Origin of the sequence: Pseudomonas sp. X4 (genome assembly GCF_040784925.1) — a bacterium.
Taxonomy (GTDB): Bacteria; Pseudomonadota; Gammaproteobacteria; order Pseudomonadales; family Pseudomonadaceae; genus Aquipseudomonas; species Aquipseudomonas putida_Z.
On record NZ_CP160798.1, the window covers coordinates 5608565 to 5666086 of the forward strand.

At 63.7% G+C, this 57522-nt stretch carries 49 protein-coding genes and 2 pseudogenes (2 of these 51 only partly in view); 13 read left to right on the top strand and 38 right to left on the bottom strand.

Annotation, left to right across the window (positions count from 1 at the left end; translation table 11 throughout):
- The 8 genes from ABX298_RS24960 to ABX298_RS24995 form a co-directional block, all read right to left on the bottom strand.
- Nucleotides 1-50 carry the start of an ATP-dependent DNA helicase gene (locus ABX298_RS24960; RefSeq protein ID WP_367393795.1) on the bottom strand. Its footprint begins 2212 nt before the window's first position, so only the first 50 of its 2262 coding nucleotides appear in the window; it begins with the start codon at nucleotides 48-50; its stop codon lies off the left edge, out of view.
- On the bottom strand, nucleotides 47-1696 hold the full coding sequence (locus ABX298_RS24965) for a VRR-NUC domain-containing protein (RefSeq protein ID WP_367393796.1): 1650 nt from the start codon (nucleotides 1694-1696) through the stop codon (nucleotides 47-49). The genes ABX298_RS24960 and ABX298_RS24965 overlap by 4 nt, the downstream gene beginning before the upstream one ends.
- Nucleotides 1697-1925: 229 nt before the next feature.
- A complete protein-coding gene (locus ABX298_RS24970; protein WP_204249931.1) occupies nucleotides 1926-3233 on the bottom strand; it encodes an MFS transporter in 1308 nt (435 codons plus the stop codon).
- Between the two features lie 98 nt (nucleotides 3234-3331).
- Entirely contained in the window at nucleotides 3332-4549 is a 1218-nt protein-coding gene (locus ABX298_RS24975) for a fumarylacetoacetate hydrolase family protein (protein ID WP_367393797.1), read from the bottom strand.
- A gap of 20 nt (nucleotides 4550-4569) precedes the next feature.
- Nucleotides 4570-5628, bottom strand: a complete 1059-nt coding sequence (locus ABX298_RS24980) for an Ldh family oxidoreductase (RefSeq protein ID WP_367393798.1) — start codon at nucleotides 5626-5628, stop codon at nucleotides 4570-4572.
- A 34-nt stretch (nucleotides 5629-5662) separates the two neighbouring features.
- A complete protein-coding gene (locus ABX298_RS24985; protein WP_367393799.1) occupies nucleotides 5663-7204 on the bottom strand; it encodes a UxaA family hydrolase in 1542 nt (513 codons plus the stop codon).
- 460 nt (nucleotides 7205-7664) lie between these two features.
- Complete coding sequence (locus ABX298_RS24990) at nucleotides 7665-8618, bottom strand: LysR family transcriptional regulator (protein ID WP_025339435.1); 954 nt, start codon at nucleotides 8616-8618, stop codon at nucleotides 7665-7667.
- A gap of 34 nt (nucleotides 8619-8652) precedes the next feature.
- Entirely contained in the window at nucleotides 8653-9600 is a 948-nt protein-coding gene (locus ABX298_RS24995) for a LysR family transcriptional regulator (RefSeq protein WP_025339436.1), read from the bottom strand.
- A 101-nt stretch (nucleotides 9601-9701) separates the two neighbouring features.
- On the opposite strand from ABX298_RS24995, the gene ABX298_RS25000 reads away from it, so the two are divergent.
- Both ABX298_RS25000 and ABX298_RS25005 read left to right on the top strand, forming a co-directional pair.
- On the top strand, nucleotides 9702-11015 hold the full coding sequence (locus tag ABX298_RS25000; protein WP_367393800.1) for an L-fuconate dehydratase: 1314 nt from the start codon (nucleotides 9702-9704) through the stop codon (nucleotides 11013-11015).
- A 65-nt stretch (nucleotides 11016-11080) separates the two neighbouring features.
- The gene (locus ABX298_RS25005; protein WP_367393801.1) at nucleotides 11081-12391 is read left to right on the top strand and encodes an MFS transporter; all 1311 of its coding nucleotides are present in this window, start codon (nucleotides 11081-11083) and stop codon (nucleotides 12389-12391) included.
- Nucleotides 12392-12524: 133 nt separating this feature from the next.
- Here the strand turns inward: ABX298_RS25005 and ABX298_RS25010 are convergent, their stop codons facing one another.
- From ABX298_RS25010 to ABX298_RS25020, 3 genes are all read right to left on the bottom strand, one after another.
- Nucleotides 12525-13880 (bottom strand): aminotransferase class I/II-fold pyridoxal phosphate-dependent enzyme, encoded by a 1356-nt coding sequence (locus ABX298_RS25010; protein WP_367393802.1) that lies wholly within the window; start codon nucleotides 13878-13880, stop codon nucleotides 12525-12527.
- Complete coding sequence (locus ABX298_RS25015; RefSeq protein ID WP_367393803.1) at nucleotides 13880-15250, bottom strand: hypothetical protein; 1371 nt, start codon at nucleotides 15248-15250, stop codon at nucleotides 13880-13882. Before ABX298_RS25015 ends, ABX298_RS25010 begins: the two co-directional genes overlap by 1 nt.
- A gap of 514 nt (nucleotides 15251-15764) precedes the next feature.
- Entirely contained in the window at nucleotides 15765-16787 is a 1023-nt protein-coding gene (locus ABX298_RS25020; RefSeq protein WP_025339441.1) for a zinc-dependent alcohol dehydrogenase family protein, read from the bottom strand.
- 206 nt (nucleotides 16788-16993) lie between these two features.
- Between ABX298_RS25020 and ABX298_RS25025 the strand changes: the two genes are divergently transcribed.
- The 3 genes from ABX298_RS25025 to ABX298_RS25035 all read left to right on the top strand — a co-directional run bounded on the left by ABX298_RS25025 (nucleotide 16994) and on the right by ABX298_RS25035 (nucleotide 18840).
- Nucleotides 16994-17908, top strand: a complete 915-nt coding sequence (locus ABX298_RS25025; protein ID WP_038409468.1) for a LysR family transcriptional regulator — start codon at nucleotides 16994-16996, stop codon at nucleotides 17906-17908.
- Nucleotides 17909-18061: 153 nt separating this feature from the next.
- A complete protein-coding gene (locus ABX298_RS25030; protein ID WP_075045414.1) occupies nucleotides 18062-18379 on the top strand; it encodes a type II toxin-antitoxin system PrlF family antitoxin in 318 nt (105 codons plus the stop codon).
- Nucleotides 18379-18840 carry a type II toxin-antitoxin system YhaV family toxin gene (locus ABX298_RS25035; protein ID WP_075045415.1) on the top strand — a complete coding sequence of 154 codons (462 nt, stop codon included), beginning with the start codon at nucleotides 18379-18381 and terminating at the stop codon, nucleotides 18838-18840. The genes ABX298_RS25030 and ABX298_RS25035 overlap by 1 nt, the downstream gene beginning before the upstream one ends.
- Nucleotides 18841-19023: 183 nt before the next feature.
- On the opposite strand, the pseudogene ABX298_RS25040 reads toward ABX298_RS25035, so the two are convergent.
- Nucleotides 19024-19176: pseudogene (locus ABX298_RS25040) on the bottom strand (LysR family transcriptional regulator); the annotation flags it as partial.
- Between the two features lie 280 nt (nucleotides 19177-19456).
- Between ABX298_RS25040 and ABX298_RS25045 the strand changes: the two are divergent.
- Nucleotides 19457-20590 carry an aminotransferase class V-fold PLP-dependent enzyme gene (locus tag ABX298_RS25045; protein ID WP_075045417.1) on the top strand — a complete coding sequence of 378 codons (1134 nt, stop codon included), beginning with the start codon at nucleotides 19457-19459 and terminating at the stop codon, nucleotides 20588-20590.
- Between the two features lie 15 nt (nucleotides 20591-20605).
- Nucleotides 20606-20779 (top strand): annotated as a pseudogene (locus tag ABX298_RS25050) (glutathione-dependent formaldehyde-activating protein); the annotation flags it as partial.
- 15 nt (nucleotides 20780-20794) lie between these two features.
- On the opposite strand, the gene lipA reads toward ABX298_RS25050, so the two are convergent.
- The 12 genes from lipA to speB all read right to left on the bottom strand — a co-directional run bounded on the left by lipA (nucleotide 20795) and on the right by speB (nucleotide 37119).
- Nucleotides 20795-21763 (bottom strand): lipoyl synthase, encoded by a 969-nt coding sequence (gene lipA / locus ABX298_RS25055; RefSeq protein WP_075045418.1) that lies wholly within the window; start codon nucleotides 21761-21763, stop codon nucleotides 20795-20797.
- 24 nt (nucleotides 21764-21787) lie between these two features.
- Nucleotides 21788-22912 carry a glycine cleavage system aminomethyltransferase GcvT gene (gene gcvT / locus ABX298_RS25060; protein ID WP_075045419.1) on the bottom strand — a complete coding sequence of 375 codons (1125 nt, stop codon included), beginning with the start codon at nucleotides 22910-22912 and terminating at the stop codon, nucleotides 21788-21790.
- Between the two features lie 66 nt (nucleotides 22913-22978).
- The gene (gene glyA / locus ABX298_RS25065; protein ID WP_075045420.1) at nucleotides 22979-24232 is read right to left on the bottom strand and encodes a serine hydroxymethyltransferase; all 1254 of its coding nucleotides are present in this window, start codon (nucleotides 24230-24232) and stop codon (nucleotides 22979-22981) included.
- Between the two features lie 61 nt (nucleotides 24233-24293).
- Nucleotides 24294-27164, bottom strand: a complete 2871-nt coding sequence (gcvP, locus tag ABX298_RS25070; protein WP_367393804.1) for an aminomethyl-transferring glycine dehydrogenase — start codon at nucleotides 27162-27164, stop codon at nucleotides 24294-24296.
- Between the two features lie 14 nt (nucleotides 27165-27178).
- Nucleotides 27179-27556 carry a glycine cleavage system protein GcvH gene (gene gcvH, locus ABX298_RS25075; RefSeq protein ID WP_075045422.1) on the bottom strand — a complete coding sequence of 126 codons (378 nt, stop codon included), beginning with the start codon at nucleotides 27554-27556 and terminating at the stop codon, nucleotides 27179-27181.
- Nucleotides 27557-27815: 259 nt separating this feature from the next.
- Nucleotides 27816-29348 (bottom strand): sigma-54-dependent transcriptional regulator, encoded by a 1533-nt coding sequence (locus ABX298_RS25080; protein ID WP_075045423.1) that lies wholly within the window; start codon nucleotides 29346-29348, stop codon nucleotides 27816-27818.
- Between the two features lie 81 nt (nucleotides 29349-29429).
- Nucleotides 29430-30854, bottom strand: coding sequence for a D-serine/D-alanine/glycine transporter (cycA, locus tag ABX298_RS25085; protein ID WP_075045424.1), 1425 nt, complete (start codon nucleotides 30852-30854; stop codon nucleotides 29430-29432).
- Nucleotides 30855-31186: 332 nt separating this feature from the next.
- On the bottom strand, nucleotides 31187-32875 hold the full coding sequence (gene betA, locus ABX298_RS25090) for a choline dehydrogenase (protein WP_075045425.1): 1689 nt from the start codon (nucleotides 32873-32875) through the stop codon (nucleotides 31187-31189).
- 4 nt (nucleotides 32876-32879) lie between these two features.
- Nucleotides 32880-34349, bottom strand: coding sequence for a cytosine permease (locus ABX298_RS25095; protein ID WP_286919059.1), 1470 nt, complete (start codon nucleotides 34347-34349; stop codon nucleotides 32880-32882).
- Nucleotides 34346-34525: a hypothetical protein gene (locus ABX298_RS25100; RefSeq protein ID WP_031325569.1), complete on the bottom strand. Its 180-nt coding sequence runs from the start codon at nucleotides 34523-34525 to the stop codon at nucleotides 34346-34348. The genes ABX298_RS25095 and ABX298_RS25100 overlap by 4 nt, the downstream gene beginning before the upstream one ends.
- Before the next feature lie 98 nt (nucleotides 34526-34623).
- Nucleotides 34624-36132, bottom strand: coding sequence for an aldehyde dehydrogenase (locus tag ABX298_RS25105; protein ID WP_084785202.1), 1509 nt, complete (start codon nucleotides 36130-36132; stop codon nucleotides 34624-34626).
- A gap of 15 nt (nucleotides 36133-36147) precedes the next feature.
- Complete coding sequence (gene speB, locus ABX298_RS25110) at nucleotides 36148-37119, bottom strand: agmatinase (protein WP_367393805.1); 972 nt, start codon at nucleotides 37117-37119, stop codon at nucleotides 36148-36150.
- Between the two features lie 268 nt (nucleotides 37120-37387).
- On the opposite strand from speB, the gene ABX298_RS25115 reads away from it, so the two are divergent.
- The 6 genes from ABX298_RS25115 to ABX298_RS25140 all read left to right on the top strand — a co-directional run bounded on the left by ABX298_RS25115 (nucleotide 37388) and on the right by ABX298_RS25140 (nucleotide 43454).
- A complete protein-coding gene (locus ABX298_RS25115; RefSeq protein WP_085663894.1) occupies nucleotides 37388-38302 on the top strand; it encodes a LysR family transcriptional regulator in 915 nt (304 codons plus the stop codon).
- A gap of 486 nt (nucleotides 38303-38788) precedes the next feature.
- The gene (locus ABX298_RS25120; protein WP_084785203.1) at nucleotides 38789-39367 is read left to right on the top strand and encodes an NAD(P)H-dependent oxidoreductase; all 579 of its coding nucleotides are present in this window, start codon (nucleotides 38789-38791) and stop codon (nucleotides 39365-39367) included.
- 165 nt (nucleotides 39368-39532) lie between these two features.
- Nucleotides 39533-39916, top strand: a complete 384-nt coding sequence (locus ABX298_RS25125) for a MerR family transcriptional regulator (protein ID WP_075045430.1) — start codon at nucleotides 39533-39535, stop codon at nucleotides 39914-39916.
- A 262-nt stretch (nucleotides 39917-40178) separates the two neighbouring features.
- The gene (locus ABX298_RS25130; protein ID WP_367393806.1) at nucleotides 40179-41480 is read left to right on the top strand and encodes an Nramp family divalent metal transporter; all 1302 of its coding nucleotides are present in this window, start codon (nucleotides 40179-40181) and stop codon (nucleotides 41478-41480) included.
- A 229-nt stretch (nucleotides 41481-41709) separates the two neighbouring features.
- Entirely contained in the window at nucleotides 41710-43035 is a 1326-nt protein-coding gene (locus ABX298_RS25135) for an SDR family oxidoreductase (protein WP_075045432.1), read from the top strand.
- A 200-nt stretch (nucleotides 43036-43235) separates the two neighbouring features.
- Nucleotides 43236-43454: a general stress protein gene (locus tag ABX298_RS25140; RefSeq protein WP_003256807.1), complete on the top strand. Its 219-nt coding sequence runs from the start codon at nucleotides 43236-43238 to the stop codon at nucleotides 43452-43454.
- A 91-nt stretch (nucleotides 43455-43545) separates the two neighbouring features.
- Here the strand turns inward: ABX298_RS25140 and ABX298_RS25145 are convergent, their stop codons facing one another.
- From ABX298_RS25145 to ABX298_RS25210, 14 genes are all read right to left on the bottom strand, one after another.
- A complete protein-coding gene (locus ABX298_RS25145; RefSeq protein WP_367393807.1) occupies nucleotides 43546-44898 on the bottom strand; it encodes a cation:proton antiporter in 1353 nt (450 codons plus the stop codon).
- Nucleotides 44899-45074: 176 nt separating this feature from the next.
- Entirely contained in the window at nucleotides 45075-45857 is a 783-nt protein-coding gene (locus ABX298_RS25150) for an enoyl-CoA hydratase/isomerase family protein (protein ID WP_367393808.1), read from the bottom strand.
- A 2-nt stretch (nucleotides 45858-45859) separates the two neighbouring features.
- Nucleotides 45860-46573 carry an NAD(P)H-dependent oxidoreductase gene (locus ABX298_RS25155; RefSeq protein ID WP_238066110.1) on the bottom strand — a complete coding sequence of 238 codons (714 nt, stop codon included), beginning with the start codon at nucleotides 46571-46573 and terminating at the stop codon, nucleotides 45860-45862.
- On the bottom strand, nucleotides 46570-47064 hold the full coding sequence (locus tag ABX298_RS25160; protein ID WP_085705784.1) for a hypothetical protein: 495 nt from the start codon (nucleotides 47062-47064) through the stop codon (nucleotides 46570-46572). The genes ABX298_RS25155 and ABX298_RS25160 overlap by 4 nt, the downstream gene beginning before the upstream one ends.
- A gap of 55 nt (nucleotides 47065-47119) precedes the next feature.
- Nucleotides 47120-47743: a cytochrome c gene (locus ABX298_RS25165; protein ID WP_367393809.1), complete on the bottom strand. Its 624-nt coding sequence runs from the start codon at nucleotides 47741-47743 to the stop codon at nucleotides 47120-47122.
- Nucleotides 47740-48162, bottom strand: coding sequence for a cytochrome c (locus ABX298_RS25170; RefSeq protein ID WP_367393810.1), 423 nt, complete (start codon nucleotides 48160-48162; stop codon nucleotides 47740-47742). Before ABX298_RS25170 ends, ABX298_RS25165 begins: the two co-directional genes overlap by 4 nt.
- A gap of 2 nt (nucleotides 48163-48164) precedes the next feature.
- Nucleotides 48165-48689, bottom strand: a complete 525-nt coding sequence (locus ABX298_RS25175; protein ID WP_367393811.1) for a methylamine dehydrogenase light chain — start codon at nucleotides 48687-48689, stop codon at nucleotides 48165-48167.
- Nucleotides 48686-49282 (bottom strand): redoxin domain-containing protein, encoded by a 597-nt coding sequence (locus ABX298_RS25180; protein ID WP_367393812.1) that lies wholly within the window; start codon nucleotides 49280-49282, stop codon nucleotides 48686-48688. The genes ABX298_RS25175 and ABX298_RS25180 overlap by 4 nt, the downstream gene beginning before the upstream one ends.
- On the bottom strand, nucleotides 49279-49833 hold the full coding sequence (locus ABX298_RS25185) for a MauE/DoxX family redox-associated membrane protein (protein ID WP_367393813.1): 555 nt from the start codon (nucleotides 49831-49833) through the stop codon (nucleotides 49279-49281). The genes ABX298_RS25180 and ABX298_RS25185 overlap by 4 nt, the downstream gene beginning before the upstream one ends.
- The gene (locus ABX298_RS25190) at nucleotides 49827-51047 is read right to left on the bottom strand and encodes an amine dehydrogenase large subunit (RefSeq protein ID WP_367393814.1); all 1221 of its coding nucleotides are present in this window, start codon (nucleotides 51045-51047) and stop codon (nucleotides 49827-49829) included. Before ABX298_RS25190 ends, ABX298_RS25185 begins: the two co-directional genes overlap by 7 nt.
- A 37-nt stretch (nucleotides 51048-51084) precedes the next feature.
- Entirely contained in the window at nucleotides 51085-52062 is a 978-nt protein-coding gene (locus ABX298_RS25195) for a WD40/YVTN/BNR-like repeat-containing protein (RefSeq protein WP_367393815.1), read from the bottom strand.
- Nucleotides 52063-52075: 13 nt separating this feature from the next.
- The gene (locus ABX298_RS25200; protein WP_367393816.1) at nucleotides 52076-54436 is read right to left on the bottom strand and encodes an RND family transporter; all 2361 of its coding nucleotides are present in this window, start codon (nucleotides 54434-54436) and stop codon (nucleotides 52076-52078) included.
- A gap of 45 nt (nucleotides 54437-54481) precedes the next feature.
- Nucleotides 54482-56308, bottom strand: coding sequence for a DUF1302 domain-containing protein (locus ABX298_RS25205; RefSeq protein ID WP_367393817.1), 1827 nt, complete (start codon nucleotides 56306-56308; stop codon nucleotides 54482-54484).
- An 18-nt stretch (nucleotides 56309-56326) separates the two neighbouring features.
- Nucleotides 56327-57522: the 3' portion of a DUF1329 domain-containing protein gene (locus ABX298_RS25210; RefSeq protein WP_367393818.1), read on the bottom strand. It continues 142 nt past the right edge of the window; only the last 1196 of its 1338 coding nucleotides appear in the window; its start codon lies off the right edge, out of view; it ends in the stop codon at nucleotides 56327-56329.

Genomic DNA, 57522 nt, shown 5'->3' on the forward strand with positions numbered 1-57522 from the left:
ACCTTGGCGCTGAATTCACACAAGGCGCGTACCGCCACGCTGTAGCTCACGGTGTTTCGCTCCAGCGCACGTGGCACACCGCGACAGGCAGGCCGTGGGCCCGGCAGAACTCCAGCCAGCGCAGCTGGTTGTCCTGCAGGCGGTCGCCAGGGCCCTTGACCTCGACCATGCGGTAGCGGCCTTGCTCGGGCCAGAACTGGATCAGGTCGGGCATGCCGGCGCGGTTGTTGCGGATGTCCTGCAGCAGGCGCAGGAAGCACTGTTTCAAATGGGCCGCCGGCAGGCAGGCCAAGGCTTGCTCGAGCAATGCTTCACTGAGCACGGACCAGAACACGAACGGCGACTGCAGCCCTTGCTTGGCGGCGTAGCAGTCGAGAATCGCCCGGTGATGGCTGCCATCGTCCAGCCGCCCCAGGCAACGTTCGAACAGGGCACTGCGGCGTTGCTGGAAGTCGCCGTCGTGCAGGTCCTGCGGGGCGGCCTGGAACGGGTTGAAGAACGCGCCGGGCACCGGGGCGAAGATCGCCTCCCAGCACAGCAGGCCGAACAGGCTGTTGAACAGCGTGTTCTCCACGTAATGCACCGGTCCACCGGCTTCGGCCAGGTGCTGGCGCACCGCCTCCTCCACACCCAGCGCTGCCTGTTCCCGGGGCAGCTCCAGCTCGATCAGCTCCAGCGGCGCCACACGCTGGCGCCGCTGTGGCGGGCCACCGAGCTTGCGTGCCAGGCGTGGCAACATGCGTTCCAGCGCCTGCACTTCCAGGGCGTTGGCCGGCGCCGCCGCCAGCTGCAGCGCCAGTGCATGTGCCTGGGGCCACTGCTCGCTGCGCTCCAGCACCCGCACCTGGCGGATGCGCGCCTGGGCATGGCTGCACTGCGTGTACACAGCCATGGCCTGCGCCCAGTCGCCCAGGCGCTCGCATTGCTGGCCCAGGGCGAATTGCAGGCGCGCATGGCGCCGGGCCAGCCATGGGTTGTCGCTGTGCAGGCCCTGCATGGCTGCCAGGATCGACAGCGGGTCGTCGCCCTGCTCCAGGCGCTCGGCGCACTGGTGCAAGGCCATGGCCAGGTCGACTTCGGCGCGTTGCTGCAGGGCACGCGAATCGGTGCTGAACGGCACCTGTTCGTAGCGCAACAACCCGAGGTCGGCGAGGACGAAGTCCGACCAGTCCTGGTACAGGTTGCCGAAGAACAGCAGGCGCATGCGGTCGCACAAGGGTTGCAGGCACCACTGGAGGATGCGCACGCCGCTGTCCGGAAACCACTCGGCCAATGAACGGGCTTGCAGGCCCAGGGGTTGCAGCTGTGCAAGCAGGTCATGCTTGGCAGCGCGAGGGCGGCTCAGCTGCGGGGCAAAACAACGGGCAAGTTCGTCCTTGCGCAGCAGGGCGAACAGTTGCTGCAGTTCCAGTTGCGCGGGCTCCCGTACCCAGCCGAGGGCCAGCAGCGGCTGCAGGGCCTGCCCGGTATCGCCGATTTCGGCATAGTCGAGGCGATCGCTGCGAAACAGCTCGCCCTTGCGCATGACCATGCGCACCATCAGGGCCTGTGCCGGGGCGTCCAGTTGGCCGAAGGTGCGGATGAAAGCGAGTTCCTGATCGTCGAGCAGGTCTTCGTAGCGCTGTTCGACCCACAGCAGCACCTGGCGGAAATTGTGCAGGTAGTAGAACGGGTCGTCGACGGAATGGGCGATCACGGGCTGGGGGTCAGGCGGCTGGAATAGATACTGGTTATACATACAGATCAGTATGCCTGGCAAGTGCCGTGGGTCGCTCAACGATCGGCTGCCGGCTTGGGGGCTGCTCTGCAGCCCAATCGCGACGCAAGGCCGCTCCCACAAGGTATTGCAGTGCTGCTGAAACCAGCGCGATACCTGTGGGAGCGGCCTTGCGTCGCGATTGGGGCGCAAAGCGCCCCCCCGGAATTCACACCTGTTCCGTCGCCCCGACCATCTCCGCCGCCTTGACCTTGGCACTGCCAATCGGCGCCTGCAGCAGCAGGAAGTAGGCCACCGCCGAACACAGCGCCACTACCGCACTGATCATGAACGCCGTGGTGAACGAGCCCGAGTATTGGATGCTGAAGCCGGTGACGATCGGCGCCACCGAGCCGGCAATGTAGCCGCCGAAGTTCTGGATCGAGCCAAACGAGGCCACGCGCTGGCTGTCGACGATGGTGTTGACGATCATCCAGGCAGTGGCACTGGCCATGTTGATGCTGAACAGCGCCAGGCACAGCAGGACGATGCAACCGGTCAGGCCGGTGACGAACGACAGCGGCAGGGTAAACAGCGCCGCCAGCACCAGCCCGGTGATGACGCTGAACTTGCGGCTGGCCAGCACGCTCATGCCGCGCTTCACCAGCAAGTCGCAGAAGCGCCCGGCAACGATCGTGCCCGCTGCGCCAAAGCCATAGGCCAGCGACACTACCCAGGCGGTCTTGTACAGGTCCAGGCCATGCTCACGCTCGAAGTAGCCAGGCAGCCAGGTCAGGTGCAGCCAGAGCATGTAGATCACGCCCATGAAGCCCAGCACCGCACCCCAGGTACTGCGGTGCTTGAACAGGTCGAGCCAGCCGGCGAAGTACGAGGCCTTCGGCGCTTGTGCAGTGGCTGCCGGCGCCTGCTGTCCACTCGGCAATGGCTTGCCCTCGGCAGCAAGCTCCGCCAGGTAGCGGGCCTTGCTTTTGTAGAAGGTCAGCCAGCACAGCGCCAGCACCACGCCGATCACGCCGGTGATGATGAACATGCCGCGCCAGCCGAAGTTGACCATGAACAGCGTCAGCAAGGGTGGCGCCAGGCACGGGCCGAGGCAGGTCGAGGACCAGACCACGCCGGTCGGGGTGCCGCGTTCGTTGGCATCGAACCACTCCGACAGGGCCTTGGCCGCCGACGGGAACATCGGCGCCTCGCCAATCCCCAGCAGCACCCGCAGGCCCATGAAGCCGGCAAAGCTGTTGACCATGCCGAACGCTGCCTGGGCCACCGACCAGCCCAGCAGCGAGGCACCGAGGGCGATCTTGCTGCCCAGGCGGTCGATGATCATGCCCATCGGCAGCTGGGCAAAGGCATAGGCAATGGAGAACGCCGACAACAGGATGCCCATCTGCGACGGGCTGATCATCATGTCTTTCTGGATCGAGGTGTTGGCGATCGACAGTGCACTACGGTCCAGGTAGTTGACGATGCCGATCAACAGCAGGAACACGACGGTGATGCGTTGGTACTTCTTCATAGGGTTCATGTGATGACCTTTATTATTATTGTTGCCGCGCTGTCAGCGCCTTGGCGGTCCTTCGTTCATGCTGCGCCCTCCCTGACGCAGCGCGCCGCTCAAGGCTGGCGCGCGGTTGTTGCAACGTCCAGCAGCCCGCGCCGGCCGAGGCTGTCGATCAGCGCACGCAGGCCAAAGTGCCATTGCGGTGCCAGGTCGCTGGTGGTCACGCGGTTGCACAGGGTACCCAGTTGCGGGTTGCTGATACTCACCACATCGCCCGGCTTGTGGGTGAAGCCGTTGCCCGGTTGGTCGCGGTCCTGCTTGGGGGCGAACAAGGTACCGAGGAACAGCACCAGGCCGTCGGGGTACTGATGGTTCTCGTTGAGGGTTTGCTGCACCAGGTCCTGCGGGTCGCGGCTGATCTGGCGCATGGAGCTGCGGCCGGCGAGGATGAAACCGTCTTCGCCCACCACCTGCAAGTCCACTTCGGCGGCGCGTACGTCGTCCAGGCCGAAGCTTTCGTCGAACAGGCGCAGCAGCGGGCCGAGCGCGGTGGAGGCATTGTTGTCCTTGGCCTTGGACAGCAGCAAGGCGCTACGGCCTTCGAAGTCACGCAGGTTGACGTCGTTGCCGAGCATCGCGCCCTTGATGCGACCATCACTCGACACCGCCAGCACCACTTCAGGCTCCGGGTTGTTCCAGCTCGACTTGGGGTGGATGCCGATGTCGGCGCCGTGGCCGACCGCCGACAGCGGCTGGGCCTTGGTGAACACCTCGGCATCCGGGCCAATACCCACTTCCAGGTACTGCGACCACAGGCCCTGCTCCACCAGCACCTTGCGCAGCGCTTCGGCCTGGGCCGAGCCCGGCACGATCTGCGACAGGTCGGCGCCGATGCGGCTGGCCAGGGTGTCGCGGATGGCATCGGCCTTGGCCGGGTCGCCCTTGGCCTGCTCTTCGACCACGCGCTCCAGCAGGCTGGTGGCGAAGGTCACGCCAGCGGCCTTCACCGCCTGCAGGTCGATGGGTGCCAGCAGCCATGGCTGGCGTGGGTCGCGCCGGGCCGGGTCGCTGTTGCCCAGCAAGGCTGGCAGCCCGATCAGCGGCTCGGCCAGCGGCAGGCTGCGCAGGTAGGCCACCGGGTCGGCCACTTCCAGCAGGGCCGAGACGGTGGCTACATGGGCGCTGATATCGTGCACGGCGCCGGCCTTCACCAGCACCACCGCAGGGCCCTGCTCCGGCAGCCAGACCCGCCCTACCCAACTGCCGCTGTCGAACGCGCTGGCATCGTGATTCAGAGGCAGCGGTCGCTTGCCGTTCGCTCGATCAGTCATCTGTGTACCCTTACTGTCATTCATTGGGAAAGTGCCGGCAGTTGCAGCTGCCCGGCCAGGCGGTCAAGGTCGGCCACCAGCTGTGACGAAAGGCTTGCGCCCTGCTCCAGGGCCTGGCGGCGTAGGGCAAGGCCAGCCTGCCCAGGCAGGCGCACCGGGCGCTCGGGGTCGAGTGGCCGGCTGGCCAGGACCAGCCGGCCGAGGAAGCTGGTTTCGTCGGTGAACGCTTGCAGGCCGCCGAAGAAACGCGGGTCGATGACCACGGCGGTGGCCGAGGCACCCCACTGGTCTGGTGCATCCTTGCGGCCATGGCCGGCCAGCCCCGAGGTCAGGGCTTCGACCAGCAGCGCCAGGGCGAAACCTTTGTGGCCAAAAGCCTGGCCACCCAAGGGCAGGATGCTGCCTTGCGGGCTGGTGAAGAAGTCGCGCGGGTCGTCGCTCAGTTGCCCGTCATTGCTCACCAGCACCGGGTGCGGCAGGCGGCTGCCGGCATCGCGGCACTGGCCGACCAGGCCGAGGGTGACGGTGGACATGCTGACGTCCAGCAGAATCGGCTCGCCCTGGGTCGGGATGCCCGCGGCAATCGGGTTGGGGGTGTACACCGGGTCGGCGCCACCATGGGCGCAGACCAGCCCTACCGATGGGTCCGAGGAATACAGCATGGCTACCAGGCCCTGGTCGGTGTAGGGCTTGAGGTAGGCTGCCAGGCAGCCGATATGCGCGGCACGGCGCACCACGGCGATACCGATGCCCTGCGAAGTGGCGCCCTTTGCCGCGCAGTCCAGGGCACGGCTGACGCAGTACGGCCCCAGCACGTAGTGGCCATCGAACAGGCTGGAAATGCCATTGTCCGACACCTGCTCCAGTGCCTGCGCGCGGGCCTTGACCTGGCCGCCGAGCATGCCGTCGATGTAGCGGCTGACCAGGTTCAGGCCATGGGTGCGATGGCCCAGCAATTCGCCTTCGAGCAGTACCCGGGTCACTACCTGGGCGACTTCGGCATCGGCGCCGGCCTTTTCGAACAGCCGCTCGACGAAGGTGGTGAGCGCTTGCACGTTGTAATGTGTGGCTTGAGTCATTGCGGTTGCCTCGGAAATGGAACAGGGCTGGCGATCAGGTCACGGCACCGATCTGCCAGGGCACGAATTCGTTCTGCCCGTAGCCGTGCAGCTCACTCTTGCTGCGTTCACCGGAAGCGATGCGCAGCATCTGTTCGAAGATGAACGCGCCGCGCTCCTCGATGCTGGTGGAGCCATCGGCGATGCCACCGCAATTGACGTCCATGTCTTCTTCCTGGTGCTCGAACACCCGGTTGTTGGTGGCCAGCTTGATCGACGGCGCCGGGGCGCAGCCGTAGGCCGAGCCACGGCCGGTGGTGAAGGCGATCAGGTTGGCCCCGCCAGCCACCTGGCCGGTGGCCGAAACCGGGTCGTAACCGGGGGTATCCATGAACACCAGGCCCTGGGCGCGCACCGCTTCCGCGTACTGGTACACATCGACCAGGTTGCTGGAGCCGGCCTTGGCCACCGCACCGAGGGACTTCTCGAGGATGGTGGTCAGGCCCCCGGCCTTGTTGCCGGCCGAGGGGTTGTTGTTCAGTTCGGCGTTCATGCGCTGGCAGTAGTCTTCCCACCAGCGGATGCGGGCCACCAGTTTTTCGCCGACCTCGCGGCTGACCGCACGGCGGGTGAGCAGGTGCTCGGCACCGTAGATTTCCGGGGTTTCGGAGAGGATCGCGGTACCACCGGCGGCCACCAGGCGGTCGACGGCATTGCCCAACGCCGGGTTGGCGGTAATGCCGGAATAGCCATCGGAACCGCCACATTGCAGGCCGACCACCAGGTGCCGCGCACTGACCGGCTGGCGCTGCACCTGGTTGGCCTCGACCAGCAGCGCCTTGACCTGCTCGATACCGGCGGCGATGGTTTTGCTGGTGCCGCCGATACCCTGGATGGTGAAGGCGCGCAGCTGGGCGCTGGCCTGCAGGCCCTGGGTTTCCAGCAGGCTTTCGATCTGGTTGGTTTCGCAGCCCAGGCCGATGATCAGCACGGCAGCGAAATTGGGGTGTACGGCGTACCCGGCCAGGGTGCGACGCAACAGGCCCAAGGCTTCACCGCTGGGGTCCACCGCACAGCCGGCGCCGTGGGTCAGCGCTACCACGCCGTCGATGTTCGGGTAATCGGCCAGTACTTCAGGGTGGATGTCGCGGCGAAAATGGTCGGCCACGGCCCGGGCCACGGTTGCCGAGCAGTTCACCGAGGTGAGGATGCCGATGTAGTTGCGGGTGGCGACCCGGCCATCGGCGCGCACGATGCCCTGGAACTGCGCCTCGCGGCCGGGCTGGCTGCGGGTGTCGACACCGAAGGCGTAGTCACGGGCGAAATCGCCCATCTGCACATTGTGCACATGCACGTGATCGCCGGCGTCGATGGCCTGCGAGGCAAAACCGATGATCTGCCCGTAACGGCGCAGGGGCTGGCCCTGCTCCACACGTTCGGTAGCAAGCTTGTGGCCCGAGGGGATCGGCTGGCGCACGGTAATCGCCTCGGCGTCCAGGCGCAGGCCTTGCGGCAGGGCCTGGCGGGCGATGAGCACGTTGTCCAGCGGGTGGAGGCGGATGACGGCAAGGTCACCGGACTTGGCAATCAGTTGCATGAGACCTCTCAGGGCGCTGCGGCTGGCTTCTTGTTATGGCTGCGACCACTGTAAGAAGCCTTGGGCAACATTCCCAATGAGATGATCCGATCGTGCGATAACCTTGGGTTATCAAAAACAGGTATCAGAGCGCGTTTATCAATCACATTTGAGGGCCATTGGGGCCGCTGCGCAGCCCTTCGCAGGCAAGCCAGCTCCCACACCGACTGCATTGACATCAAGCCATGCGCTGTCCCTGTGCCACAAGGTGGCGCGATCGCTGTGGGAGCGGCCTTGTGTCGCGAAAGGGCTGCAAAGCAGCCCCAGCAATTTCAACTGTTGCGCATCAATCCTGGGGCCGCGTTGCGGCCCTTTCGCGACACAAGGCCGCTCCCACAGGTACAGCGACAACCTCGAGAGCAACGCTGCACCCGTGGGAGCTGGCTTGCCTGCGATGGACTGCGCAGCGGCCGCATGGGCTTTATCTCTGCTCCTGCTGACGGCGCCGTGCGCCCTCCAGCAAAATCTCGACAAACGCCCGGGCCGAAGCGCTCAGCGGCTCGTCCTTGCGGGTAACCACGCCGTACTCCAGCGCCGCCAGGTGCAAGGGGCTGCGCAGTTCTTTCAGTTGGCCGCTGGCCAGCTGCGCGGCAACCATCGAGCGCGGCAACATGGCGATCATCGGTGCCGCCTGCAGCAATTGCAGGAACATCGGCATGGAGATGGTTTCGACGCTGTCGGCAGGCGTGGCGATGCCGGCAACCCGGAAGGCCTGCTCCAGGCGGTTGCGGATCGGCGTGCCCACCGGGTACAGCACCCACGGCCAGTCGCCCAGCGCTGTCAGCGGCGTGCTTTCCAGCTGGTTGAGCGGGTGCTCGCTGTTGACCACCAGGCTGAACGGTTCCGGCTCCAGGGGCTGGAAGTCGAACAGCTGGCTGAAGCGTTCTTCAGTGAAGCGGCCAATCATGATGTCGAGCTTGTTCTGCTCCAGCATGGTCAACAAGTGATCGCTGGAATGCTCCACCACTTCGATCGACAGCAACGGGCTGCGCGCCTTGATCGCGGCGATGGCCTGCGGCAGCACCAGCGCGGTGGCGGCAAATATCCCACCGACGCGGATAAAGCCGTGCCCGCCGTTGCGCAGGCGGTTCACCTGGTCGACGAACTGTTGCGACTCGGCCAGCGCGCCTTGGGCATAACGCACCACATATTCGCCCAGTTCGGTGGGTGGCATGCTCCGCGGCAGGCGTTCGAACAGGGCGAAGCCGAACTGCTCCTCAAGGTCACGCAACATCTTGCTCAGTGCCGGCTGGCTCAGGTTCATGCGCGTGGCGGTGGCGTGCATGTTGCGGGTGCGCGCCAAGGTGTCGATCAGCACCAGGTGCTTGTAGCGTATCCAGTTGCAAAAGCTGGAATGGGTCATGTCCGGCGGCATTGACGCAGGGCCTCAGGCAAGTGAAAAGGCAGGGCTATTGCGCCCGCAGGTAGTGCAGCAAGGTGTCCAGGGCAACCGAGTTGGGCCGCGAGCGCAGGGTCAGCACGCCCAGGTTGGCCATCGCCAGCGGCAATTCCACCGGCAGGATGGCGACCATGCCATAGCGGGCATAATGCTTGGCCACGTCATCGGGCACCACCGCAATCATCTCGGAGGCTTCGAGCATGGCGGTGGTAGCCAGGATCGAGGCGGTTTCGACGATATCCAGCGACTGCACCATGCCGCCGGCCTGCAACGCGCTTTCGACGCGGCGGCGCATCGGGCTGCCGATGGGGTGCAGGATCCAGGTCAAGGCTACCAGGTCGGCCAGTTGCAGCCCGGCGGCATTGGCCAGCGGGTGGCCTGCGCGGGCAATAACGCGCATCTGCTCACCGCCTTCGAACAGTTCGATGTTCAGGTCCTGGCTGTCGCTCTGGTCCGGCAGGCGCCCCACCACCATGTCGAAGTCGCCACGCAGCAAGGCCGGCAGCAAGGTGTCGCTGGTGCCGACCTCCAGGGAAATGCGCACCTTGGGGTAGTCGCGCTTGTAGGCCAGTACCGCCTTGGTCAGCACGCCCGGCACCGGCCCCATGACGCTACCCACCCGCACCAGGCCCTGGGCCCCGCGCGCCAGCTCGGCAATCTGCGCCTGGGCGTGCTCGAACTCATGCAGCGCGTTCTGCGCATAGCGGATCATCACTTCGCCATACAGCGTCGCTTGCATGCCCCGTGGCAAACGCTCGAACAAGCGTACGCCAAGGCGCTCCTCGAGCTGTTGCAGCAACAGGCTCGCTGCCGGTTGCGTGGTGTGCATCGCCGCGGCCGCACGGCGCAGGTTAGCGAACTCGCCCAAGGCGTTGAGCAGCGTGATCTGCCGGCTGGAGATCTTCAATGCGCCGAGGCTGGCAGGCGCCTGGGCGCTGTCGGGAGGCAAGCGAGACATATCGAATCCGGTATCGCTGGTTAAGATTTGGCGATTATGCCTGTATCGCTCGACAACCTACAGTCAGGTCTCCCAGTGCTTGAACAGAACAAGAGCCGACCATGAGCATACGTATTACCCACCTGAGCGTTCGCGACATTCGTTTCCCCACTTCGCTGTCGCTGGACGGCTCCGACGCCATGAACAGCGCCCCCGATTATTCGGCGGCCTACGTGGTGCTGCACACCGACGCCGAGGCCCTGGAAGGCCACGGCCTGACCTTCACCATCGGCCGTGGCAACGAGATTTGCGCGGCCGCAGTGCAGTCGCTGGCGCCGCTGATCGTCGGCCTCACCCTGGAGGAAATCACGGCCGACATGGGCGGTTTCTGGCACCGCTTCACCGTCAGCGACAGCCAGTTGCGCTGGCTGGGCCCGGAAAAGGGCGTGATCCACCTGGCCACCGCCGCGATCATCAATGCCGTGTGGGACCTGTGGGCCAAGCACGAAGGCAAGCCGGTGTGGAAGCTGCTGGCCGACATGACGCCCGAACAGCTGGTGCGCTGCCTGGACTTCAGCTACGTCACCGATGTGCTCACCCCCGAAGAAGCCATCGCCCTACTGCGCCGCCAGGCCCCGGGCAAGGCCCAGCGCGAAGCGCAGATGCTGCGCGAAGGCTACCCCGGCTACACCACCGCGCCGGGCTGGCTGGGCTACAGCGAAGAAAAGATGCGCAAGCTGGCCCGCGAGGCGGTGGAAGATGGCTGGACCCACATCAAGCAGAAGATCGGTGCGGACCTGGAGGAAGACATTCGCCGCGCCCGCATCCTGCGCGACGAAATTGGCTGGGAGCGCACCCTGATGATGGATGCCAACCAGGTATGGGGCGTCGAGGAATCCATCGCCAACATGCGCCGCCTGGCCGCCTTCGAGCCACTGTGGATCGAAGAGCCGACCAGCCCGGACGACATCCTCGGGCACGCCACCATCCGCCAGCGCATTGCGCCGATTGGCGTGGCCACCGGTGAACATTGCCACAACCGGGTGATGTTCAAGCAGATGTTCCAGGCCGGCGCGCTGGACTTCTGCCAACTGGACGCGGCCCGCCTGGGTGGCCTGAACGAAGTGCTGATCGTGCTGCTGATGGCGGCCAGGTACGACGTACCGGTGTGCCCGCACGGCGGCGGTGTCGGCCTGTGCGAATATGTGCAGAACATTGCCCTGTTCGACTACATCGCGGTGTCGGCCTCGCTGCACAACCGGGTGCTGGAGTACGTCGACCACCTGCACGAGCATTTCATCGACCCGGTGGTGATCCGCCGCGGGCGCTACATGCCACCGCAACGCCCGGGCTACAGCATCGAAATGCATGCCGAGACCCTGGAGCGCTACCAGTACCCCAACGGCGCGGTGTGGCTCGACATCAACCGTTCCTGACCCACCTACCTGGGTGCGCCGCCTTTGCGCGGCACGCCACCAGCACTTTTCACGGGGAAAAAACAATGACAATCCTCACCGGTACTGCAGCGGCGCCCGCCCCTGCCGCCACCACAGAACAGCGCCTGAACGGCCTGCTGCTGCGCAAATTGATGCCACTGCTCATCGTTGTCTACGTGATGAGCTTCCTTGACCGGACCAACATTGCCCTGGCCAAGGCCAGCATGGGCATCGACCTCGGCCTGTCGGCAGCGGCCTATGGCCTGGGCGCCGGCCTGTTCTTCCTCACCTATGCCCTGACCGAAGTACCCAGCAACCTGATCATGCATCGGGTGGGCGCACGCTTCTGGATCACCCGCATCATGATCACCTGGGGCCTGCTCTCGGCGGGCATGGCCTTCGTCCAGGGCGAAACCTCGTTCTACGTCATGCGCCTGTTGCTCGGGGTCGCCGAAGCGGGCCTGTTCCCCGGTGTGATGCTGTACCTGACCTACTGGTTCGACCGTGAACAGCGTGCCCGCGCCACGGGTTACTTCCTGCTGGGTGTGTGCCTGGCCAACATCCTCAGCGGCCCGCTGGGGGGTGCCCTGCTGGAAATGGACGGTGTGCTGGGCTGGCACGGCTGGCAATGGCTGTTCGTGCTCGAGGGCCTGCCGGCAGTGGCCCTGGCCTATGTGGTATGGAAGAAACTGCCCGATGGCCCGGCCTCGGCGCCCTGGCTGTCGCCCGCCGAAGCCGAGGACATCGAGCGCCGCCTGGCTGCGGAGCGGGCCGCCGCACCGCAGCAGAGCAAGTTGGGGCAGATGTTCCGCGACCGGCAGATCTGGCTGGCGATCGTGGTGTACTTCGTGCACCAGATCACCATCTACACGGTGATTTTCTTCCTGCCGGGCATCATCGGCACCTACGGCGCGCTGTCGCCCTTCCAGGTCGGCCTGCTGACCGCCGTACCGTGGATTGCTGCCGCCATCGGCGCCGCCACCTTCCCGCGCCTGGCCACCTCGCCGAGCCGTTGCCGCACCCTGCTGTTCTGCGGCCTGCTGACCATGGCGGCCGGGCTGCTGCTGGCGTCGCTGGCCAACTCGTTCATCGGCCTGATCGGGTTTTCGCTGACTGCCCTGATGCTGTTCGTGGTGCAGTCGATCATCTTCGTCTTCCCCTCCAGCCGCCTGAGTGGCAGTGCACTGGCGGCAGGGCTGGCCTTTGTCACCACCTGCGGCCTGTTTGGCGGTTTCGTCGGCCCATCGGTGATGGGCCTGATCGAGCAGGCCACCGGCAGTACCCGCAATGGCTTGTGGATCATCGCCGCGTTGCTGGTGGTGGCAGCGCTGGTCAGTACCCGCTTGCGGCAAGGGCAGGAGCAAGCGAATCGCTGACAGGAGGCGTTCGCCTGCCAGGGCCTAATCGCCGGCAAGCCGGCTCCCACAGGTACAGCGACAACCTTGAGTTCAACGCTGCACCCGTGGGAGCTGGCTTGCCGACGATGGGTTGCAACGCAACCCCGGCGGCTCAAGGTGTAGCGCCGGCAGGCCGGCCACAGCGCAGTTCCAGCACCTGAGCCAGGCGCTCTACCGCCTGTTGCAGCTCCCCCGGGTGATCACCCAGCCACGCCATCGCCAGACATTGTTGGTAGCGACCCTGCAGGCTGAACTGCTCGCCCGGCAGGGCATGCAGTGCAGAACCAGCCAGCGCTGCGGCAATACCCTCCCACGGCAGCGGCTGGCGAAAGCGCACCCACAGTGTCCGGCCACCCTCCGGCGTTTCCAACACCACCCGCTGGCCGAACTGCAGCTGCAACTCACGCGCCAGACATTGCATGCGCTTTTGCAGGTCGGTGCGCAGCCGCACCAGTTGCGCCTCGATTTCGCCTTTGCCCAGCATGTGCGCCAGCGCTTGCAGGCGAAGCGGTGCAAGCCGAAATGCACGCTCAGCGAAAGCCCGGGCCAGCACGGCATCATGACCCAGCAGGTAGGCATAGGGCGCCTCGCCCCCCACTGCGGCATCGAACGCCCCCATCACCAACAGCCAACGCGGGTCGACCCAATCGCGCAGGCGCGTATTCGGCGGCCCGCTGTAACAGTGCTCGCTGTCCAGGTCGTTCTCCAGCAACCATACAGAGTGCTGGCCAAGCAGCTGGCCAAGCTGCTGCTGATAGTGCAGTGAAACCAGCCGCCCCTGCGGCATGCCAAGGCACGACGGCATGACCAGCATGCACACCGGCTCGCTGGCCAGCAGCCGGGCCAGGGCGCGCAGGTCCGGGTTGCCGCGGGTATCCAGTGGTACCTCCAGCACTCGCATGTCGGCACGGGCCAACGCGCGCAGCACCTGCCAGCAACAGGGCGAGTGCACCACCACGGTCCCGCCTTGCAGGGCCAGCGCCGCCAGCAAAGTCTCCAGCAACGCCTGCACATCCGGGGCCAGCTGGACGTCCTCGGCACGCCAGTACTGGTTGGAGGAGCGGGTATAGCGCTCGGCGACGGCATTGCGCAGGCGGGCGCTGCCGGGCGCTTCCCACGGGGCGACACTGTGCGTGCGCTGACGTGCCAGACGCCGCTCGTGGGTGAACAGGGTGCGCTCCAGCATCGGCTGTGCCGGCAGGGGTGCCTGCCGAGTCATGGCCGCAGCATCCCCCTTGGCAGCGCCCTGTACGTAATAGCCCGACCTGGGCAGGCACTGCACGCGGCCCTCTTCTTCCAGCAGGCTGTAGGCACTCTGCACGGTGGCCAATGACACCCGCAACCGCCGGGCCAACACGCGCAACGACGGCAATCTGCACGGGCCACTGCGTGGCGCCTGGTCGATCAGGGCTTCCAGGTAGCGATAGACCTTGCGATAGGCGAACTCGCCGGAGCCCGATTGCTCCATCAAGGCGGCCCCGCATGACCACGCCGCCGCCCCGCTGCCCGCCGTGGCAGCAACCTCAGCTGTACATCGCGACGGGCCAGGTGGCTCATGAGGCGCCAGGAGGCCAGCGGCAGGCCTCCGCCATAGATCAACCGGAGTTGCCCCAGCGGCAGGCCGCTGGTGTTCACCAGCCAGTTTTTCACCGCTTCAGGGCAGGGTTTACCCTGCAAGGCTCGATGCAGGTACGGCAGCGCCACCAGCATGTCGGCATGCCAGCACTGCAGAAAACGCTCCAGGTTCTTCCCCTGCCTGGCAAACGGGCTGAACAGCAGGCACACCTGTTGGATCTGGTTGATGCCGTATGCCTTGCCGAACTGCAGCTGATGCGCATCGCGCCGCTTGTTGGCGCCCGGCTGGCCAGCCAGCCGCAATGCCGGGCGACTGCCCTGCGGCTCGAGACTGCGTGCATGCAGCTCCCGCAGCTGCACCGGGGCCAACGGCTCGACGAACGCGGCCAATGGCCAGGCGTCCTGCCCCCCCTCGAAGCGACAACCGAGCATGAGGTCCAGCTGCTGCTCTTCGAGCAATGGCGGCAGCAGGTCGTCAATGGCAATCAACCGCACCGGCGTATTCTGCGGCACGCTCGCCGAGGCACCCGATGGCAACCCGGTGCTGCCGTGCAGGCGGCTCAGCCCCTGTGCCAGCGTCGCCAGGCACTGGTGCACCACATGCGGGCCACGCTCCCCTGCCAGGCGCAGGCTGCGCCGTGCCCAGGCCAGGTACCGGCGGCGCTGGCGCGCAGGGATGGCGGTGATAAATACATCCGCAGGTGAATGGGCCTGCAGCGCATAGCCCACGGCCGCCGCCAGTTCCAGGTGCAGGCGACACCCCAGCAGCGCTTCGGGCCTGGCGTCGACCAGGTGACCGAACATCAGCATGGCGTCCCTCGCCAACAGCCAGTTGTCGGGCGCGGCAGGGGCATGCCGGCTGAACGGCACCACTTCACGCCCCTTGATCATCTGCAGTTGCACCCGCGGGTCATCCTGCAAGAACAGCGCATTGAAGCTGCGCTCATGGCACTCGAGCGTGGCACTGTCAGCCACGGGCAGGCTCACCACCAGCACCCGCAGCTGGAAGGTTACCGGCGCACGCAGGGCGATACTCAGTTGTGCGGCACGCAGCATGGCCAGCAGCCGGGCGCTGCGGCGATCGTTGCCTTGCAGCACCAGCAAGCGGCAGGTACCGATGTAGTCGGGCCCGCCTGCAGCAACCAGCAGCCGTTGTATCAGCAATTGCAAGGAAGCACGCTGCGCTTGTGACATATGACTGAGCAAGCGCTCGAGTACTTGCTGGTAGATATAGTGCATTGCCTGGTCGTGAATAGCAGTCACGAGATCACCTCATCAACTTCATGCAGCCAGCGCACGTTGATCAGAGGACCTGAACATCAACATGCCCGGAACTTTTACAGAAGAAATTTCCTACAACTAATTGGAAGTAATGACGTAACCATCACTGTCGCCATGACATCGAGAAAAACGCATCGTCGCGACGCCCCGCCGCTGCCATACACCGCCCTGGCCTGGGCATAGCCATGCTCATTCCACGCTCCTTGCGCAAACTATCATTGAGCCATTATCGAGGGATGCAAAGCGAATAGAAGATACAGATCAGGGTAAAAAAACCATTCAGCGGAAGTGAGAAAACACATTGACTGCCAGGCGGGAACAGTACAAGACAAAAAACTTGGCGGGATATTTCGGCAAGCCACGGAGCAATCAGCTCAAATATAGTCCGCGTCGTATTTAATTGTAGGAACCTTCTTTTTTTAACGTAAAACCAGTCTCTATTAGGCACAAAAAACCCGGGACTCTGCCCGGGTTTCCTGATAGATGCAGACCGCTGTCAGTGTTGCGCCATGTCCAGCACCACACGCCCGCCGCACGGGCATTGGTCCATGTAGCGATGCGCCTCGACCACCTGTTCGAACGGGTACACCTTGATGATCTGCGGTGTCAGCAACTGGTCGGCAGTGAACTGGTTGATATCACGCAGGGCGCGCTGCAGCGCCACCTGATCCTGGCTGATGCCCAGCTCCGGCTTGCCGGTGAAGTTGCCGATGCAATGCACATGGAACTGGATGTTCTTCTGGAACGCCGCGCAGGCCGGGAACGGCGTCTGGTTGCCGCCTTGCAGGCCATACAGCACCAGGCTGCCACGTGGAGCCAGGACATCGCCCAGCAGCGACATCTGCGGCCCGCCCATGCCATCCAGGACCATGTCCACGCCACGACCATCGGTGTACTTGCCAACCTGCAGCAACAGGTCCTGCTCTTCGGTGACAATCACCTTGTCGGCGCCCAGGCCCAGCAGGTACTCACGCTGTTCCGGCTCCTTGGTGGCGGCGAACACCTTCAGCCCCAGGGCCTTGCCCAGTTGCACGAAGGCAGGGCCCGCGCAGTGGCTGGCATCGGTGACCAGCGCGGTCTGCCCGGCCTTGGCCCGGGCCAGGTCGACGTAGGCGAAATAGGCGATCAGCAGCGGCGTGTAGTGCACGCTGGCCTCGATCGGGGTGAGCACATCCGGATAACGGGTAATGGCCGTACGCGGCAGCACGATGACATCGCCATACACCGGGTGGTCGTTGGCACTGGTGGCCGGGAAGCTGGCAACCCGGTCGCCCACCGCAATATCCTCGACCCCTTCGCCGACCGCGGTCACCACCCCGGCCATCTCGTGGCCGATCCCCGCCGGCAGGCGCGCCTGGGACGGTGCCAGGTTCTGGCGCCAGAGCACGTCATACCAGCTGACGCCAACCGCCTCGACGCGGATCTGTACCTCGTCGGCAGCAGGTGACGATTCGGCCTGCTCCTCGCAACGGAGCACATCGGCAGCGCCGAACTTGTGGAAACGGATCATGCGGGACATCGCATACCTCGCCTTTGTGAACCTCTAATTACCACGGACTTTATCCGGGCTTTGCCGGTTAGACCATCAGTGGTCATTAATAGTCGACATGCTTGTCATCGATTGGGCACCTGACTTTCCCTGCGATTGGTCCCCCTAAACCCGTGCAGGGTACCAGCCTTTGGCCTTAAGATTCACCTCTGCCCCACTTTAGGCGAAGCGCACCGATGAATCGAAACGACCTGCGTCGCGTAGACCTCAACCTGCTGATCGTGTTCGAAACGCTGATGCACGAACGCAGCGTGACCCGTGCCGCGGAAAAACTGTTCCTCGGCCAGCCCGCCATCAGCGCGGCCCTGTCGCGCCTGCGCAACCTGTTCGACGACCCGCTGTTCGTACGCACCGGCCGCAGCATGGAGCCCTCGGCCCGGGCCCACGAAATCTTCGCCCTGCTGTCCCCGGCGCTGGACTCGATTTCCACCGCCGTCAGCCGCGCTGCCGAATTCGACCCGGCCACCAGCAATGCGGTGTTCCGCATCGGCCTGTCGGACGACGCCGAATTCGCCCTGCTGCCGCAACTGCTCAAGCGCATCCGCGCCGAAGCGCCGGGTATCGTGCTGGTGGTACGCCGGGTCAATTACCTGCTGATGCCGACGCTGCTGGCCTCGGGCGAGATCTCGGTGGGGGTCAGCTACACCAGCGAACTGCCAGCCAACGCCAAGCGCAAGGTGCTGCGCCGCAGCATGCCGAAACTGCTGCGCGCCGACAGCGTGCCCGGCGCCATCACCCTGGACGACTTCTGCGCGCGGCCGCATGCGCTGGTGTCGTTTGCCGGGGACCTGTCGGGGTTCATCGACGAGGCGCTGGACGAGATTGGCCGCAAGCGCCACGTGGTGCTGGCGGTGCCGCAGTTCAACGGGTTGGGGAGCTTGCTGGCGGGCACCGATATTGTCGCTACGGTGCCGGATTACACGGCGGATGCGTTGACCGCGGCGGGTGGGTTGCGGGCTGAGGATCTGCCGCTGGATGTGCGCAGTTTCGAGCTGCACATGGCCTGGCGCGGGGCGCAGGACAATGACCCGGCAGAGCGGTGGTTGCGGTCGCGGATACAGATGTTCTTCGGCGACCCTGACAGTCTTTAGGGGCTTCGCGCCGATCGCGTCCCTGGAAGTGGTGTAACTCATCCTGCGGCGCTATTGAGCGTCCTCCCCGCCTATCCTTGATCAGCAGAAACCAAGATTGACCGAGTAAGGATTATTCCTTACCATCCGATCAATACATCCGGGAGAACACTCATGCCTGCCATCCACGAAATCGCCACGTTGACCTCGAAGGGACAGGTCACACTGCCAAAATCCGTTCGCCAGCTACTGGGCGTTGACACAGGTGGCAAGATTGCATTCGACGTGCGCGGGGGTGAAATCGTGGTCAGCCGCGTAGAAACCACCCACGAAGACCCTGCCATCGGTGCGTTCCTGGGTTTGCTGGAGGCTGATATCCGAAACGGACGCAACCTCACCACCCTGCCGGAAGACTTGGCGCAAACCATGCTCGCCAATGCAAACCACCCTGTAAACCTGGACGAAGATATCGACGGTGAGGTCGCGATCTGATGCTGCGACATGGCTGGACACTGTTGTTCCATGAGGGTGTGACTTTACAGCTACGCAAATTGCAAGAAGCCGCCGCCCGGGCCGAGCAGAACGATCCGCAAGGTTTTGAAAGCAACGCCAACGTCAAGCTGCTTCGGGCATTGAGCCATCTGATCATGGAGGCTGTGCCTGCCGACCCGGGCCGTGATGAGTTCCGCCAAGGCAACACGCTGGGCACCGCCTACAGACATTGGCGCCGCGCAAAAATCGGCAGGCGCTTTCGGCTGTTCTTTCGCTACGACTCAAGGTCCAAGGTCATCGTCTATGCATGGGTCAACGACGAAAACACCTTACGGTCCGCAGGCAGCAAATCCGATCCCTACGTCGTATTCGAGAAGATGCTCGGCCGCGGCAACCCTCCTGATGACTGGGATGCGCTGATTACTGCAACGCGTAGCGACTGGGATGAGCCCAAAGCATGAGCTGCGCGACTGGTGAGGGATTGCACGTTTGACACCGGCCCTCCCCTCGGTGCGTGCACTGTAATCCACTCGTAGCTGCTGTAAAAAAGGGTACATCTGGGGTACAAAATCAACTCCCCATTCATAACCTTTTGATTTATATGGATGTCCAAATGTTCTTCGGGGATCCTGACAGCCCCTGAGCACGATCCCCAACACCTCATCGCGCAAATGGCCCAGGCTATGGATCAACAGTGCATAGTGCACCACACAAAGCCCGGCATCATTCGCCAACAGGGCATTGTGCTGGCGCACGAACAGCGGCACGCCGAGACGTTCCTCGATGGTGCTTAATGCACCACACCAGCCAATACAAGCTGACGAAAGTCACCCACAATCGGTCGCAGATCAACACGATGCCAGGCGGCCCAGCGGCCGATGCTTTGCTGCAACCTTGGCCCAGCATGGGCTTTCACGCTTGGCCGGCAAGAACGCCACGCCCCCTGGGGGAGCGGCTTCAGCCGCGAAGCAGGCGCCGCGGTATCACATGGATTTCATCAGTCCCGGTCAATCTTGGCATTTGACAAGGCTAAGGACAGGGTCGATACCAATGACATCTCTGCCAAAGGAGTCACCCATGTCGAAGCTTTATCCCAGCATTGATCCTGAGGGGCTGGTCGAGTACTCGGTGGTGTACAGCGACCGCTCGCTCAATCACATGTCGCAGACGTTTCAAGGCGTGATGAAGAACATTTCCAGGACCCTGAAGCAGGTCTATAACGCCCAGGCTGTTGCGGTAGTGCCCGGCAGCGGTACATTCGGCATGGAATCGGTAGCGCGCCAGTTTGCCACCGGTCAGCAATGCCTGGTGATACGCAACGGCTGGTTCAGTTATCGCTGGAGCCAGATCCTTGAGATGGGCAATATCCCGGCGGCCACCACGGTGCTGAAAGCCCGACCGGTCGACACGGGTCGCCAGGCTGCCTACGCTCCGCCCCCTCTGGACGAAGTGCTGGCGGCGATAAAGGCGCACAAGCCGCAGATTGTCTTCGCCCCCCACGTTGAAACCTCATCCGGGATTATCCTGCCCGACGATTACCTGCGGGCCGTCGGCGACGCTGTGCATGCGGTGGGCGGCCTGTTCGTGCTCGACTGCATCGCCTCAGGCACGATCTGGGTTGATATGCAAAAGTGCGCAGTCGACCTGCTGATCAGCGCTCCACAGAAAGGCTGGAGCGCCTCCCCTTGCTGCGCCCTGGTGATGCTCAGTGCTTTGGCCCTGGAGCGCATCGAGCAGACGCAAAGCAGCAGTTTCGCCTGCGACCTGAAAAAGTGGCTGCAGATCATGCAGGCCTACGAACAGGGCGGGCATGCCTACCATGCGACCATGCCCAGCGACTCTCTCGCGCGATTTAACAAAGTAATCAACGAGATGCGAGCCTACGGTTTCGACAAGGTCCGCGGCGAACAGCAGGCTCTGGGCGATCGAGTGCGCGCCATGTTGACTGGCAAAGGCATCAAGAGCGTGGCCGCCGCCGGCTTTCAGGCCCCGGGCGTAGTGGTGAGCTACACCGATGATGCCGATATCAAGAGCGGTAAGAAATTTGTCGAGCACGGCCTGCAGATAGCCGCCGGAGTGCCGTTGCAATGTGACGAGCCGGCCGACTTCCAGACCTTCCGCATCGGTCTGTTCGGGCTCGAAAAACTGCACGATATCGAGCGCACGGTCAGCACCCTTGAGCAGGCACTGGACGAAGTGATGGTGAACTGAGGCCTCATCCTGGCATTTGCCGCTTTCGTGTCCTCGGTGATCGAAAGCGGCACGCCACCGGCACAGATGGCGGCGATTCGCGAGCGTCTGCGTAAACTTGGCCTGGAACCTTGCGACTGCTTGTTGCCCCCACTCATGGATGCACTCGCGGTTCACGCCGCCAAGCAAAAAGGCACCTACCGCGAATGATGGTGATCTGAACCCTTAAACTGCTTGCAGTTGCCGGTCAGCGTGGTAGGACGAGCGCACCAGCGGCCCGGAGGCCACGTTTCTGAACCCCATCGCCAAGGCCTGCTCGGCAAGCATGGCGAAGGTGTCAGGGTGCACGAAGCGCTGCACCGGCAGGTGGCTGCGAGACGGTTGCAGATACTGCCCCAGGGTCAGCATGTCAACCTGATGCTCACGCATGCGCTGCATCACCTCGACCACCTCGGCATCGGTCTCGCCCAGGCCGAGCATCAGGCCGGACTTTGTCGGTACCGCCGGCAGGCGTTGCTTGAAGCGCTCCAGCAGGTCCAGCGACCACTCGAAGTCCGAGCCCGGCCGTGCCGCCCGGTACAGGCGCGGCACGGTCTCCAGGTTGTGGTTGAACACGTCTGGCGGCTCTTGCGCAGTGATGTCCAGAGCAACGTCCATACGGCCACGGTAATCCGGCACCAGGGTTTCCAGCTGAATACCCGGCGACAGCCTGCGGATCTCGCGCAGGCAATCGGCGAAGTGGCGGGCGCCACCATCGCGCAGGTCGTCACGGTCCACCGAGGTGATCACCACATACTTCAGGCCAAGGTCGGCAATGGCGATGGCAAGGTTCGTCGGCTCATCGGCATCCAGTGGCTTGGGCCGGCCATGGCCGACATCGCAGAACGGGCAACGGCGGGTACAGATGTCGCCCATGATCATGAACGTCGCCGTGCCGCCCGAGAAACACTCCCCCAGGTTCGGGCAGGACGCCTCTTCGCACACGCTGTGCAGCTTGTGCTTGCGCAGCAGGGCCTTGACCCGTGCCACTTCCGGCGTGGTGGGAATCTCCACGCGAATCCAGTCGGGTTTGCGCGGCACCTGCTCGGTGGGCAGGATTTTCACCGGGATGCGCGCCACCTTGTCGGCGCCGCGCAGTTTCACCCCAGCCTGCAAGGGCTGCGAGCGCGTAGGGGCAGTCTGGATTTCACTCATGCTCATGCTCCGACAGTCTGGCCTTTAGCCACGGTAGTAACGTTGCGCCACGAACGGTGTGCGCACCACCTGCATCGGCACGTGCTTGCCGCGTACCAGGGCGAACACTTGCGTGCCCAGCGCTGCCTGCTCGCTCTGCAGGTAGCCCATCGCCAGCGGCGCGCCCAGGCTGGGTCCGAAACAGCCACTGGTGACCCGGCCGATCACCTGCTCCCGAGCATCGACGATCTCTGCCCCTTCACGCACCGGCACGCGCTCTGCAGGCAGCAGGCCCACGCGCTTGCTGGCCACGCCTTCGTGCTGCTGGGCAAGGATGCGCTCGGCGCCGGGGAAGCCGCCAGCGCGCTCACCCTCGGCACGTCGGGCCTTGGAGATCGCCCAGCCCAGGCTGGCCTCGATCGGCGTGGTGTGCACCGCCATGTCATGGCCGTACAAGCACAGCCCGGCCTCCAGGCGTAGCGAATCACGGGCCCCCAGGCCGATGGGCTGGACCTCGGCTTCGGCCAGCATCGAACGGGCAAGCATGGGCGCCGCCTCGACCGGTACCGAGATTTCGTAGCCGTCTTCGCCGGTGTAGCCCGAGCGGCTGACATAACAGTCGACACCCAGCAGCCTCACACTGGCGAACTGCATGAAAGTCATGCCGGCAACCTGGGGCGCCAGTCGCGCCAGTACCTTGGCCGCCGCCGGGCCTTGCAGGGCCAGCAAGGCCCGGCTGGCAAACAGCGACTCGACCTCGCACTGCCCTTCCAGGTGCTGGCGCAGGTAGGTCAGGTCCTGCTCCTTGCAGGCGGCGTTGACCACCAGCAACAGCTCGTCGTCACCCAGCCTGGCCACCATCAGGTCGTCGAGGATGCCGCCGTCGTCATTGGTGAACAGCGCATAGCGCTGCATGCCCACCGGCAGGTCGATGATGTCGACCGGCACCAGCGCTTCCAACGCCCTGGCGGCCTCTGCGCCACGCAGGCGGATCTGGCCCATGTGCGAAACGTCGAACAGACCAGCCTGTTCACGGGTGTGCAGGTGTTCCTTGAGCACACCCAGCGGGTACTGGACCGGCATGGCATAACCGGCGAATGGCACCATGCGTGCCCCCAGCGCCAGGTGCAGGTCGTGCAGTGGGGTTTGTTGCAATTGTTCTGTGGTCATGGCTGGCTCCTGGCCTTCGATGATATGGGCTGCCGGCACACTGCCGGCAGCCGCCAAGCCCTGAGGTCAGGCCGGATAGACAGGGAACAGCTTGCACAGCGCTGCCACCTGGCGCGCCACCTGGGCCTCGACGTCGGCATCACCGAGATGGTCGAGGATGTCGCAGATCCAAGTCGCCAAGGCGCGGCATTCCGCCTCCTTGAGCCCACGGGTAGTCACTGCCGGGGTACCGATGCGCAGGCCCGAGGTCACGAACGGCGACTGCGGGTCGTTGGGCACCGCGTTCTTGTTCACCGTGATGTGCGCACGGCCCAGCGCGGCGTCGGCATCCTTGCCGGTGATGCCCTGGCGGATCAGGCTGACCAGGAACAGATGGTTGTCGGTGCCACCGGAAACCACGTCGAAACCGCGCTGCATGAACACCTGCGCCATGGCCTGGGCGTTGCTTATGACCTGGCGCTGGTAATCCTTGAAACCAGGCGCCAGGGCCTCCTTGAAGCACACCGCCTTGGCCGCGATCACGTGCATCAGCGGCCCGCCCTGCCCGCCTGGGAACACCGCCGAGTTGAGCTTTTTCTCAAGCTCCGGGTCGGCCTTGGCCAGAATCAGGCCGCCACGCGGCCCGCGCAAGGTCTTGTGGGTGGTGGTGGTGACCACATCGGCATACGGCAGCGGGCTGGGGTACAGGCCTGCCGCGACCAGCCCGGCGACGTGGGCCATGTCGACGAACAGGTAGGCCCCGACCTTGTCGGCGATCTGCCGGAAACGCGGGAAGTCGAGGGTCTTCGAGTAAGCCGAGAAACCAGCCACGATCATCTTCGGCTGGTGCTCGACCGCCAGGCGCTCGACTTCGTCGTAGTCAATCAGGCCGTTGGCATCGATGCCGTATTGCACGGCGTTGTACAGCTTGCCCGAGGACGACACCTTGGCCCCGTGGGTCAGGTGGCCGCCGTGAGCCAGGCTCATGCCCAGCAAGGTATCACCGGCCTGCAGCAGGGCCAGGTAGACCGCCGCGTTGGCCTGGGAGCCCGAGTGTGGCTGAACGTTGGCATAACCGGCACCGAACAACTGCTTGGCGCGGTCGATGGCCAGCTGCTCGACCACGTCGACATGCTCGCAGCCCCCGTAGTAACGCTTGCCCGGGTAGCCTTCGGCGTACTTGTTGGTCAGTTCGGTGCCCTGGGCCTGCATCACCTGGGGGCTGGTGTAGTTTTCCGAAGCGATCAGCTCGATGTGGTCTTCCTGGCGCTGCACTTCACGGCCGATGGCCGCGGACAATGCAGGGTCGAAATCGGACAGGGTCAGGCTCTTGTGGAACATGGGTGAGATTCCTTGTTGTTCGGTCGGCAAGCACGGCCCGGAAGCGTCCAGGCCAGCAGGGTCAGGCATCTTGATAGCTCGACAGCGGCGGGCAGGCACAGGCCAGGTTGCGGTCGCCGTAGACGTTGTCCACGCGCCCCACCGGCGGCCAGTACTTGCTGTCGCGCAGTTCGGCCAGCGGGTACACCGCCAGCTCCCGGGCATAGCCGTGGGGCCATTCGCCCACCAGCTCGGTGGCGGTATGCGGGGCGTTCTTCAGCGGGTTGTCGAGCTTGTCCAGGGTGCCGTTTTCCACGGCGCGGATTTCCTCGCGGATGCAGATCATCGCTGCGCAGAAGCGGTCCAGTTCTTCCTTGGACTCACTCTCGGTCGGCTCGACCATCAACGTGCCAGCCACCGGGAAGGACATGGTCGGGGCATGGAAGCCGAAGTCGATCAGGCGCTTGGCCACGTCCTCGACGCTGATACCGCTGCTGTCCTTGAGCGGGCGCAGGTCGAGGATGCACTCGTGGGCAACCAGTCCGTTCTCCCCGGTGTACAGCACCGGGTAGTGTTCCTCCAGGCGGCGGGCGATGTAGTTGGCATTGAGGATCGCCAGCTGCGAGGCGCGCTTGAGCCCTTCCCCGCCCATCATGCGGATGTACATCCAGGTGATCGGCAGGATGCTGGCACTGCCATAAGGCGCCGCGCTGACCGCGCCCTGCGGGTTCGCCAGATGGGCGTGACCGGGCAGGAACGGCGCCAGGTGCGCCTTGACGCCAATCGGGCCGACACCGGGGCCGCCACCGCCATGGGGGATACAGAAGGTCTTGTGCAGGTTCAGGTGCGACACATCGCCACCGAACTTGCCCGGGGCGCACAGGCCGACCATGGCGTTCATGTTGGCGCCATCCAGATACACCTGGCCGCCGTGCTCGTGAATGATGTCGCAGATACGGGTGATGGCATCTTCGAACACGCCGTGGGTCGAGGGGTAGGTGATCATCAGCGCAGCCAGCTGCGCCCTGTGCTGCTGGGCCTTGAGCTGCAGGTCGGCGACATCGACGTTGCCACGCTCGTCGCAGTTGACCACCACCACCCGCATGCCGGCCATCTGCGCCGTGGCCGGGTTGGTGCCATGGGCCGACGACGGGATCAGGCATACATCGCGCCCTGCCTCGCCACGGCTGGCGTGGTAGGCGCGGATCGCCAGCAGGCCGGCATACTCACCCTGGGAACCGGCATTGGGCTGCAGCGACATGGCGTCATAGCCGGTGGCCGCGCAGAGCATGGCCTCCAGTTCATCGGTCAGCTGGCGGTAACCCTGCGACTGCTCAGCCGGGGCGAATGGGTGCAGGGCGCCGAACTCGGGCCAGGTGATCGGGACCATCTCGCTGGCGGCATTGAGCTTCATGGTGCACGAGCCGAGCGCGATCATGCTGCGGTCCAGGGCCAGGTCCTTATCGGCCAGGCGGCGCAGGTAGCGCATCAGTTCGGTTTCGCTTTGGTAGCGGTTGAACACCGGGTGTAGCAGGAACGGGCTCGCGCGCAGCAGTGGCACGGGCAGGCAATCGCTGCTGCCGGCGGCCAACGCGGTGAAGCTTGGAAGCGCCTGGCCGGGTTCGGCGAACACCTGCCACAGGGCCTCGACACTGGCCTGTTCGCAGGTTTCATCCAGCGACACACCAACCCGCAGTTCGTCAATCAGGCGCAGGTTCAGGCGTGCCGCATTGGCGGCAGCCAGCACATCAGCCAAAGGCCTCGCGGTGACCACGCTGATGGTGTCGAAGAAGTGCGCCTGCTCGACCTTGTGCCCGAGCTGTTTCAGCCCTTGCACCAGGATCGCGGTCAGGCGGTGCACCCGCCGGGCGATCTGCTCCAGGCCCTGGGGACCGTGGTAGACCGCATACATGCTGGCGATGTTGGCCAGCAGCACCTGCGCGGTGCAGATGTTGCTGGTGGCCTTTTCGCGGCGGATGTGTTGCTCGCGGGTCTGCATGGCCAGGCGCAGGGCCGGCTTGCCGAAGCGGTCGATGGATACGCCCACCAGGCGGCCGGGCATGTCGCGCTTGAACGCATCGCGGGTGGCGAAGTACGCCGCATGCGGGCCGCCAAAGCCCAGCGGCACGCCGAAGCGCTGGGCGCTGCCCAGCACCACATCGGCATCGAACTCACCCGGTGGGGTCAGCAAGGTCAGTGCCAGCAGGTCGGCGGCCACAGCCACCAGCGCACCCGCCGCATGGGCGCGTTGCACCAGGGCGCGGTGGTCGGTGATGGCACCCGTGCTGGCCGGGTACTGCAGCAACAGGCCGAAATAGCCGTCCAGGGCTTGGCCATCCAGCAACGCTTCATCAGCGATGACCACTTCGATACCCAGTGGCTGGGCACGGGTACGCAGCACATCGAGGGTCTGCGGGTGGCAATGGCTGGACGCGAAGAACGCCGGGGCCTTGTTCTTCGCCAGGCGCTTGCAGAAGGTCATGGCCTCGGCGGCGGCGGTGGCTTCGTCGAGCAACGAGGCGTTGGCGATCTGCATGCCGGTGAGGTCGCTGACCAGGGTCTGGAAGTTCAGCAACGCCTCCAGGCGGCCCTGGGAGATTTCCGGCTGGTACGGCGTGTAGGCGGTGTACCAGGCCGGGTTCTCCAGCAGGTTGCGCAGGATCGGCGTGGGCGTGTGGCAAGGGTAATAGCCCTGGCCGATGTGGTTGCTGAACAGCTGGTTGTTCGCAGCGATGGCCTTGAGTGCGGCCAGGGCTTCAGCCTCGCCCTGCCCCTTGCTCAGCTCGAGCACGCTGCTGCCTTTGATGCTGGCGGGGATGACGCTGTCGATCAGGGCTTCCAGTGAGTCATGGCCGACCAGCGCCAGCATGGCGTCGATATCGCCCTCGCGCGGGCCGATGTGACGGGCGATGAATTCGTTGTCAGTGTCCAGCGGGATGGATGCGTTGGTCATCTCTGCCCCCTGGCTCAGGCGTTGTCGGCCAGGAAACGGTCGTAGCCGTCCTGGTCCATCAGGCTGTCGAGCTCCGACGGGTTGGCCGCCTGGATGCGGAAGAACCAGCCGTCCTGCATGGGCGAGGTGTTGACCAGCTCGGGGTCGTCGGCCAGGGCCTGGTTGACGGCCACCACGGTGCCGCGCAAAGGCATGGTGATGTTGCTGGCGGCCTTGACCGACTCGAGCACCGCGACTTCGTTGCCCTCTCCGTACTCGCCCGGCTCCGGCAGTTGCACGAACACCACGTCACCCAGGGCCTGCTGGGCATAGCTGGTGATGCCGACGGTCAACTCGCCAGTCGCTTCCAGACGCAGCCATTCGTGTTCAGGAGTAAAACGCAGCGTGCTCATGGATCTTCCTCTCTTGTTATCAGATAGGTCCTGATGCAGGACCGACTGATACAGAGCAAGGCTGATGCCAACTCACTAAAACCCTTATACATCAATGCCTTACTGTTTTATTTCGGTCCATCCCAAGCCTGCGCGATGGAGCGTATTCACTCCGCGGCCTGGGCCCGGCAGCCAACCCTGACAGCACGGGCCAATGAACTCGGGACCACGCCCGCCTGGAGCATAATCACTCCAGCGGAGCGTATTCGCACCGGGCCGGCTACGAGACCCGACTGGCGATGCCGTACTTGCGCAAACGCTGGCCGATCGCCGTGTGCGAAGTCTGCAAGCGCACCGCCAGTTGCCGGGTCGAGGGGTAGCTCGTGTACAGCTTCTCCAGCAAGGATTTTTCAAATGCCTGCACGGCCGCTTCGAGGCTGACGATCTCCTGCCCCTCGGCTTGCTGGCTGCTCAGGGCGGTGCCAGCCAGCTCCAGGTCATCGCAGTCGATCACATCCCCTTCGCTGATGGCCGCCGCGCGGAATATCACGTTCTGCAACTGGCGCACATTGCCGGACCAGCGATTGCCCAGCAGCAGCGGATGGGTGGCCAGCGCCAGCCGGCAAGGGGCGCGCTGGATCTGCGCACAGGCCTGGTGCAGGAAATGCTCGGCCAGCAGCAGGATGTCCTTGCCGCGCTCACGCAGCGGCGGCACCTGCAGGTTGAGCACGTTGAGGCGATAGTAGAGGTCTTCGCGAAAGCTGCCCTCGATCACCATGTTTTCCAGGTTGCGGTGGGTGGCGCAGACCACCCGCACATTCACCTGCACCTCGCTGCCACCGCCCACCCGGCGAAAACTGCCGTCATTGAGAAAACGCAACAGCTTGGCCTGCAGGTACGGCGACATCTCGCCCACTTCATCGAGAAACACCGTACCGCCATCGGCCAGTTCCAGCAGGCCCGGTTTGCCGCCCCGCTGGGCGCCGGTGAAGGCACCTGCGGCGTAGCCGAACAGCTCGCTTTCGGCCAGGCTCTCGGGCAATGCCGCGCAGTTCAGCGCCAGGAACGAGGCATCCCGCCGGGCACTCAGCGCGTGGCAGGCACGGGCCACCAGTTCCTTGCCCGTACCAGTCTCGCCCTGGATCAATACCGGCGCCTCCAGGCTCGCCACCTTGTGCAGGCGGGCCTTGAGCGCCTGCAGCGCCGCCGACTCGCCCAGCAACGCCCCCAAGCCTTCGCTGTTGTCATGCAGCAGCGAGGCCAGGCGCTCGCCGATGCGGCTGGGTGGGTACAAGGTCAGCAGGCCACCCACCAGGCCATCGGCGCCACCGCTGATCGGCGTGGCCTCCAGCAGCAGGGCCTGGCCCTGAAAGCCCACCTCGCACATTGGCAGGCGGAAGCCCTTGTCGATCAGGGTCTTGGCCAGGTCCGGCTCGGCAAACAACCTGTTCAACGGCTCACCGGCCGGCTCGCGCCCCACCAGGGCGACCAGGGTCGGGTTCGCCAGCAGCACATGACCGCCAGGGTCCACCGCCAGCACCGGGTCGCTCATCGCCGCCAGCAATGCCTCCAACTGCAGGCGCCGGCGGTGGCCGGGGAGGAAGTCGACCAGCGCCACCTCCTGCACGCCGTCCACGCCCATCAGGGCAGCGTAGAGTTCGTCCAGCACCACCGGGGACAAGGTTGGGGCATCGATGTAGACGTTGGGCGGAATCATCTCCACCGCATCAAGATTGAGGTTGCGCGCCCCAAGCAGCGAGAGGATTTCCTGAGTGATACCGACACGGTCGACAAAGTTGACGTGGATTCTCATAAAGATTCCCTGCTTGGCAAAAAGACGACAGGGGGACAGCGCAGCGCGCCGTCCCCCTTGGGCAAAACGTGAATAAGGTGATCAATCGGCATCGAATGACAGCTGCATGGCCTGCTGCCTTTTCCGCCAGATCGATCGATAGGCCAGGCCCAGCACGGCAAACCAGACCGGCATCAGGTACAGCGCGCTGCGGGTGTCGGCCTCCAGCGCCAGCAAGGCCAGAATGAAGGCGAAGAACACCAGGCACACCCGGCACATGAACGTGCCGCCCGGCATCTTGTACGTCGACGCCTGGTGCAACGGGTCACGCTGCTTGCGGTACGCCAGGTACGACAGCAGGATGATCGACCAGACGAACATGAACAGCAGTGCCGACACCGTGGTGATCAGCGTGAAGGCCTCGAGCATGTTCGGCACCAGGTAGATGACCAGCGCCCCGCCCGTCAGGCACACACAGGAAAAGATCAGGCCGTTGGAAGGTACCGCGCGGCGGGACAGCGCACCGAACTTGCCAGGCGCATCGCCATCCACTGCCAGGCCGTAAAGCATGCGGCTGGTCGAGAAGACGCCGCTGTTGGCCGACGACATGGCCGAGGTCAGCACCACGAAATTGATGATGCCCGCGGCTGCCGGCAGACCGGCCAGTACGAACAGCTCGACGAAGGGGCTCTTGTTGGCCACCACTTCACGCCAGGGTGTGACGGCCATGATGGCGACCAGCGCGAGCACGTAGAAGACGATGATGCGCAAGGGAATCGAGTTGATCGCCCGTGGCAGGTTGCGTTCCGGGTTCTTGGTTTCGGCGGCGGTGGTCCCCACCAGTTCGATGCCGACGAAGGCAAACACCGCAATCTGGAAGCCGGCAAAGAAGCCCATGGCGCCATGGGGGAACATGCCACCGTCATTCCACAGGTTGGCCAGCGATGCCGCATGCCCGGCCGGCGACTGGTAAGCCAGCGCCACCATGTAGAACCCGGTGCAGACCAGCGCGCAGATGGCGACGATCTTGATCATGGCGAACCAGAACTCCATTTCGCCGAACATCTTCACCGTCATCAGGTTCAAGCTGAGCAACAGGCCGACACACGCCAACGCCGGTATCCACAAAGGGATGTCGGGGAACCAGAACTGCGAATAGGCAGAGATGGCGATCACGTCGGCGATACCGGTGACAATCCAGCAGAACCAGTAGGTCCAGCCGGTGAAGAACCCCGCCCACGGGCCGAGCAGGTCAGCCGAGAAATCGATGAACGACTTGTACTTCAAGTTGGACAACAACAGTTCACCCATTGCCCGCATGACAAAGAACAGCATGAAGCCGATGATCATGTAGACGAAGATGATGGAGGGCCCCGCCAGGCTGATGGTCTTGCCAGAGCCCATGAACAGGCCGGTGCCGATAGCACCGCCAATGGCGATCAACTGGATATGGCGGTTGGACAGGTTACGCTTGAGTTCGTGTGCGTCACCATCAGGCGGGCGGTGACCGTGGGGCAAGTTATTCATTGTTTTCTACCTTGCTAGTCTAATTGTTTTTATAACGTCACAAGTTCAAACCTCGAGACCGGATGAACAACTTTCAAGTCCGATCGCGTGCAAGGTAGAGAGCAAGCTCTGTGCCAAACGCCAATAGCGCTAGTTGGCGGGGTTTTATTCAATCAGGGCTTTCGTGGCTGTAAAGAAGTCACTCCAGAAAACCGTGCCAATCAGGCGTTCGAGCAGCCCCGGGCACACTGAGCGCTGCCCCTCCCCATTTCTGTATCGAAATCATTCCAATGGAGCGCATTCAGTCCGCCAGGCTGACGCGATCCCCTGTAGGAGCGCGTCAGCCCGGCTATTTAGCGGACAGGCATCTCGCGCAGCGGCGCACGGCTGCGTTGCTGCTCCTCCCAGCCCCCAACCAGGCCAACCGGCACATCGCTCGGTGCCAGCGGCTGGCGCCCGCGCACCAGGTCGGCAGCGCGTTCGGCCAGCATGATGGTCGGCGCGTTGAGGTTGCCATTGGGCTCGCTCGGGAACACCGAGGAGTCGATCACCCGCAGCCCCTGCAGGCCATGCACACGCAATGTCGAATCGACCACTGCCATGTCATCCTCGCCCATCCGGCACGAGCCGCACGGGTGCATGGTGCTTTCCATGTTGGCGCGCACGAATGCGTCGATCTGCTCATCGGTCTGCACCTGCGGCCCGGGCGCCAGCTCCTCGCCGCGGAAACGATCCATGGCCGGCTGGGCGATGATTTCGCGGGTCAGCCGCACACAGCGGCGGAAGCCCTCCCGGTCTTCCTCGCTCTCGAGGTAGTTGAAGCGGATTTCCGGATGTTGGTACGGGTCGGCCGACAACGCCCGCACATGGCCACGGCTCTTGGGCTTGTTAGGCCCGGTCAGCACCATGAAACCATGGCCCTTGAACGGTTTGTCGCCGTCATAGCGCATGGCCGCCGGCAGGAAGTGGAACTGGATGTCCGGCCAGCGCAGGCCCTTGGATGAGCGGATGAAACCGCCCGCCTCAAAGTGGTTGCTGGCGCCCAGACCGTCCTTGAACAGCAACCAGCGCAGGCCGATCATCGCCTTGCCCAGCAGGTTCATCTTGCCGTTGAGGGTCACCGGCTCCTTGCACGCATACTGGATGTAGATTTCCGAGTGGTCCTGCAGGTTCTCGCCCACCCCAGGCAAGGGGTGGCGCACCTCGATGCCAGCCTTCTTCAGCACGGCCTCGGGGCCGATGCCGGAGCGTTGCAACAAGTGCGGCGAACCGATCGGGCCGGACGCCACCAGCACCTCGCGGTTGCACAGGACCTTGTGGGCCTGGCCGCCGTGATCATATTCCACGCCCACCGCCCGCTTGCCATCGAGCAGGATGCGCCGGGTCATGGCATGGGTGATCACGGTCAGGTTCGGCCGGCTCATGGCCGGGCGCAGATAGGCGTTGGCCGTGGACCAGCGCACGCCATCCTTGACCGTCATGTGCATGGCACCAAAGCCTTCCTGCATGTAGCCGTTGCAGTCGTCGGTCTTGATATAGCCGGCTTCGGCACCGGCCTCTACCCAGGCGCCGTACAGCGGGTTCTGCATGTTGTTGCCGTTGTTGGTGGCCAGCGGCCCCATGCCGCCGCGGTAGTCATCACCGCCAAACTTGTACTGCTCGGCACGCTTGAAGTACGGCAGGCAGTTACGGTAGCTCCAGTTCTTCGCCCCCAGGCTTTCCCATTCATCGAAGTCGCAGGCATGGCCACGGATGTAGACCAGCCCATTGATCGAGGACGAGCCGCCCAGCACCTTGCCCCGCGGGCAATGCAGGCGGCGGTTGTCCAGGTGCGCTTCGGCGACGGTCTCGTAGCGCCAGTTGTACTTCTTGGTGTTCATCGGCAACGAGAAGGCACTGGGCATCTGGATCAGCACACTGCGGTCGCTGCCGCCGAACTCCAGGACCAGCACCGAGGTACCGGCGTCTTCGCTCAAGCGGTTGGCCAGGACGCAGCCAGCAGAGCCTGCGCCGATGATGATGTAGTCGTATCGCTTGGTCATGGTTCTAGTCCTGTACACGAAGGCCGGCGGCCTGGATGTTGTGTTCATTACGCTTTGGGTAGCCGCCCCAGCCCAGGCGCGTCGCCAGCAGCCGGGTCAGGCCGTAGTGCACCAGCCCGGCCAGCAGGCAGGACGGCAGCGAGGCGGTGGCGAAGGTGAAGAAGTCGGTATGGGCCAGGGTCTGCGGGTTGAACACCACCACATAGATCGCGAAGCCCGCCACCAGCGCCAGCAGCGCGATGGGGTTGAAGCCTTTGCAGTAGCGCAACGGCGACACGCTCTGTTCGGCGTAGAGCTGGCGCAGGTTCAGGCGCTGCTTGCGCAGGAAGAAGTAATCGGCGATGCCGATGCCGGCCAGGGCGCTGTTGAGCGCGGATGTCCACACCAGGAAGATGAAGAAGCCGTCGTAGATCCCCGGCAGGAACACCACGATCAATACCGGGATGATGCAGAACAGCCCGATCAGTACCCCCCAGCCCACGCTGCGCAGGCGCTCGCCGCCCAGCTGGCGCAAGCCGATCACCGCGGTGTAGAGGATGTTGACCATGCCGGTCAGGTTGGCCAGCGCCAGGAAGCTCAGGGCGATGACGCCGAACCCCATGCCGCCGGCCAGGCGCATCCACGCGGTAGGGTCGCTGCTGCCCAGGGTAGTGGCGGCGAACAGGCTGATTGACTCGCCCAGCGACGCCGCAGCGAAGATGCCCACCAGGTTGGGCCAGAAGGCCGTGCGCTGGTTGCTGCACAGGCGCGACAGGTTGCCGATGTAGGGCCACCAGGAGAAGCCCGCGGCGATGTTGATCTCCACCGCGACCATGAAGTTGACGTGCGGGTTCTCGAACGGTGGCTGCAAAGGCGGCATGGCCAGCAGTTCGTCGAAGCTGTAGCGACCGGAGATGAAGTACATCAGTGCCAGCATGATCAGGATCAGGCTGGGCGCGATCACCGCGCTCAGCCGGCGGATCATGTCCGGCCCGCGCATGGCCACCAGCGCCGCCAGCACGATGGCCAGCAAGCCTCCCGCGGTTACCAGCCAGCCATCACCGTTGGGCTGGCTCTGCTGCACCAGGGTTTCCAGGTTGTCCAGCGCCCGCCCGCACATCAGCCCCAGCACCGCCAGCCAGCCCATGGTCAGCACCACCACCGAGAGGAAGTACACCAGGCGGCTGCCATTGAGGCCGAACATGCTGCGCAGGAAGGTGAACTGCTCGACGCCGTACTTGCCACACGGCAGGCAGGTGGACGACGCGGCGAGGACCACGCCGATGATGTTGCCGATGATGATTGCGGCAATCCCTTGCAAGGGCCCGACGAACAGCGCGGTGGCGCCACCGATCAGGAACACCCAGGTGGCCACCGCCAGCGCCGAGTTGGCGTAGGCAAACCCCCAGAAACCCCAAACCCGCTCATTGGGCAGCAAGGGGGTGTCGCCACGTTCCGCGCTCAGGCGAAATTCTTGCTCGCGGGAAGCACTCATGGCTGGCCTCCCAGGTAGTACGCGCCAGCAACCATCACCAGCGTCAGCAGGGCCAGTGCCACCACGTCGGCCACCGTCAATGCGCCCGGCCAGTGCGCTTTGTTCTCCAGTTCTTCATAGGCACGCAAGCGCCTTTCCAGGTCTTGCGCTCGCTCGATATCCACTTGGCTGTTCATCGGCATCACCTCGACAGGTTCTTGTTCTTGAAATTCGATGCATTCGATAAACCTGCGCCGCTCGCCAACCTTCAGCGGCGCAGGACGGCCCTGTTACCTCAGGGCAAGGTGATCCAGACCGCCTTGGTCTCCAGCAGGAACTCCAGTTGTTCTGCGCCCATGTCCTTGCCATAGCCCGACTGCTTGTAACCACCGAACGGCATGGACGGGTCCAGGGTGCTGTGGGCATTGACGTACACCGTGCCCGCACGCAGGCGCGGAATCAGCCCATGGACCTTGCCCAGGTCGTTGGAGTAGATCGCCGCCGCCAGGCCGAACTCCGAATCGTTGGCCAGGGCCAGCGCCTGTTCCTGGGTGTCGAACGGCTGGGTCACCAGCACCGGGCCGAAGATCTCCTCGCGAACCACCCGCATGTCGTTGCTGCAGTTGGCGAAGATCGTGGGCTGCACGAAGAAGCCCGGGCCGTCGAGCGGCTCGCCGCCGTAGTACACCTGCGCGCCTTCGGCCTTGCCCAGGGCGATGTAGTCCAGCACCCGCTGCTGTTGCTGGAGCGACACCATGGGGCTTATGAAACAGTCCGGATCCAGGCCCGGGGCTATCTTCAGGGTGGCGGTGTACCTGGCCAGCGCTTCGAGGAACGCCGGGTAGACACTGCGTTCGACATACGCACGGGTGCCGGCGTCGCACACCTGCCCGGAGTTGAAGAACACCCCGTTGGCCACGGCTTGCGCCGCTGCCTCGATGTCCGCATCGGCGAACACGATCACTGGCGACTTGCCGCCCAGCTCCAGGGTCAGGCGTTTCATCTGGTCCATCGCCGATTTGCCCACCGAGCAGCCGACCGGTGTCGAACCGGTAAAACTCAGCTTGTCGATGCCCGGGTGACGGGACATCGCCTCGCCGACCACGCTGCCGCGCCCGGTCACGATGTTCACCACCCCGTCGGGAATACCCGAGGCCTGTACCAGCTCGGCAAAGCGCAGCGCCGACAACGAAGTCAGCTCTGCCGGCTTGACCACCACCGTGCAACCGGTCGCCAGCGCCGCGCCCAGCTTCCAGGCCATGGTCTGCAGCGGGAAGTTCCACGGCACGATGGCACCGACCACCCCCACCGCCTCCTTGCGCGTGTACGCCAGGTAATTCCCAGGCAGCGAAGGCTCGACCGTGCGGCCGTGGATCTTGCTGGCCCAGCCGGCGAAATAGCGCAGGGTATCGACCGTGCCCTGGATATCGACCGCGCGTGCCTGGGCGACCGACTTGCCCATGTCGATGGCTTCGATCTGCGCCAGCTCGTCGCCGTGGGTCTCGATCAGGTCGGCCAGGCGATGGATAAGGCGCTCGCGCTCCAGTGGCTTGAGCTGGCTCCAGGCACCGCCATCGAACTGCGCACGTGCTGCGCGCACGGCGCGATCAAGGTCATCCGCAGTGGCCATGGGGATGCGCGTCAGCACACCCTCGGTGGACGGCTCGACCACCTCGGCACTGCCGCCGTCGCTGGCCTCAAGCCAGGCGCCGGCAATGAACATGCGCTGCGGTTTGCCGAGAAAGTGCTGGGTCGCCTCGGATACACCAAAGGCCTGCAAGTAGTCTTTTACCTTGTGGTCCACAGGACAGTCTCCGGGTCAGCGGGCTTTGGCGCGCGCGTGGAAGATGAAGCCGATGCTGTTCATCAGCAGTTGCGCGGCGAGGATCGAGGTCATGCCGGTGGGGTCGTAGGCCGGGGCCACTTCTACCAGGTCCATGCCGACAATCCGGCCGTGGCTGCGCTGCGCCAGAGCCTGGATGATTTCCAGCACTTCGTAGTACAAGAATCCGCCATGGCTCGGCGTGCCGGTGCCCGGGGCGATGGACGGGTCGAAGCCGTCGATGTCGATGGTGATGTAGTAGTTGCGGCCTTCGGGGATTTTCGCCAGCGCGCCCGCGCAGCCCAGGCGGCGCACGTCACGTACCGACAGGATCTGCGAACCGGCCTCACGTGCGGCATCGTAGTCGTCGCGATTGGAGGACGACACGTTGCGGATGCCCATCTGGGTCATGCCGACAATGTGTTCCAGCTCCGAAGCGCGGCGCAGCGGGCTACCGTGCCCGTAGCGCACGCCATGGCGCTCGTCGACGAAATCCAGGTGGGCATCGAAGTGCACGATATGGATCGGCCCATGGCCTTCGAACGCCTTGATGACCGGGGCGTGCACCGAATGGTCACCGCCCAGCACCACCGGCATGGCCCCCGCTGCAAGGATCTGCCGCACCGCCGACTCGATGTTGGCGTTGCTGCTGGCCATGTCGGTGTGCACGATATCGGCATCGCCAACGTCGACCATGCGGACCTGGTCTTCGGTCAGGTAGGTGGTGTCATCCTCGAAGTCGTAGGCGCCGGCATGGCCGAAGGAGAACAGGGTCGATGCCTCGCGAATGCCGCGGGGTCCGAAACGTGCCCCCGAACGCCACTGGGTGCCCATGTCGTTGGGCGCGCCGAGGATTGCCACATCGGCGTCGATCGCCGCCCAGTCGGTGCACACCGGGGCCTTGGCAAACGTGCAATGGCCCACGAAGGGCAGGTTCAGGCGGCCGGACTCGTAACCGTGCTTTGCCATGTTCTGGTTTCTCCAGTTCTTGTTCTGTTTCAGGAGACGGGGCGACTGCTCGACCACCGTTGCGATCCACTATGGCAACCGTGCCAGCAAGGAAAAATGCGCAAGTGCAGATACATACATCGCCCTATCCGAAGTATCTGCCGGTGGTTGAACCCGGCGATACCAGGCATTGCAGCGGCCAGGTACTCATGGTTAGCTTGCGCGACAAGAACAATGCACGGGTGTTCATATCAGCACTGGCGATGTGACACCCGGCCGGGAGGCTACGGTGATCCAGCTGCACGATGTCGACCTTAAACTGCTCAGGGTATTCACCACGATCGTCAGGTGCGGCGGCTTTTCTGCGGCACAGGCCGCGCTCAATGCCGGCCAGTCGACCATAAGCGAACAGATGTCGCATCTGGAAACCCGCCTGGGGGTCAAGCTCTGCCAGCGCGGGCGCAGTGGCTTTCGCCTGACCGAGCAAGGGGTGGCCATCCATGAAGCGACCCTGCGCCTGCTCAGTGCCGTGGAGAGCTTCTGCATGGACGCCGACGTGCTCAAGCAGCACATCAGCGGCAAGCTCAACCTGGGCATCATCGACTCCACCCTGACCGACCCCGTCTCGCCCCTGCCGCGCACCACCCAGCGCTTTGTTTCGCGTGGGCACGATGCCCACCTGCACATCTATATCGGTGCCCCGGCGGAACTCGAAGAGCGCGTGCTCGACGGCAGGCTGCACCTGGCCATCGGCCACTTCCCATTGCGGGTCGCGGGGCTGTCCTACCAGCCGCTGTATGACGAGGCCCTGGGACTCTACTGTGGCCGGCGCCACCCGCTGTTCGCCAGCAACGCGAGCAACGGTCGGCTGATGGAGGACGTGCGCCAGAGCCGGATCGTGGTGCGCGGCTACATGCAGCAGTACGACCTGGAGCAGTTGGGCATCACCAAGGCCGATGCGACCGTGGAGAACATCGAGGCAGCGGCGATCCTGATCATTTCCGGCGCCTATATCGGCTTCTTGCCGGTGCACTTCGCCGAGCAATGGATCAAGACCGGCGACATGCGCCGCCTGGGTGCCAGCCTGCTGGACCTCTGCTCGCCGTTCGATGTGGTCACCCGCCGCGGCGTGTCGCGCCCACCCATCCTGCAGGCGTTCCTCGAAGACCTCGATGCCTGCGCCTCCCAGCCCGGCTCCCCCTGATTCACCCCGCTACTCGAAACAGACGATCCCCGCCCGCCAATACTGCGCTGCCGGCGTTGCCACCCCCCTGCCCGCCGCCCCAACATCAATGACTGGAGAACCTATGAGGGTATTGGTAAGCGTCAAGCGAGTGGTCGATTACAACGTCCCCGCTTGTGTCTCCGCTGACCGGCTACAGGCCGCAGGTAGCTGATCGCGACCGACCGCTTTCGACCCAGAGCGGACACTGATCCAAAGCTCTGTTGTCAGTACCGGCCTCATCGCCGGCAAGCCGGCTCCCACAGGAATATCACCAGCTTTCAGGCATGCGCTGTACCTGTGGGAGCCGCGCTTGCCGGCGATGGGCCGCGAAGCGGCCCCGGTTACAGGTGTCCGCAATGGGTCGATAGCAGCCGTTCGTGAAAGCCTCTACCGCTAACCGGCAACGCTTGACTCTACCGTAAGGGGCAGACTTTACCCTTGGCACTTCATTACCTGGAGTTTGTCATGAAGAGCAAACGCATGCTCGTAATCCTCGGCCACCCTTCGAACGACAGCTTTTGCGGCGCTGTGTCCGAACGTTATGTCGAGGCCGCCACGCAAGCAGGCCATGAGGTGCGCCTGCTGCGCCTGGACACCCTGGATTTCGATCCGGTCTTGCACGATGGCTATAACCAGGTCCAGTTGCTTGAGCCCGATTTGATCAACGCACAGAACGACATTACCTGGGCCGAACACCTGACATTGGTGTACCCGATCTGGTGGGGCGGCATTCCGGCGTTGCTCAAGGGGTTCTTCGACCGCGTGTTTCTGCCCGGTTTTGCCTTCAAGTACCGCAAGGGCTCGCCCTTCCCGGATAAGCTGCTCAAGGGCCGCACGGCTCACCTTCTGGTGACCATGGACACGCCGCCGTGGTACTACCGGTGGGTGTATCGCATGCCGGGCCTGCACCAGATGCGCAAGACCACCCTGGAGTTCTGCGGCATAAAAACCCTGAAAACCCTGACCTTCGGTCCGGTATTGGGCTCCAGGCCGGAACAGCGTGAAGCCTGGCTCAAACAAGTCCAGGCAGTCGCCAGCCGCTGATCGGCCCCGGTCGTGCCGTGCCCCCGGCACTGCCCAGCCGAGCCTCCCTGCTGCGACACCCTGTCCAACTTGGTTTCCCACCCCCCTGACGCTTGTGCAAAGATGTCGCGCGCCAGTGAGCGCGCGACATCTTTTCGCTTCTGATGCGTCAAAAAAGGGATTTTCATGTACATCGGCAAAGCCGCCCAGCTGTCGGGCACCACCGTCAAAAGCATTCGACATTACGAAGAAATCGGCCTGTTGCCCCCACCGCAACGCGAAGGCAAGTACCGCATCTACAGCCAGCAAAGCGTAGAGCTGCTGACCTTCATCAAATGCGCTCAGCAACTCGGTTTCAAGCTCAAGGAAATGCAGGCCATTCTGCAGGATCATCGCGGCCAGGAGCTGCCCTGGGATCTGGCCATGCAGGCCATCAATAACAAAAAGCAGGAATTGATGGGGCAGATCCAGGCCTTGCAGCAAGTGCATGACGGCTTGGTAGAGTTTGAGCTGAGCCTCAAAGATGCTCAGATGCAATGCCAGTTCGAACACCTGGAAAAAGCCCGCTGAATCCGCACCGCCGCCGCTGAACGGCCATTTCGTCAACGGAGCCGACGGCGGCCAAGCGCAAATCTAACGAGTAAGGCCGCGACAAATGCGGCCTTCCCTCACTATTTGAGGAAGCCTGTCGGTGTCGTCTCGGCCGCCCTCTGGACATTGCACCTTACCTCGAAACATTAAGAAACATCTTTGCTGGAATTTAAGTTGTACGACATCCTATCTACTGTGATCGACTACGCTCCGCTCTCACAAAAAAAACAATGGAGTCACCATGTCGAGCATACCTTCTGTCGAGGGGAAAACTGCCGTAACCCCTCAAAATCGCCTGTCAAAGCTGATCAAATTGCTTGGCCCCGGCGTCATCGCGGTTCTGTCGTGGTTGGGGGCAGGAGATCTGATAACCTCATCTGTCGCCGGGGCGAACTACGGTTACGCCATGATGTGGGTGCTGGCCGTTTCGCTGTTGCTCCGGTACCTGATCGTAAACATCATCGCCCGCTTCCAGCTGTGCAATAACCAAGGGATGACCATTCTGCAGGGCTATGCGCAGCTGCACCCTGTGTTCGCCTGGTTCATGTTGGCCTATGCCCTGTTGATGGGGCACCTGATGAACGCCTACATGATCAAGGGTGCGGGGGAAGCGCTGGCGATGTTGCTGCGGATCGACTACCAACTGCTGTGCTCCATGGCCGTGGTGCTGGCCGTGTGGATGCTGGTGGGGCGCAACATCTACGCAATGATCGAAGGCGTCATGAAAGTACTGTTGGCGGTGATGACTTTGGCCTTCCTGGCGCTGGCGGTGATGTCCGGCCCTGACGTGGCGGGTATCGTCAAAGGCACCATCGGTTTCAGCATTCCAGCCGATGAAGGCGTTCACGGCGCACTGTTGGTAGCGGTATCGGTGATCGGTGCCGTGGCAGGCTCGGTAGCCAACTTCGTGCACCCCTATGTCATGCGTGAAAAAGGCTGGGTCGGCCCGCAACACAAACGCATCCAGCGCAACGACCTGCTGTTTGCGGTATTCGTCGGTATCGTCATCAACCTGGCGATCTGGATCGTCGGCGCGGAAATCCTGCGGCCCAACGGCATCGAGGTGAAAACGCTTGGCGACCTGGGCAAGGCGTTGGAACTGTTCTTCGGCCCAATCGGCTGGTACATCTTCTTCGTCGGCGTATTCGCCACCTTGTTCGCCAGCATTTCTGGCAAGACCACTGCGTTCCCCATGCTGATCACCGACGCTTTCCAACATGTGAAGCCCGAGCGACGCGAACGCTATGGAAAGGAATTCCACAACGACCCGATGCACAAGTGGTTCATGTTGTTCATCCTGGTGACGCCACTGGTCTGGTCGATCCCGGGCATGCCCGACTTCGTGACCCTTACCATCGGTGTCAGCGCGCTGAACATCATCGGCCTGCCGGTGATCTCGCTGGGCCTGCTGATCATGTCCAACCAGAAATCGCTGCTGGGCAAGGCGTACCGCAACAACTGGTTCGAAAACATCGCGCTGGCATTCGCCACTGGCCTGGCGCTATGGGTAGCCTTCCAGCTGGCAGTGGACCTTATCGCCTGAAGGTAACGCACAGCCCTGGCTCAATGCCGGCCAGGGCTGACCGGCGCTGCGCCTCGGCCTGATACCGGCGTGACCGGTATTTTTCTGCCTGCATTCCAATACGCAGCCTACCACCGGACTTGTTGGTCTGAACTTTGCGGCCCGCCTTGGATTCCCCTGCATATCCATCACGCAAAGATGCCTAGCACAGCAAAGGCTGACATTTTCGAGATCTTCAGGGGTTCGCAAAATGATCGATCAAGCGACAGGTATGAAATCTGGTGAACGCTATCGCGTGGAAAACGTGGAGCGGGCACATCAGTTCCCAGGTTTCTTCCAGGACGGGAAGTACTACCTCGGCCCTGAGCTTCTGACCGCCGTCGGTTGGATCGAGGGCACGCGTTTCATCTACGACAGCGTGGATGCCGAAGGGGAACCCGTGTTTCCGAACCGGGAGGCTGGCACGGTTGAAGGGCTGACGTTGACCCTGGTCGACGGCACCGCTCTTGAAATCTCTCGGATCGAAGCCAGCGAAACGATCGCGCCAGTTGACGACCAGACTACGTCTGGCAAAGAGCGGGAATCGCCCCGGGAGGGCTATCCGAGCAGAGGGCCGCTGCGCGGCAAAGTCGTGGTGATCACTGGCGCTTCCAGCGGGATCGGCCGTGCCGCCGCACACGCATTTGCCTGCAAGGGTGCTCGCCTGGTGCTAGCTGCGCGCGATGAAGAGGCGTTGTTCGAGGTGCTGGATGAATGCACCGACTGCGGTACGGATGCCATAGCAATCACGACCGACGTCACCCACAACGACCAGGTGCAAGCGCTGGCCGCACAGGCAGCAGCATTTGGCCACGGACGAATCGATATCTGGATCAACAACGCCGGCGTTGGGGCGGTCGGCAATTTCGAAGAAACACCACTGGAGGCCCACGAGCAGGTCATCCAGACCGACCTGATGGGTTACCTGCGCGGCGCTTTTGTAGCCCTTCCCCTGTTCAAGGCCCAAGGCAGCGGCATCCTGATCAACACGCTGTCACTGGGCAGTTGGGTGGCCCAACCCTATGCAGCCACGTACTCGGCGAGCAAGTTCGGCTTGCGTGGGCTGACTGAGGCGCTGCGAGGGGAATTGACGGCGTTCCCCGAGATCCACGTGTGCGATATCTATCCGGCCGTCATGGACACACCGGGCTTCCGAGACGGCGGCAACTACACAGGCCATGCGCTGACGCCTCCGGGCCCTGTATATGATCCCGAACTGGTGGCGAAGGCCATGGTGGCCTGCGCAATATCACCACGCGCCCACACCACGGTCGGTGCCACGGCCCGCCTGGCGCATCTGGCCAGTTACCTGGTACCAGGCCTGCCCCTGTTATCGGGGTGGCTGACGCGTCGGGGAATAAACCGCAGTCCCAAAGCCGAAACATCATCAGGCAACCTCTTTGAGCCGCCGAGTGGCAGGAGGAGTATCGACGGGGGCTGGAGGAAATCAAAAGACAAGACGCCTGTACTGATCGGCGCAGCGGCGCTTGGAATGATCGTAGGTTTTGCAATCACCCGTTCACGACGCAGGAGCTGAACGATTGGGCCGTCAAACTCGGCGCAAGGCAGGTCCTTCCCAAAGGTTGGCGAACAAAGCTCTGTGGCGCCACAGTCGCCCGCACGGGTTCTTTCGCGCAACCCGTCGGGCCGAGCAGAAAGCAGTGGAGCAAACGCCCCCCTGTCTGACGTCCGAGTTGAACACAGACTTTCCTGTGTGACGACATGAGGTGAAAGATCATGGCTGACAACCAATCCAATCGTGGCCACCAAGGTGGTACCGCACAGAACAACCCAGGCAACTTTGCCAATGACCGTGAGAAGGCATCGGAGGCAGGTCGCAAAGGCGGCCAGAGCTCTGGGGGCAATTTTGCCAACGACCGTGAGCGCGCCTCCGAGGCAGGACGCAAAGGCGGACAGAACAGCCACGGCGGCGGTCGTGGTAGCGAAAATCGCTAACTTGAAATGAGCTCGGCCAGGGTGCACGGCGCCCTGGCTTTTTTTCCAAATTGAACGCAGTGGCCACCAGACGTGCCGCGTCGGTTTCAAATTACACCGAAGCAGTGAGCCGCCCCTTCCACGCTTCGTATCTGGCAAGCAGCGGTTGAACGCTCAAACCGTGCAGCAGAATGCTTAGCGCCACCACCGATAGAACCAGGTTCATGCTCTGCGCGGCTGACGTGGCAAGCAGCCCGTGATTGAGGGCGTAGAACAGATAGTAGAAGCTGCCGATTCCTCGAATGCCAAACCATCCCAATAGCCCACGCTGCCGGATATCCAGCATTCCTCGAGCCGGGAACAGGAGGATGCTCAAGGGACGAATCAGCAGGAAAAGCGCTGCGGCTACGATCAAGGCCCGCCAGTCCCAATGTTCGATGAGTACTACCCCGAGCATGGTCACCAGAAACACCTCCATTGCCCGTTCGATCAAGCTGCCGAAAGCCAGCATATCCCCCAACATGATGCCTGCTGCCACCTGCGAGTCGTCGAGGCCTTGCACATCACCTTTGACGGCCAGCTCCGGGGCCACGTGCTGGTGACCTACCACGGGCTGTACCAGGTGTTCAGCAGCCGGCTCTTCGGGGCCATTGGAGGTCTGAACCTCTGCCTGGCGTAAACCGAGGCCAGCAGCGAACACCGCTAAAAACCCATAGGCCTGAATCGACTCGGCGCTAACATAAGCCAGCGCAATCAGGGCAAGGGCCAGGTAGTCATTGGGCGACACGGTACTGTCGTCGTTGCGCAGGCGCAAAAAGAGCGTGAGCTTGCCCAGGCCGCGCCCCATCCAGTAACCAAGCAACAGGCCTGCGGTCACTGCCCACAGCATGTCCTTGAACAACCAGTCACTGAACCATGCCTGGCCGGTATCCTGCTGAAGGAACAACCCGAGGATGACGAAGGGGAACGCCACGCCATCGTTGAGCCCTGCCTCGCCAGACAAGCTGAAACGCACCGGATCATCATCCCGGGCATCAACCACCTGTACCAGGGTGGCAAGCACGGGGTCTGTGGGTGCGAGTATCGCCCCGATCAATACCGATATGCCCCACCCCAGGTTCAGGCCATGATGCAGCACCAGCGTTACCCCACCGATGCAGACCAACATCACCGGCCCCGCCAGGTAGAAGGCGCCCCACCATCTGCGGTCATGCAAGGGCAGGCGCAACTTCAAGCCACTGAAGAACAGCGAAAACAGCACAGCGACTTCGGTGAGGTGCTCCATCCAGCCGCTCGCCTTGCTCAGGTCCAGATGAAGAAAACCCAACCCCGATGTGCCCAGGCCGATACCCAGCGCAAGGCACACCACGGACGAAGTCACAGGGATCCACCGCAGGTAGGAGGATGAGAGCGCCAGTAGCAGCAAGACGGCGCCCAGCATGGCGAACCAGACGATGAAGGTCATCTGCGCACAAGCCTTGAAAGAGTTTTCGACTACTTTTTGACTTTCTGGCGAAACAGGTCGTTCCGCTGCATTTGCCTCCATCGGAATGGCAGGTGGTATTGCACATGCGGACGCAGTCCCGTACTGCACCCTGCCCCCCAGACAAACCAGAACCACCAGCTAATGAGCGGCCAACCTCAGCCGAACGATGCAGGTCGGCGCATGCAGAATGCCCTCACCCCTTCATCAAAATCACTGCTGGTGCTCAGGCGCACAAACGTTTCCCGCTCGTTTTCCAATGCAATGGGCAGCCCATCAAGCAGACCATTGCGCAACAGCGCCTTGGCGCATGCCTGGGCGGCGCTTGCACCAGCGACCAGGCGGCCAGCAATGCGCAGGCCTGTTGCCTGCAAATGCTCGCTGGCCACTACGTCCATGATCAAGCCAAGCGAGCGAGCCTCACAGGCCGTCAGTGATCCATTGAGCAATGCAAGGGCCAAGGCGCGGTGCAGGCCAAGTTGGCGCGGCAAATGCCAACTGCCACCACCGTCCGGGGTGATGCCGATACCGCCGTAGGCATAGTGCAGGCGAGTATCTTCACTGGCGATCAACAGATCACAGCTCAACGCCAATGAAAGCCCGAAGCCGGCAACGGCACCATTGAGCAGCCCCAGCACAGGGCACGGCAGCCTGGTGATACCAAGCACCGCTTCGTTCACAGCGCCGACCAGTTGTTCGACACCTTTCATGCAGGCTTGCTGCTCCCCCGCGAGCAACTGGCGGAAATGTTGCACATCACCGCCCACCGAAAAGTGCTCAGCGCTGCTACGCATCACCACTACCTTCGGCGGATGCGCTGCCAAGGTTCGAACTGCATCAAGCAGTGCAGTTGCCATCGTGATATCGAAACTGTTGCGACGCTCGCGGTTTCCCAGGGTCAGGAAGGCAATTTCATCCTGCCGCTCTACATGAACTTGCATGTTCACCTCGCTTGTCCACGCTTGGGCCGCATATTGCTGTCGAAATCATCCAGTGACGGAAACACCAGAGGTGGACGCTCATCGAGCGTCAGCAGGTGCTGACGGTATTGTTCGAGGTACTCATGTCGAGCGTCTTCGCTGATGTACGGCACATGAAACGCGGCGAATGGAGGTAGTACCGACAAACCTACGTAGCCGAGCACGCCACGCTGGATGGGCCGCAATAAAGTTTCCAGTTCGCCATGAATCGCATCCGGGCCGAACATGTGAGGCTGCCCTCCCAGCGAGAATGCCAGCATCGCTTGCTTGCCCTTGAGCCCGCCGTGGTCGTAGATGCGCTTGCCGCCATAGCAGTAGCCCGAGACGAACACCCGGTCGATCCAGCCCTTGAGAATGGCTGGCATGCTGAACCAGTAGATGGGGAAATTGAGGATGATGAGGTCGGCCCAGCGAATCTTGTCCAGCTCGCCGGCAATGTCAGCAGCCAAAGTCCCACCGCTGACGGCATGACGCTGTTCAAGGGCGTAGACCAGGTAATCCGAGTTTGCGCGCTCCCGGAAGTCTTCGGCACTGGCCACCGGATTGAACCGCATGGCATACAGGTCCGACATCACTACACAATGGCCCTTGTCCTCCAGGACCTCTGCTGCCAGCCGCGCCATGGCGCTGTTGAATGACCGGGGTTCGTTGTGGGCGTGGACAATCAGAACGTTCATGGCAACTCCAGCAGTTTGACACCGTTGTACTTGAGGAAGAATTCGTCGGCTTTGCGCACTACGTCGCGATAGCGCCCATTCAGGGCCATGCGCATCATGTCCAGCTGCAGTTGCTCCTGATCGATCATGTAGTCGAGAAAGCGCTGTGCGCCTGAGGGGCCCGCTTCGCGCAGCCTTTGCAGCCAGGCAAAGTACTTTACGGTCTCACGATGGACCAACCGCAGCAGCAACCCTTGCAGAGGCCGCGGGACCGAGGAAACCAGCCATGATTTCCAGCGGGTGAACAGGCCAGGGGCCGTGTCCAGCCCCCACAACTGAGCTGCGGCTTCGTAGCGTGGCTGGTTGAAGGTTTCAAGGTCGGCGTAGGTTTTCCAGAACGGGTGCGCTGGCTGGCCCTGCAGGCGTGTGGCCATGCGCCTGACTGCAGCCCTGGCGAAGGCGCGGTTGGCCAGCTCGTGACGGAAGCCCTTGATGAATGTGCCTGACGGCATAGAGAAATCACCATTACTGTTGGTCAAGAATCCGAAGGTGCCGGGCAGCCGTGAGTCATGGCCCGGCAATGTAATCGAGCAATACCTTTCTTTGCTGATCGTCCTGCAGTTGCAAGGCGATCCCTCGCATCCAGACCGCCAGCTCGCTGGCATGCTGTTCGCTGCCACGTAGCCCGTCGCTGAACGATTGCAACTGTCGGTCGAGGTAGGCTCGGTCGAGCACACGCAGGTTGGGCGTTTTCAGGTGCGCAAAGCCCTGCCCCTGCGGCCCGTGGCATGCGGCACAGGTGTGTTGGTAAAGCGCTTGCCCCGGGCCGTTGGAGGCCGTCGGCGCATTTGCAGGCTCGGCGCCAAGGGCAGCGAAATAGCGCGCCAGCGGTTCCTCGTCACCTTCCGCCACATTGGCCGCGATGGCGCGCATCTGTGCGCCATGGCTGTCCCGCGGGTCGTAGCCTCTGCGCCCTGCCTTGAAATCGCGTAATTGCGTGAGCAGGTAATCAACCTGCTGCCCAGCCAGGCGCGGTGCGCCCAGCGTCGGGTTGCCCTGGCCCTCGGAGCCATGGCAGGCCACGCAGGTGGCGGCCTGGGACGGTGGTGTAGCAGCGTGTGCCTGCAACGTGACGGCAAATACCAGCAGGCTGGCACAAAGACTCGGCTTCATCGGTAGGGGTGCTCTCATTGTCGTTCTCGTTCGGCGATACGCTGTAGCAGCCGGTTGCGGGTAGTCTCGACATCCGCGGGCACTGCCCCACGCCACTGCTGTATTTCATCGCCGGTATAGGGTTTGAAGTCCGGCGGTAGATGGCCGGCATCGAAACGCACCAGCATCCAGTTGAGGACTCCGGCCAGGGCATCGTCAGACAGCCCCGACAATGCCGAACCCGGTACCTGCACCAGATATTCGCGGCCACCGGGTATCCAGAGGAACTTGCCCAACTGGCCGGCAAAGGCCGGCACGCTTCGCTGCGGGTTACCGCTGCCATCGGGCAAGTGGCAGCCCTGGCAATTGAGCATGTAATCGAACTGACGTGGCTCTGTGGCCGGTACCTGGGCCGACAGCGCTGCCAGCAACAGCATCCATGGCAGTCGCCTGGCCATGGTCACTCCTTGACCCCGATCACTACCGACAGCGAGCAGTGGTATGGCATGTCCGCCTGGCTGCCGGAACACCAGTTGAGGTCGTTGGAACTCTGCGGGCGATATAGCGGCGTATCACCTTGGTCACGCTGGCAAACGCAACGTCCGCAGTTGCTCTTGCCACAGCAATCGTTGTACGAGATCACGTAGTCCTTGCCATCGGTGGGGTTGCGGCAGGTGCCGATCCAGGTGATGTCCGAGCGCACGGTGCCCGGCGGGCAACTGCTGGAAGTACCGCCGCAGCAGCCGCAGAGAAAACCGTCGATGGCACAGTGGCGCCAGTATTCGCAGCTGTTCGGGTCGCCCGACTCCTGCAGCCCGGCACTGGACTGGGCGAACGCGCCGCCGCGGAACACAGGCAACAGGGTCGTTGCCCCGGCACCGACCAGCAAGGTACCCAGCCCACCAAGAAAGCCCCGGCGCGAAGTGCCACGGGCGACGCGGCGGGTCAACAGTTGGGTGGCGTCGTCGAACCATTTGATGGTCATGCGTGGTACCCCTGCTGCGCGGCTTTGTACGCCTGGACCTTGGCATGCCCCAGGCGCCGTGCTTCCAACAGGCTTTCCAGATGCTCACGGGTGTTGACCAGGCCATGGCTGGCGACCGTGCCGTGCTCGTCGATGAGCACGGCATAAGGCAGTTTGCTGATCTGGTAGGCCAGCCCCACCTCCCGCGACAGCAGGTAGGGGTATGCCTGCAAACCTTGGGCGGCAATGAAGGCCAGGTGCTCGTCAGGCTCACCATCACTGGCCAGCACGATGTGCAGGCGCTCCTGGCGACGCAGCGCATCGAGCACCGGCAACAGCGTCTTGCACACCGGACATGTCTCGGACAGGAAGAACAGCAAGGTGGCCTGCCCGCTCGCGCCGCCCAGGCTCACCGAGCCACCGGTCAGGCTCGCCAGGGTGAATACCGGGGCCGCGTCACCGGCCTTGATCGCCTTGCCCAGCGACAGTGCGCCTACCGGCTGGATACGCTCGTGCAGCAGCCCGACCTGACGCGCCAGTGCCCACACGGCGAGGATCAGCATCAGGGTGATCGCCCAGGACAGCAGGCTGGAAATGATCAAAGCATGGGTCATGGACGTTGCCTCAGGGATGCGCGGTTGGAGATCAGCAGGTTCGCCAGCAGGTACACAGCGGCAGCGCTGACAAAGACGAACACCAGGGTGAAGCCGTCCAGCCAGGTCAGCGGACGCTCGGCAATCGGTGCCAGCAGGTTGCAGGCGAGCAGCGCCAGCAGCAGATTGCGCCATGCCAGTGCCGGCGCTGGAGGCTGAGGACGGCCACCGAAATGGCATCCACAGTCCTCGATGGCAGAGCCCTGACGCACGGCCAGGGCCAGTACGCCGGCATACAGCACCAGCAGGCACACAGCCGGCAGCGCCGCCCACGGCCACCACAGGCCCAGCAGCAGGCCAGCGGCGCCCAGCACCTCAAGCATCGGCAGCGCATACCTCCAGACGGGCGCCGCGCACCATGCTCCCAACACCTGGGCATAGCGTTGCAGCACGTCGGCGAACGCGCGGGGCTCGTGCAGTTTGTGCAGTGCGGCGGCCCCCAGCAGCAAGCTCAGGGCGCCGACACTGGCGACATGCACCAAGGGGTCATGCAGCAGTTCGGCGATCACCATGGCGCCACCACATTCAGGAAGCCCAGGGGGATATCGCCGACGCTGCGCAAATGCTCGCCGCTGTCGGCGTCGTACAGGTTCACCCCCTGGCGCAGCAGCGGGATCAGCCCGGCATCACCCTCGGTCAGGTAGACCCACAGGGTGAACAGGCTCGGCATCGGCACCAGCCAGTCGAGGCTGTACAACCGTGGTTGCGCGCCCTGGCTGACGCCGATGGCGGTGCTCTGCTCCTTGAGCGGCAGGCGTGCAACACGCTTTTGCGTGGCCACATCGAACACCCACACCTCGGTGCCGGGCTTCTGGTAGTTCTCCGGCACATCCTTGTGCATCAACACATACAACCGCCCGCTCTGCTGGTGCAGGGCCAAACCGTGGTTACCGGCGATACCCCAACCGTCGGTGCGCTCCTGCTCGCTCAGCAGCGACCATTGCTTGATCGGCCGCACGCCGTCGGCGTTCATGCCAAGGGCATAGGCGTGGTTGTGTTGCGAGACGAAGTACCAGGTGTCGCCATCACGCACACCGGTAGTCAGCAGCAGATCCTGCAGCGGATCGAACACAGGGGCGGTGCGCTCTTGCAAGGCCACTTGCCCCTGCTCGTCCAGGCGCAGGTGGAAGAAGCCGCCGTTGCCGCAGATCGCGTAGAAGTCCCGCGGGCCGGCAGGATAGATCGAAGCACACCCAGGGATCGGCACCTCGGTGACGAAACGGCTGTTTTCCAGGTCCACCACCGAAATCGACTGTGCGGGGGTGAAGTTGAGCACCAGCAGGAAGCGTTCGTCGTCGGACAGCACGCTCAGGCCCGTTGAAATCAGCGCGGTCATGCGCTTGGCCGGGATCGGGATCTCGCGTTTGGGGCTGAGGGTCTTGGCGTCGTAGACGGTGACCACGTCGGTGCGCTTGCCGCGCACACCACGGCTGAAGTAGATCTCGGTGGCATACAGTTCGTCGCGGCTGCGTGCGAGCTGCAAACCATTGGACCAGATGCCGGTGCTCAACTGGCCCAGGTTGCGACCCTGATCGTCGAACAGGTAGGCGCGGCCATCGACCATGTTGGGGGCATTGCTGCCCCATATCCAGAACCAGTGCTGGTCACGGTGATCACCGAGCACTTCGACACGGGCCTGCTCCGGCACGAACCCGGCCAACGCCGACGATGCTGCACCGAACAACGACAGACCACACAACAGATGACACAAGGAACGCTTGAACATAGGGGCTCCGCAACAGGCGATCGGCCTGGGCTTGAGTCTATCGAGGGGCATTTTCGGTGGATTGGCGCGTAGTGACAGTTGCCTTGGCATCCGGTGCCACACCCTCGATAACGCCGGCAGCGCCGAACAGCAGCAGGTGGCCCGATTGCGCGGCCAGGGCAGACAGGTTCAGGCGGTCTTCGCGCTGGGCGCTGGTGAAGTGCGTCACGTGCGAATCGGAAACCGCCGTCAGGCCCGCATTGCCCACGAGGGCCACGCGGCCATCGTCCAGCTGCGCCACAGAAGTGATCGCCTGTTGGCTGCGACTGTCGAGTGCCTGCCAGTGTCGGCCCAGGCTGTCGCCCAGCAGCACCCGCCCACTCATTCCTGCCAGCAGCACGCGGCCATCGCGCAGGCCGGTGCCGGTCCACAGTGAGCCACTGACACCCGTGTCCAGGGGCTGCCAGGACACCCCCTGGTCGGTGGAGCGGTAGGCATGGCCGGCCTCGCCGACGATGAACAGGCTGCCGTCGGTGGCCTGGAACACCTGATTGAGGTGGAAGTCGGCGCCCTCCTCCCCCACCTGCATCGGTAGCCAGTTGACGCCGCCATCGACCGTACGCGCCGCATAGCCATAGGCACCCACGACCATGCCGTGATGGGCATCGGTGAACACCACCGACAACAGCACCGGCTTGCCCTTCAGGCGTTGTTGCAACACCCATTCCTGGCCACCATCGACGCTGTGCAGCAGCACTCCGCCATGCCCCACCGCCCAGCCTTGGCGATCGTCGATGAAACTCACCGCGGTCAGCAGCACGTCCACCGGTACGCTGCGCGCCTGGCGCCATTGCAGGCCATTGCCGGACAACGCCACCACACCATGGTCACCCACTGCAATCACCCCTGCGTCGGTCCGTGCCACCGCTACCAGTGGCGCATGGCGCACATCGTTCAGGGCAATGGCCGGCGCCGCCCATGTCTGTCCTGCGTACATCAGCCCCAGCAACCAGGGCAGCAATCGAACGGTCTTCATCAGTCAGCCCTTCTCAATGAGCGGCCAGGGGTGCGCGAACCGGCCCCCGTCGCGGAACCAGCATTTCCAGCACCACCGCCAAGGCCGGCAGCAGGGTCACGGCCATGAGCATGTTGGCCATGAACATGAAGGTCAGCAGCAGGCCCATGTCGGCCTGGAACTTCAGCGCCGAGAATGACCAGGTGGCCACCCCCACCGACAAGGTCAGCGCAGTGAACACCGTGGCCACACCCACCTCGCGCAGGGCCTGCTGGAACGCGACGACGATGTCGCGCCCCGCGGCCAGGTGCAGTTGCAGGCGGTTGTAGATGTAGAAGGCGTAATCCACTCCCACGCCCACCGCGAGCACCATCACCGGCAAGGTGGCCACAGTCAGGCCGATGTCGAGGGCCTTCATGAACCAGTAGCCGAGGAAGGTCGCCAGGGTCAGCGGCAGGCAGCAGGCGAGCATGGCTCGCCAGTCGCGGTATACCAGCCCGACCAGCAAGACGATGGTCAGGTACACGTAGAGCATCATCGGCAGCTCGGAACTCTCCACCACCGCATTGGTGGCCGCCTGCACCCCGGCACTGCCGCTGGCCAGGCGCACGTCCACTCCGGGCAGGACATGACGCTCGCGGTACCGCTCGACGGCCGCGGTCACCTGCTTGAGGGTGCTGGCCTTGTGGTCGGCCAGGTACAGGTTGACCGGCAGCACGGTGCAGTCGGCATCGAACAGGCGCAATGCTTCGGGCACCTGGCGCACGGTTTCGCCCAGGGACAGTTCGTCGACCGGCAGCGCCGCCCATTTCGGATTGCCTTCATTGACCCCGGAGGCTGCCAGCTTGGCCATGGCTGGCAACGACTGCGCCGACAGCACGCCGGGCAAGGTGCCCAGGTACCAAGTGAGACGGTCGACATAGGCCATCACATCATGCCGGTAGCAACCGCCAGCCGGGGTCTGCACGGCCACAGTGAACAGGTCCAGCCCCAGGGCGAAATGGCTGACCACCTGCTCCACGTCCTGGTTGTAACGCGAGTCGGCGTGCAGCTCGGGTGCCCCCGGCAGCACATGGCCGATGTGCCGGCCTTGGCTCTGCCATACCGCCAGCGCCATCAGGCCGAAGCCCAGCACAGTCACCAGCACTGCGTTGCGTGGCTCGGCAATGCGCCCGAGGCCGGTCATCAGCCCCTCGCGGCGCGCCCGCAGGCGCTCCACCTTTGCCACGTAATGCCGGTCGAAACGGCAGTAGCTGGCCAGCAGCGGCAACATCACCAGGTTGGTGACGATCTTGTAGGCCACCCCCACCGAAGCGGTGATCGCCAGTTCGCGAATCATCGGGATCGGCACCAGCACCAGGGTGGCGAAGCCGACGAAAGCAGTGATCAGGGCCAGGGTGCCCGGGATCATCAAGCCGACGAAACTGCGCCGGGCGGCGGTCATGCCATCGGCACCGGCGCAGACCTCCTTGGCGATGAAGTTGACCTGCTGCACGCCGTGGGACACACCGATGGCGAACACCAGGAACGGCACCAGGATCGCCAGCGGGTCGAGGCCGAAGCCCAGCAGCGTCAGGGTGCCGAACTGCCACACCACCGACACCAGCGAGCACACCAGCGGCAGCACGGTCAGCCGCCAGGAGCGGGTATACCAGTAGACGGCCAGTGCAGTGAGCACGAAGGCCAGGGCGAAGAACTCGACCACGCTGCGGGCGCCGCTGCCGATATCGCCCATTTGCTTGGCGAAGCCGATGATCTGCACATCAAAGTCAGCGTCGGCGTACTGCGCCCTCACCTGCTCTTCGAGCTGGCGGCTGAAGGCCAGGTAGTCCAGGCGCTTGCCCGTCACCGGGTCCGGGTCGGCCAGCTCCGCTACCACCATCGCCCCGCGCTGGTCGTTGGCTACCAGGCTGCCGACGAAACCACCGGCCAAGGTGCGCTCGCGGATGCCGGCGATGGCCCGGGCATCGAGGTTGCCGACAGTGACGTCGCCGCCGACCACGTCCTCGGCCTTCATGCCCTCCTCGGTGATCTGCACCGCGCGGGTGTTCGGCGTCCACAGCGAAGTGACGCTGCGCCGGTCGACGCCCGGCAGGAAGAACAGTGTCTGGGTCAGGTCATGCAGGCGGGTCAGTGCCGCCTTGTTCCAGATATCGCCATGGTTCGCCCGCAGCACCACGATGACCCGGTTGGCACCGAACAGTACGTCCCGGTACTGGTTGAACGTCTTGATATAGGGATGTTGCTGGGGCAGTTGTTTGTCGAAGCCCGCCGACATCTCCAGACGCGCGGCGAACACGCCCATCACCAGGGTAACCACGGCCAGCAGGCCGAGGGTCGCCAGGCGATGGCGAAAGACCAGGCGCTCGAGCGCCGAGACCAGATAAGCCAGCATGAAAAGCCTCCCCGCCGCGCGCCTTGCCAGCGCTTGGCGGCCGGATCAGAAGGAGTAGGAAATGTTGCCGCTGATGAAGTCGCGGTCGGCCATCAGGTTGTTGTCGCCCCCGCCCCAGTAGCGCACCCACTGCAGGCCGCCTTTCCAGCTGTCGCGGTAGTTGAACAGCAACGAGCTGGTCAGCGACTTGCGCCCCTCGACGAAGGGCATGGCGTTGGGCGTGGTGCCCTTGACGTCGTGGCTGAAGTCCAGCTGTGGGGTTACGGTCACGCCACTGCCGAACAGGTTCGGGTAGTTGACGCCAAACTCGGTCACGTAGCCCCAGGAGGTGCGGTCGGGCAGCGAGTAGTCCGGCAGCACGTAGGGCACCCGCCCCGAGTCATCCAGCCCCGGATAGCGAGTGACCGCCACCTCCGCCAGCAGGAAGCCATCGGACGCACCCAGGGCACTGGGGATGAAGCCCAACGGGTCGTTGGCCGAAAAGGTGTAGGTGGCGTTGACGTCTGCCTGCCACTTGCGTTCCTCGACAAAACCCTTGCTCACCCCTGTGTCGAACACGCTGTAACGGTTGAAACTGCCAGTGAAGGCCTGCCCGAACGCTACCGTGGGGTCTATTGCCACGCTATCCCGGGGCCGGAACGACAGCTCCCCGGCCACGGCCACAGGGCCGACCAGGGTGCTCATCGACAGGCCGAACAGGTCTTTGTCCTCGCCATAGTTGATGAAATAGTCGTCCACGACCAAGGCGTCAGGGTTGCTCCGTGCCGTATAGCCGACAAAGGGCAGCTTGTCGTGATAGCGCTGATAGAACAGGCCGAACTCGGTGTTTATCGACTCGGCCATCCAGCGCAGCGCCAGGCCGTACTGCCCGCCGTTGCTGGCCTTGCGCTCGCCGCCATACGGCACCGCCAGGCCGCTGGCCACCAGTTGATCGTGGCTCAGGCCACTGGTCAGCGGGTCACCGCAACGGCCAGTCGGTGTACCGGCGCAGGTGCCGGGCTGCAGGCCCTCGACGAAGCTTGTCGGGTAATGGATCGCCCTGCGCCCTTCACCGACGATGTCGACGGTGGAGAAGTAGGTGCCTACCGGGTCGACATCGTAGGCATTCCACTTGAACTGGTAGTAGCCCTCCAGGCTCAGGGTGTCGGTCATGCCCAGGCTGAACGAGGCCATGGGCGCGGGGATGAACACCTCTTTGAGCTGGGTGCCCGGGGTATGGTACTTGGGCAGGCTCAACGCGTTTATCTGGTTGATGCCACCGCTGATGAACATCTCCGCGCCCCAGCTGATCACCTGGTTGCCAACCTTGACCTTGGCCGGCATCTCACCAATGTCGAAGCTTTTCGCCAACCACAGGTCGAGCAAGTCGAAGCGTTTGGTGGCGTCGCGTCGAGCCGGGCCTTGCAGGTCGGTGCGCCGGGTATCGTCCATCTTGAAATCACGGGCCCAGGCAACCCGGCCCAGCGCGCTCCAGCCCTCGCCAAAGCGCAGGCTCAACTCATGGGTGCCCTTGATCACCTGAGAGAAGACATCGTGCTTGTGGTAGTTGAGGTTGCCATCGTCAGCGTTGCTGTAGTTGATGTCGGCATTGGCGTAGCCGTTGCCGCGCTCGAGGTTGTAGTAGCGGCCCAGCTCGTTGCCGGTGCCGGTATTGCAACCGCCGTTGTCGTTACCCAGCATATGGCAGTCAGGGGCCTGCAGGCGGCTGGCGAAACCGTAGGACAGGGACGAGTCGAAACTGCCCGACAGGCCCCCCTCGCTACCGAAGGTAAAGGCCTGGCAAGGCGCGGTGCCAAGCAATCCGAATGCCGCCAGGGCCAGCGCCGGGCACGGTGCGGCCTTCGCCCATGCCCGCGAAGGGAGTTTGTTCATGCTGTGGTCTCCGGAGGATTAACGCTCGCCGCGACGGCGCAGTTCGTTGGCGTTGAACAGCTTGTCGCCAACCCGGCCTTGCAGGCCGGCAGTCAGGTCCAAGGCCGCCCCCTCCTGGGTGAAGCCATCGGCGATGTAACGCCGGGCGATCAGGTCATAGCTGACGTACTCGAAGCTGGTGCAGGCCTGGATCTCGGGGTCGGCCCACAAGCTGCCCTCCTGTACCCGCCACAGGTTGCCCTTGGCGTCGTACATGTCCACATGCAGGAGGCTCCAGCTGTCCTCGTCGAAGTAGAACACGCGCTTGGCGAACGAGTGGCGCTTGTCAGCCTTGACCGTGGCTTCGACCACCCATACGCGGTGCTTTTCGTAGCGCTGCGCGTCGCGGTCCAGGTAATGCTCGCCGATCAGCTTGTCGTAGGTGTTGCTCTTGTCCACCAGGCGGTAGGAGTTGTACGGCACCACCATCTCGCGCTTGCCCAGCAGCTTGAAGTCGTAACGGTCCAGGGCACCGGTGAACATGTTGATCTGGTCGACGAAGTACAGGTTGTCGGAGCCGGCGATCGGGTTGTCGTAAGCGAAGGTTGGCGCCTGGCGCACGCGGCGCTGGCCTGGGAAGTAGATCCAGGCGTTCTGCGGCTGGTCCAGACGGGCGTGCACCAGGTACATTTCACCCGCGCGCGAAGATGGCGACTGGATGTCGTAGAGCAGCTTGGCTTCGATGTCGTCGGTGTCCGCGGGTGCCTTTACCGCGGGATCATTGTAGGGGTAGTACTCGCTGGCCCATTGACGGACCTCGGTGAGCCCGCCGCCGGCCTCACGGCGCAGGAACGAAATCTGCGCCTTGCGGCCCTTGGCCATGTAGCGCAGCTTGTAGTTCCACAGTACCTCGATGCCGCTTTTCGGTTGCGGGAACGGTACCGCAGCGCCGGCTGCATGCTCCAGGCGCCAGCCGTCGGCGCCGATGCTCGCCTGGCCGGCGAAGTCCTGAGTACGCTTGGCCACCTCGGCGGGTATCGCACAGCTGCGGTGCGTCGGGTATACGTCCAGGCGGTAGCCCGGGTAGGCCTTGATCAGCGCCACCTGCCCTTCCGGCAACTGTGCCTGGTACTGAGCGACGTTGCTGGCATCGATCGAATACAGGCGCTTGTCACCGGCATACGGGTCGCCATGGCCCGGCGACCAGCCGGCCGGCGCCTGGGTCAGGCCGCCGC

Bases quoted from the DNA above. Each gene is read 5' to 3' on its own strand.
- gcvT (WP_075045419.1), bottom strand. From the start codon at position 22,912: ATGACCACAGAACAATTGCAACAAACCCCACTGCACGACCTGCACCTG.
- gcvP (WP_367393804.1), bottom strand. From the start codon at position 27,164: ATGACCAACGCATCCATCCCGCTGGACACTGACAACGAATTCATCGCC.
- ABX298_RS25030 (WP_075045414.1), top strand. From the start codon at position 18,062: ATGCCTGCCATCCACGAAATCGCCACGTTGACCTCGAAGGGACAGGTC.
- ABX298_RS25025 (WP_038409468.1), top strand. From the start codon at position 16,994: ATGAATCGAAACGACCTGCGTCGCGTAGACCTCAACCTGCTGATCGTG.
- ABX298_RS25125 (WP_075045430.1), top strand. From the start codon at position 39,533: ATGTACATCGGCAAAGCCGCCCAGCTGTCGGGCACCACCGTCAAAAGC.
- ABX298_RS24985 (WP_367393799.1), bottom strand. From the start codon at position 7,204: ATGCAACTGATTGCCAAGTCCGGTGACCTTGCCGTCATCCGCCTCCAC.
- ABX298_RS25160 (WP_085705784.1), bottom strand. From the start codon at position 47,064: ATGCCGTCAGGCACATTCATCAAGGGCTTCCGTCACGAGCTGGCCAAC.
- ABX298_RS25195 (WP_367393815.1), bottom strand. From the start codon at position 52,062: ATGAAGACCGTTCGATTGCTGCCCTGGTTGCTGGGGCTGATGTACGCA.
- ABX298_RS25135 (WP_075045432.1), top strand. From the start codon at position 41,710: ATGATCGATCAAGCGACAGGTATGAAATCTGGTGAACGCTATCGCGTG.
- ABX298_RS24980 (WP_367393798.1), bottom strand. From the start codon at position 5,628: ATGACTCAAGCCACACATTACAACGTGCAAGCGCTCACCACCTTCGTC.
- ABX298_RS25000 (WP_367393800.1), top strand. From the start codon at position 9,702: ATGAGCATACGTATTACCCACCTGAGCGTTCGCGACATTCGTTTCCCC.
- cycA (WP_075045424.1), bottom strand. From the start codon at position 30,854: ATGAATAACTTGCCCCACGGTCACCGCCCGCCTGATGGTGACGCACAC.
- ABX298_RS24970 (WP_204249931.1), bottom strand. From the start codon at position 3,233: ATGAAGAAGTACCAACGCATCACCGTCGTGTTCCTGCTGTTGATCGGC.
- speB (WP_367393805.1), bottom strand. From the start codon at position 37,119: ATGGCAAAGCACGGTTACGAGTCCGGCCGCCTGAACCTGCCCTTCGTG.
- ABX298_RS25165 (WP_367393809.1), bottom strand. From the start codon at position 47,743: ATGAGAGCACCCCTACCGATGAAGCCGAGTCTTTGTGCCAGCCTGCTG.
- ABX298_RS24995 (WP_025339436.1), bottom strand. From the start codon at position 9,600: ATGTCTCGCTTGCCTCCCGACAGCGCCCAGGCGCCTGCCAGCCTCGGC.
- ABX298_RS25100 (WP_031325569.1), bottom strand. From the start codon at position 34,525: ATGAACAGCCAAGTGGATATCGAGCGAGCGCAAGACCTGGAAAGGCGC.
- ABX298_RS25200 (WP_367393816.1), bottom strand. From the start codon at position 54,436: ATGCTGGCTTATCTGGTCTCGGCGCTCGAGCGCCTGGTCTTTCGCCAT.
- betA (WP_075045425.1), bottom strand. From the start codon at position 32,875: ATGACCAAGCGATACGACTACATCATCATCGGCGCAGGCTCTGCTGGC.
- ABX298_RS25155 (WP_238066110.1), bottom strand. From the start codon at position 46,573: ATGAACGTTCTGATTGTCCACGCCCACAACGAACCCCGGTCATTCAAC.
- ABX298_RS25170 (WP_367393810.1), bottom strand. From the start codon at position 48,162: ATGGCCAGGCGACTGCCATGGATGCTGTTGCTGGCAGCGCTGTCGGCC.
- ABX298_RS25035 (WP_075045415.1), top strand. From the start codon at position 18,379: ATGCTGCGACATGGCTGGACACTGTTGTTCCATGAGGGTGTGACTTTA.
- ABX298_RS25175 (WP_367393811.1), bottom strand. From the start codon at position 48,689: ATGACCATCAAATGGTTCGACGACGCCACCCAACTGTTGACCCGCCGC.
- ABX298_RS25185 (WP_367393813.1), bottom strand. From the start codon at position 49,833: ATGGTGATCGCCGAACTGCTGCATGACCCCTTGGTGCATGTCGCCAGT.
- ABX298_RS24975 (WP_367393797.1), bottom strand. From the start codon at position 4,549: ATGACTGATCGAGCGAACGGCAAGCGACCGCTGCCTCTGAATCACGAT.
- ABX298_RS25010 (WP_367393802.1), bottom strand. From the start codon at position 13,880: ATGGAGCAATCGGGCTCCGGCGAGTTCGCCTATCGCAAGGTCTATCGC.
- lipA (WP_075045418.1), bottom strand. From the start codon at position 21,763: ATGAGTGAAATCCAGACTGCCCCTACGCGCTCGCAGCCCTTGCAGGCT.
- ABX298_RS25020 (WP_025339441.1), bottom strand. From the start codon at position 16,787: ATGTCCCGCATGATCCGTTTCCACAAGTTCGGCGCTGCCGATGTGCTC.
- ABX298_RS25205 (WP_367393817.1), bottom strand. From the start codon at position 56,308: ATGAACAAACTCCCTTCGCGGGCATGGGCGAAGGCCGCACCGTGCCCG.
- ABX298_RS25095 (WP_286919059.1), bottom strand. From the start codon at position 34,349: ATGAGTGCTTCCCGCGAGCAAGAATTTCGCCTGAGCGCGGAACGTGGC.
- ABX298_RS25045 (WP_075045417.1), top strand. From the start codon at position 19,457: ATGTCGAAGCTTTATCCCAGCATTGATCCTGAGGGGCTGGTCGAGTAC.
- ABX298_RS25145 (WP_367393807.1), bottom strand. From the start codon at position 44,898: ATGACCTTCATCGTCTGGTTCGCCATGCTGGGCGCCGTCTTGCTGCTA.
- ABX298_RS25130 (WP_367393806.1), top strand. From the start codon at position 40,179: ATGTCGAGCATACCTTCTGTCGAGGGGAAAACTGCCGTAACCCCTCAA.
- ABX298_RS25120 (WP_084785203.1), top strand. From the start codon at position 38,789: ATGAAGAGCAAACGCATGCTCGTAATCCTCGGCCACCCTTCGAACGAC.
- ABX298_RS25180 (WP_367393812.1), bottom strand. From the start codon at position 49,282: ATGACCCATGCTTTGATCATTTCCAGCCTGCTGTCCTGGGCGATCACC.
- ABX298_RS25150 (WP_367393808.1), bottom strand. From the start codon at position 45,857: ATGCAAGTTCATGTAGAGCGGCAGGATGAAATTGCCTTCCTGACCCTG.
- glyA (WP_075045420.1), bottom strand. From the start codon at position 24,232: ATGTTCCACAAGAGCCTGACCCTGTCCGATTTCGACCCTGCATTGTCC.
- ABX298_RS24990 (WP_025339435.1), bottom strand. From the start codon at position 8,618: ATGCCGCCGGACATGACCCATTCCAGCTTTTGCAACTGGATACGCTAC.
- ABX298_RS25080 (WP_075045423.1), bottom strand. From the start codon at position 29,348: ATGAGAATCCACGTCAACTTTGTCGACCGTGTCGGTATCACTCAGGAA.
- gcvH (WP_075045422.1), bottom strand. From the start codon at position 27,556: ATGAGCACGCTGCGTTTTACTCCTGAACACGAATGGCTGCGTCTGGAA.
- ABX298_RS25140 (WP_003256807.1), top strand. From the start codon at position 43,236: ATGGCTGACAACCAATCCAATCGTGGCCACCAAGGTGGTACCGCACAG.
- ABX298_RS25005 (WP_367393801.1), top strand. From the start codon at position 11,081: ATGACAATCCTCACCGGTACTGCAGCGGCGCCCGCCCCTGCCGCCACC.
- ABX298_RS25190 (WP_367393814.1), bottom strand. From the start codon at position 51,047: ATGTTCAAGCGTTCCTTGTGTCATCTGTTGTGTGGTCTGTCGTTGTTC.